The following is a 57,156-nucleotide window of genomic DNA, read 5'->3' as shown; positions in this document are numbered from 1 at the left end:
AAACGGCTGTAACCGAACCGCCTCTTGCAAGCGCTGCATCAAGTGCAGGGTTGTCGCCAATTCTCAAGTCGTTGCGAAGCCAAACGACTGCTTGTGAAACCATCTTCCGGCTCCTGTTTCATAAAGGTGGAGAGGAAGCATACTGCTATGCTTGTTATTCTGATCGAAAGTGAAACTGGCCGACATCAATGCGGCCGGAACGGAAACCTGCGGCGCAATAATGCAGGTAATAACGCCACATGCGCTTGAAGCGGCTATCAAAGCCAAGGGGTTCAATATTGTGCCACTGCGCGGAAAATGCGCGGTCCCACCACAGGAGCGTTTTCTCATAATCCAAGCCGAACAGATATTGGTCACTCAGCTTCAGACCGTGGTGATTGGCCACGCTGACCAATGCTTCGTTTGACGGTAGCATACCACCTGGGAAGATGTAGGTCTGGATAAAGTCTGCGGTGTTGCGGTAGGTTTCAAAACGATCGCGGGAAATGGTGATAACCTGAAGCATGGCTTCACCACTTGTTTTGAGCAGATGTTTGACCTTGTCGAAATAGATCGGCCAGTTTTCCTCACCAACTGCCTCGAACATTTCGATCGAAACGATCTTGTCAAAGGAACCCTCGCAGTCCCGGTAGTCCTGAATGCGGATCTCCACACGGTCCTGCAGTCCGGCGCGGCGCATGCGTTCCTGCGCATACAGTGCCTGCTCATTGGAAAGCGTAAGGCACAGGATGCGGCAACCGGTGGTGAGTGCAGCATGTTCTGCAAAGCCGCCCCATCCACATCCGATCTCCAGTACGGTGTCGTCTTTCTGAATATCCAGCTTTTCGACAATGCGTGCATATTTGGCGGTTTGTGCCTCATCCAGTGGTTGTTCGGGGCGCTGAAAAATGGCGGAAGAATAGGTCATGGTACCATCCAGCCACTGATCGTAAAATTTGTTGCCGAGGTCGTAATGGAAGGCAATGTTGCGACGGCTTCCACCCTTGGTGTTGGCATTTTTCCGGTGCCGGTAATTGGCTATGACCTTGCGCATGAAAGGAATGGCAATCAGTCCAGACAGGACTTTTTCGTTGGCCAAACCCAGATCGAGAACAGCACCAATATCCGGGCTGTCCCAGGTGCCATCCATATAACCGCGGGCCAGTCCAAGATTGCCTTCTGTCATGATCTGCCAAACGAAGCGGCCTGATAATATCGAGATTGTGGCCGCTGGCCCCGGTTGCTCTCCGGCTACATGATGCATGCTGCCATTGGGGAACCTGATCGTCAGACTGCCGATCACGATACGGTTGGCCCAGCCCTTCACCAATCTTGCCCAAAAGGGCAAGTTGTTCAGGCGGCTTTCAAAAGACTTTTCTTCAGCGTGGGTCATGAGCCTGATTTCCTGCGGATGAAGGTCTGACGACAGTGCTTGCCACCCGGTTGGTTGCGGCACTATGGCGATAGATCGGAGCGCCTTTGCGCCAGAGGAGCAGGGCTTCCCAGTAGATTCCGGCGGTGATTTTCAGTGTCATCAACGGATGGCGCACAAAGGCGGATAGAAGTGTACGGTTGTTCAACTCTTGCCGGTTGGCGGCAAAGGATGCGACCAGCAGCATGCCATCCGGGTCTTCTTCATCGATCCGCACCAGAACTTTTTCACCGGGTGGTTCGATGTGAAAATTGTAGTGGCAGTTCATCGGCACAAAGGGTGAGACGTAAAAATCCTTGGCACAGGATTGGCGAATGATCTCCTGCTGCGAGACCCCAACCGAGATTGTGTAGGTATGGCGTTCACCGAATGTGTTGCACACCTCGTATAGAATGGCGCGCAAGCCATTTTTTCCATGGCAGAAATAGAGAGTGAGCGGGTTGAACACATAACCAAGGATACGTGGATAGCACAGCACACGGATTTGCATACCAGGCTCCAAAAGACCGGCTTCATCCAGCCGGATTTCTACCCAACTCCGCAAGCCGTTTGGCTGACCATCGCCATGGTCCTTGTCATGGAAGCTGATCAACGCACGGCGATTGTAACCAAACAACCGCAGTTTTTTGTCTAGTGCTGGAAGTTCATCCAAATCTAGTAAAAGCGAGAAGACGCTGTATTCCAGGCGGTGCCGCTTGGGGCGGTACCGCATGTGCATGACCTTTCCTGCAAAAAGCGCCGATTGCGACATTACTCTGCTGCCTCCAATTTAGGAGGTAAGTGAATGCGACCGGATTCATCCGCCACGGTCCATGGGCGTTTTTGCCCGGTAATTGCCTCTGCAACCGCCAGACCGGATTGCAACCCGTCTTCATGAAAACCATAACCACAATAGGCCCCACAGAACCATATGCGGTTTTTACCCTGAATGCGCCAGAGATTGCGTTGAGCTTCCAGTGCAGGGCCGTCGAAAAGCGGATGCATATAAGGAATGAGCCGCAAGATACTTTCCGGCGCAATTTCGCGAACCGGATTAAGGGTGACGAACAAAGGGTCGGACATTGGAATATTCTGCAGACGGTTCATCCAGTAGGTCACGCAAAGTGACTGGGCGCCATCCTGTTTCGTTTCACCAATGTAATTCCAGCTTGCCCATGTCCGTTTGCGTTTTGGCATCAGTGACGGATCGGTGTGGAGAACAGCTTCGTTGTGAGTGTAGCGGAAGGATGCCAGCAGATTTTGTTCTTCGTCCGATGCATCGGACAGCAGAGACAGTGCTTGATCGGCATGGGTTGCCAACACGACATCCGAGAAGGTCTCTCGGTTACCGCGCTCGTCCGTGATGTGCACTCCGTCATTGCTTCGCTCAATAGAGACGATCCGGGTAGACATGCGTATGTCGGGTAACGTCTCGATCAGGAGCTTTACATATTGTCGGCTGCCACCCGTTACTGTGCGCCAAAGTGGTCGATCTTTCAGGGTCAGCAGGCCGTGGCTTACAAAAAATCGAATGAAAGCCTTGAATGGGTAAGCGCGCATTTCTTGTGCGCTGGCCGACCAAATTGCAGCACCCATTGGCAACAAATGGTTGTCGATAAAGCCCTGACCATAACCATGCATGTCGAGATAATCGCCGATCGTCAAATCGTCCATTTCATGTGACGACAAGGCCAACGGCGCTTCGCGATAAAAACGCATAAGGTCTCGTAACATGGCCCAGAAGCGAGGCTTTACAATATTTCCGCGTTGGCCCATCAGTCCATTGAGACCAGAACCTGAATATTCCAGTTTGCCACCGTTTAACGATACGGCGAAAGACATGTTGGATGGCTGAGTTTCAACACCGACAGTCCTAAACAGTTCGACAAGGTTCGGATAGTTGCGTTCATTATAAACGATAAAGCCGGTGTCGACATCAATATCGCCATTGCTGCCGGAAACAGTCAGGGTGTTGGAGTGGCCGCCAAGCCTATCGTCGCTTTCGTAAAGCGTTACCGAGGCGCTTTTTGAGATCAGCCATGCCGCAGAAAGCCCGGATATACCCGAGCCAATCACAGCAACGCGTTTCGTCTCGTTCGTGGATCGTTTTTCGGTCGCCACTGCTTACCTCATTTTTGTAATGCATGTTTTACGCAAGGAAATGCAGGTTGGATCGCTACAGATCAAAAAAAACTGAGCCAGGTGATCTATTGTTCAGGTCGTGACGTACAAGCGGTATGAACACACATATTTCCATAGGCGCCGCGACGTGGCAAAAGGAAGCTGGAATTACATTCCGGCGGTCTGCTCCATTACGTCGAAAGAGCCGAGGAAATACTGCAATGGATGATGGCGCCGCAGATAGCGGGCAGCATGAATTTGAAAAACTGATGTTCGCCATTAGTGCGCAAAAGGACATTCATGCCTATGAGATAATTTTCCGGCATTTCGCGCCACGCGTTCGCTCATACATGTCAAAACTCGCTGCAGATAGCCAATTGGCAGAAGAGTTGATGCAGGAGACAATGATCGCGGTCTGGAACAAGGCGGACAGGTATGACCGCTCCAAGGGGTCGCTTTCAACATGGATTTTCACGATTGCCCGTAATCTGCGTATCGATGCGGTCCGTAAAGAGAAACGGCCGGAGTTTGATCCTGATGACCCGGTGTTCGTGCCCGATGCAGAGCCATCCGCCGACAATGTGCTAGTCGCACAACAGACCGCTGAACATTTGAAGGCAGCACTTGCCGGATTGCCGCAAGAACAGGCGAAATTGCTTGAAATGTCGTTCTTTGAAGATGCAACGCATAGCGTGATTGCCAAGAAGCTCAATATTCCGCTTGGAACGGTGAAGTCGCGTATGCGGCTTGCCTTTGCCAAGTTGCGTCTTGTCCTTGGACAAGGAGACGACGCATGATTGCGATCAGACATCATCTTAGCGACGATCTTCTCTCGTCTTATGCCGCTGGAACGCTTGGCGAAGGATGGAGCATCGCAGTTGCCTCCCATTTGGCTTTGTGCCCCGCCTGCCGCTCGAGGCTGAGAGGCTTCGAGGAGCTTGGCGGACACATGATCGACAGACTGCCGGCTGACAATAATGTCGACTCTGCCTGGGACAGCATCAAGTCACGGATCACCTGTGAGGGGGATGAGCCAGCATTACCCGTAGAGCGCACGGATGTTACGCGTGATGCCACTGTTCTTCCTGAACCTCTACGCTCCTATGTTGGCGGTGATCTCTCGGATGTGAAGTGGAAGTCATTGGGGCGTGGCGCCTACCATTTGCCGATTAAAACTGGCGATAATGAAACCAGTGTGCGTCTGCTGCGCATACCTGCCGGAAAGCCGGTGCCGGAGCATGGTCATGGAGGGCGGGAACTTACACTCGTTCTGAGTGGCAGCTTTACCGATGAAACAGACAGCTATGGTCGTGGCGACATAGAAGATGCAGACTCGGAACTGGTGCATCAGCCTATTGCTTCGGCGCAAGCTGATTGTATCTGCCTTGCGGTGACGGATGCACCTTTGAAATTCAGAAGCTGGGTTGTCCGTCTGGTGCAGCCGCTTCTTGGCATTTAACCTGCGAAAAAAGGGAGAGATGATATGGTGAAATACCTGACGGCCTATGTCGCAACGGCTGTGGTATTCTTCGGCCTGGATTTCATCTGGCTTTCGACCATGACCCGCACCTTTTACCGCAGCCGCATCGGTTCACTGTTGCTGGAACAGCCGAACTTCACGGCTGCCGGTATATTCTATCTTTTCTACGTGGCCGGTATTGTCTATTTCGGCGTTTGGCCTGCGCTCAGTTCCGGCAATTGGACAACTGCGCTTATCAATGGCGCGCTGCTGGGAATGCTCGCCTATGGCACATACGACATGACCAATCTTTCAACCCTGAAGGGATGGTCGGTATCCATGACCGTGGTCGACATCATCTGGGGTACATTCCTGACAGGAATTGCATCCCTGTCAGGATATCTCGTCACGACAGCGCTTGTTGGAAAGCTCAGCGGGCCGTAACGTTGGCGCGATCGAGACACAGAGCACCAGTCTCGGTCACTGTAATGTCCAGTTCGTCATAACTGTCGATGGCAAGATGATCCGTGTCAATCGGATGTGAGTGCGTTGCACTGATCACCACAACGTTTGCGCCCATGCGTTCGCCTGCACTGATGCCAGCCGGTGCGTCCTCAAACACCACACATTGTGTCGGATCGACGCCAAGCAGCTTGGCGGCCTTCAGGTAACCTTCCGGGTCTGGCTTGCCGTTTTCGACATCTTCACCGCAGATCATGATCTCAGGTGGAACGATGCCGGCTGCGGCGAGGCGAAGGACGGCAAGCGGACGAGGTGCTGATGTGACAATAGCCCAACGGCCCGCAGGAATTTTCGACAGGAAGTCTGCGATGCCCGGGATTTTGATGATGCCGTCAACATCATCCATTTCGCGTTGCAGCAGAATGGCAGCCTGCTCTACAACGTCGAGACCGGGCACAGCTTCGCGGCGAACCACCTCAATGGCGCGAAGGCCATGAATACGCTGCAGAAATGCAGTCGGTTCAATGCCGTTATCAACGGCCCATTCACGCCACACGCGTTCAACGACGGCAATCGAGTTCAACAGGGTTCCATCCATGTCGAACAGAAAAGCGGCGTGAGCCTCGCTCAAGGAGGAGGGAAGGGACCGCATTTCATTCTTCATGGCATGTTTCCATTCATTAGTAGTGGGAGGTTCCGCTTATCACATTCAAGCAGAGTCGCGCAGCATGATTTCGGCGTTGAGCAAAATACGTTCGTCCGACGGAATCTCGTTTTTTGCGTCGGTTGCTTCGCCAAGTTTTGACAGCAACAGTTCGGTCGCCAGTCGGCCAATCTCATTATAGTTCTGGGCAACAGTGGTGATCGGCGGGCAGGCATAGCGTGACAGTGGGTGATCGTCATGGCCGGCGATACGAATATCGCAGTCCACACCACGCCCAACCTTCAGGCCGGATTGCCAGGCCGCCGCAATGGCACCAAATGCCACGCGGTCGTTGGCGCACAAAACCGTCTTTGTCGGGAAACGCCCATGCTCCTTGAGGGTGCGCATGGTTTCGTCATAACCGAATTTTTCGAAGTCCCAGTCCCGACCTTCTGATGTTATAACCAGTTTCGGCTCTATCCGTAACTGTTCCATGGCGTCGATATAGGCCAGCCGACGGCTGGTGGCATTGTTGTTGACGCCTGGCATGCCGAGATAGCAGGGCGGCTCACCCGAGCGGCACAGATAATCGACAATCAACTGGAAACTTTGGCGGTTATTGGTTCCGACGAACGACGAGGTCTCATCCAGTGGTGAATCCACGTAAATCAGTGGAATGCTGGCCCCAAGCTGTGCAAGCGTCTGGTGATGTGACTTCACGCCAAGCGGTGCGATGATGGCACCGGCGACGTTCATCGACTTCAGTGTTTCAATGGCGCGCTGTTCAATCTCCGGATTACCATCCGAAGACAGGATGAAGGCCAGAAAACCGGCTTCATTGGCCAGCAGCTCCACACGGCGCGTGAGGGCCATGTAGAAGGGGTCGGTTGAATTGGGAATGATGATTCCCAAAATGTTGCTGCGGCGTCTATTGAGATTGACCGCAAACATATTCGGCCGAAAACCGGATTCCTTGATGGCAGCCTCGATCAGATCGCGGGTCTTGCTGCGAACAGACGAGGGGTCGTTGAAGTATTTGGAAACCGTCGGCCGAGACAGGCCGACGAATTCGGAAAAATCCTCCATCGTTTTGATCGGCGCTTTATCCACGGTATGAATTCCCCATTCGTCAATCCGGCATAAATCGATTGAATTTTTACATCTACCTCCCCGCAAGGGGACGATCAATCTGCCGTAATGATTTTACACGATAAGCTTTGTGCCGCTCCTTAAGAGCGGCATGCCTTGAAATAAATGTCCAGAACGGCATCAACTGCAGCAATGGAAAGGTCATGTGCGTAAGGGCGCACCTTGCCGTCGCGAACCCGTTCATAACTTCCCTGAAGGTACTGGCTGATAAGCGTTTCAGGAATTTCCACCCCATCAAGCAAAGCAAACAACGCATTGATTGCAGAGGTAATTTCAGGATTTGGCCAGTAATAACGAATGCGGTCGCTATAGCTGAAGTGGCGCTGCAGACGCTGTTCGTCAGATGTGCCGTGGTAGTATTTTTCCCAGTTTTTCGGATCTGTTGTCAGCACACGCTCGATAACCTCGATGAGGCTTTCCTTGCGCTGGTCAGGAAACAGGAATGCGGCGATGCGATCCAGGCCGTAGAATGCTTCGCGCAGGGCGAAGGTAAGGCCGGGCCCCACCTTCAAAATGGCGAACCCGTCATTGACCAGCGAAGACAGTGCCTCCTGTGTCTGGTAGTCGGTGGAATGCGCTTCGAAGACAAAACCTGGCATGTCTGCAAGCGTCGCACTCAGGTCGCGGGCGGCCTCCGAAACATACGGAATGACATTGTGGTTGCCGAACTCGACACCCGGCTGCACGACCGCGCCAATGGCGCGTGAAAATGCCTCTTCCACGCCTGCATCGATAAATGCCTGACGATGAATGTTGACAGTTTCGAGTGCTGCCTGCGGTGAGGTGACCTCAAGCGTCTCCAATTCTTCCATGGCTCCGCCTGGAATTGGCACCTCTGTGCCGATGATGTAGACCGGTTTGATGCCGTTATCACCACTGATGGCAGCTTCAGCAACGGCCGCCAGGTTTGCGGCGCGTTCGGCAGTAATTGCATCTGGAAGGGCAACAGGTTCACCGGCGCAGCCCATGCTGGTATCCAGATGAAGTTTGGTGAAGCCCGCCTTGGCAAAGGCTGCAATCATCACCCGTGCCTTTTCCATGGCCTCGGATGCAGCCAGGTTTTTCCATGGGTTAGGACCAAGGTGATCGCCACCTAGGATCAGTTTTTCCAATGGAAATCCGGTGTTTGCAGCAATCTTTTCGACAAAGGTGCGAAAATCTGCCGGTGTCATGCCCGTGTAACCACCATCCTGGTTGACCTGATTACAGGTCGCTTCAATCAGGAGGTAATTGCCATCTTTCAGTGCGTGCAGCATCGAAGCTTCGATAACCAGCGGGTGGGCCGAGCAGATGGATGGAATGCCGCGAGGACCGGCACGATCTTTCCACTTGGCGATATCGAGAAGTGGGTTCTGGCTCATTATGCTTGTTTCCTTGCCGTATTCGCTATGAAGTCTTCTAGCTCAGCCTGCGTGGAGGCGCCTTCCATTGGTCCTGCTTTGGTAACCGCACGGGCACCGGAGGCATTGGCCAGCGTAAGCGCTGCCGATGGTTCTTTCCCAGCCAGCCAGAAGGTGACGAATGTCGCACCAAAGCTGTCACCAGCACCAGTGGGGTCGACCTCCTCCACTTCAAATCCGGGCTGCGAAATGGTCTGCTGTGCGTCGAAATAGGTCGCGCCTTTTTCACCGCGTTTCAAGACAATGGCCTTGATGCCGCCGGCCAGAAGTTCCGCTACTGCTTCCTGTTCGGTTTTGGCATTGGCAAACAGGAACAACTCTTCGCCGCTTGGCAGGAAGAGGTCAGTCTTTGACAGAACCGTTGTCAGTGCCTCACGCATGCCTGGGCTGCCCAGAATTTCAGGGCGGAGGTTTGGATCGAACGATACAGTTCCGCCCTTTGCCTTGATGCTCTCGATGGCTGCCAGAATGGTTTCAACCACGCTTGGAGCGTATAGGGCTGTGCCCATGACGTGCAGATGGGTGCATTCGTCCAGCAGAGCCCGCGTTTTGTCGTTGAGGCTGAGCTGGCCACATGCGCTGTGGCGAATGTTGAACACGAATGCCCGGCTTCCGTCTTCACGGTAGCGCACAAAGGCGCTGCCTGTCGTGCCCTGCGGATCGACTTCGATACCCGAGATATCAACGCCGTCTGCCTCGAGGCGGTTGAGGTTTACATAACCAAAATCGTCTTCCCCGACGCGCGAAATAATGGTGCATTGCTGGCCCAGCTTGCCCACCTGATCAATGAAGATGGCAGGAGCACCGGAAGGGAAGGGGCCGATCAGCGGAACAGGCGCACGGAAGCCGTCTCCGCGATCTGTCGCGATGATTTCGACAAGGATTTCACCGATCGTCAGTATCTTGCTCATGTTATCGTCTTTTATGCGGGATTAGCGTTTTGCCTGCTTGGCGCGAACGTCGAGCCAGACAGCAATGAGGATAACCAGACCCTTGGCGATGAGCTGGTAGAAGTAAGGCACGGACAGCATGTTCATGCCGTTGTTCATCACACCGATGATCAAAGCACCAATCAGCGTGCCGACCATGGTTCCGACGCCGCCAGCAAGGCTGGTGCCGCCGAGAACCGCTGCAGCAATCGCATCGAGTTCAGCGCCTGTACCGGAGTTGGTCTGGGCTGATGACAGGCGGGACGACAGAAGAATGCCGGAGATCGCGGCCATGATGCCGGAGATCATGAAGATGGTGATCTTCATGCGATCAACTTTAATGCCGGAATAAAGCGCTGCTTCCTTGTTGCCGCCGATCAGATAAGCGCGGCGACCGAAGGTCGTCTTGCTGAGCAGGATGTGGTTGAACAGGAAGAGTGCCACTACGATCCAGATAATGATCGGCAGACCGAGGAAACTGTCGGCGCCAATCGCCGTCCAGCTTTCATCCATGATCATTGCCGGCGCGCCATTGGTCGGCAGGCTGACGAGACCGCGATAGATGCCCATTGTCGCAACGGTTACAATGAAGGAAGGCAAAAGCAGCTTGGCCGTCAGCGTGCCGTTGATCATGCCCATCATGGCGCCTGCACACAGTGTCAGCAGAACGGCCGGGAAAAAACCGAAGCCGAAGGCAAAACACTGCGCGCCGACCATGCCGGCCACGGCAATGATAGAGCCAACAGACAGGTCGATTTCACCGAGCAGAATGACCCAGGTCATGCCAAAGGCCGCGATGGCGATAACTGCCACCTGCTGCAGGATGTTCATGAAGTTGGCAACCGACATGAACCGCTGATTATAAGAGGAAAAGACAACGCACAAAATGATGAGCGCGAGAAGAATGCCGCCATACTGCTTCATGATCTTCATAAAAGCGGCTGATACAGAATTGGTCTGGGTCATGATTGGTGCCCCGTCGCGAAGGTCATGATGGTTTCAGGATTAAGATCTGCGCCGCTGGCAGTTGCGATCATGCGGCCTTCGTTCATCACGACGACGCGATCGCTCATGCCCAGCACTTCCGGCAATTCCGATGAGATCAGCAGGATAGCTGTGCCCTCGGCCGCAAGCTGGCGAATGATCTTGTAGATTTCGAATTTGGCGCCGACATCGACGCCACGTGTTGGTTCGTCAAGGATCAGAACCTTAGGTTTGGTAAGCAACCACTTCGCGAGAACGATCTTTTGCTGGTTGCCACCGGAAAGAGAGCCCGCCGTTGTTTCCAGCGATGCGGTCTTGATGGAAAGGCGCGCCACTTCCGCATTGGCGGAACGGCGCTCGTCCTTCCGCCGCAGAAATCCGAACTTGCCCGCAAAGCTTTGCAGCGCGGCCATGCTGATGTTGGATTCCACACTCTGGCTGAGAACCAGGCCTTCTTCCTTGCGGTTTTCGGTCACGAAACCGATGCCATGTTCAATGGCCGAGACCGCCGAGTTGATCTTGACGGTTTCACCGTTCAGACGAACCGTGCCCGTCGACAGTTTCATGCCGAAAAGCGCGTTCATGACCTCTGAGCGTCCAGAACCAACCAGGCCAAAGAAACCGAGAATTTCACCGGGACGCACGTCGAAGCTGATGTTTTCGAATTCGTCCTCGCGTCCTAGGCCCTCGACCGACAACATCGGCGCAACCGATGCTTCCGGAGCAGGGGTTTCGCGCTGCGGATAAATCTCGTCCATCGTGCGGCCGACCATAAGTGCGATGAGCTCTTCAATGGTGGCCTCTTCACGCTGACGCGTTGTGATGTAACAGCCGTCACGGACAACGGTGATATCGTCGCTCAGCCGCATGATTTCTTCCATGCGGTGCGAAATATAGATGACGGCGACGCCCTGCGCCTTAAGTCGCTCGACGATGCCAAATAGAATTTCGGCTTCGCTGTCGCTCAAGGAGGAGGTGGGTTCGTCCAGTACCACCACACGGGCATCGATGCTGAGACCTTTGGCAATCTCGACGAGCTGCCTTTGTGCAATCGAAAGGTCGCCGACCTTGTCCGATACGTCGATCGGCAAGCCAAGTTCCTTCACGATGGCACGCGCTTTCGTCTCAAGTGCACGGTCGTTGATGAATCCGGCAAAAGACGGTTCGCGCGTTGCCAGAATATTTTCAGCCACTGTCAGGTTGTTGCACAGGCTCAGTTCCTGAAACACGATGGTCAGGCCCAAACGTGCCGCATCCTGCGGGTTGGCTGGCTGGTAAGGCTGGTCGTCCAGACGAATGTCGCCGGAGCTTGGCTGGTAAACACCAGCCAAAATCTTCATCAGCGTTGATTTTCCTGCACCGTTTTCGCCCAGCAGCGTATGCACACGGCCACGCCTGACGTTGAGCCGCATATCCTTCAGCGCCGTCACGGTGCCGAATGTTTTGGTGACATTGCTGATCTGGAGAACAGTGTCCGTGCCGGCGTCTGCCATGCGGCGTCTCCTCAAACCTGTTGCGTCATTTTTTGCAATTTTATTCAACGGTCCCGCGCAAGGGAGATTGGGGGAGGCGCGGGACCGTCGAATGGCGTGGCCAATTGCCCTGAAGACAAGGGCCAGCCAGCCTTGGGAGGCTTACTTCTTGGTGTAAACACCAGGTACGATTGGCTGATCGGCAGGAACTTTCTCGCCAGCAATAACCTTGGCGGCTGTGTCAACAGCAGCCTTGCCCATCTGGTCAGGGAACTGCTGGATAACGCCAACCATTACCGGGTTGGAGTCAACAGCCTTGCGTGCCTCTTCCATACCGTCAAAGCCGATGACCTTGACCTGGCTTTCGAGGTTGGCAGCCTTTACGGCAACGGCAGCAGCGAGAGCCGCGTCATCACCGAAACCGAAGATGCCGTTGATGTCAGGGTTTGCCTGCAGCATGTTCTGTGCAGCAGCCAGGGCTTCAGCGCGCGTGATGCCGGTCTGGATCGAAACGATCTTCATCTCAGGATGTTCGGCAATCGCCTTTTTGAAACCTTCAACGCGGTTCACAACCGACTGAACAGTCGGGTAGTCGATGATTGCGACATTGCCTTTGTTGCCAAGTTCTTTCGCCATCAGTTCGCCAGCTTTCACACCACCGGTGTAGTTGTCGGTACCGATGTGCGAGGTAACTTTTGCGTCCTTGGCAGGAACGTCGACGGTGATGACCTTGATGCCAGCCTTTTCAGCCTTGTTGATAGCGGCGAGTACGCCCTGGCTATCAACCGGCGAAATAACGATGACGTCTACGCCCTTGACGATGAAGTCTTCAACATCGGCAAGCTGCTTGCTTAGGTCCTGGTTGGCAATGGAGACTTCCAGCGGAATATTCTTTGCCTTGGCTTCATCCTTCATCGCGTTTGCGAGATCGATGTAGAAGGGGTGCTGCTGTGTGAGAAGCGAAGCACCGATACCTTCCGCATGTGCGGAAACGGCTGCGACAGACAGCATGCCAAGTGCGAAAACAGACTTCAAAATACGATTGCGGATCATTCTTTCCTCCCGAAACGTTTTCGGCGCGGGCCTGTTTTTGATTAGCGGCCGAAGTGGCAGACCCTCCCCGGTTTCGACCGCAGCGGCATCAAGACCATAAAAATTTACGCGCGTCAAATTTAAAATATGTGCGCGATAAATATTTATGTGGGTGCGTGTGAAGGCTTTCGGCGCAAATTGTGTTAATGCTATGTTTCCAAACCGAGTGGCCGTTACTTCCTACCATCGCTAGTCAGGCAAAGATGGTTGCGATGTTATATTCGATGCTCTTCGGTGTGCTGCTGAGGCGAAATTTTTGAAGTCTGCTTGCCACGCAGCCTTATCTGTTTTCGATTGCTGCAGACGGGTCGTTACGCGAATGTCTTTCATCGACTTCAAGGTTCAACTAGACCGCTACAGGCGTAATGTCCGGCTTTAGGTTTCTGCGTGTTGCTGCTTACCACCAGGAAATTGTAAAAGGGCTGATTACTGTGGCGGCGGTTGTCGTAGACGTGTATCGCCAGAAGGCACGGGTGAAGAAGGCATAACCTTCTCGCCATCAAACTGACATTCGGTTCCAGGGGCAAAAATGAGCTACGGTCTCTTCAATTCGACACTGGAACTGTCTGTGACAATTTTAGCCGTCTTTCTCGTCGGGCTCTCCAAAGGCGGGCTCGGCGGGATGAGTCTTCTGGGCGTCCCCCTGATGGCGCTTGTAATGTCTCCGGTGACAGCAGCAGCCATACTCCTGCCCATTCTGGTAGTCATGGATGTGGTCGGTGTGGTCGCGTGGCGCAAATGGGTTGACTGGAAGATCATGGCCCGGATTTTGCCAGCCTCGGTATGCGGTATTGCACTGGGCTGGATGACTGCGCATCTCACATCAGACGCGATGATTCGACTGATTGTCGGTGCAGTTTCAGTGTTGTTCGTTCTACGGGTAGTATTCGGAAAAACAATCAAGGCAGACTATACCGAAAACCGTCATTCGGCAGGTTTCTGGGGCATGATGGCGGGTTACACCAGCTTCGTTGCGCATGCCGGTGGACCGCCATTGCAGGTCTATCTTTTGCCGCGTCGGCTCGACCCGAAAATCTTCACGGGCGTGACCGTGATGTTTTTTGCGATCACCAATGCTTTGAAACTCATTCCTTATGCGGCGCTGGGTGGCTTTACCAACCAGAACCTCGGCCGCGCGGCACTCATGATGCCGCTGGCTATCGTATCAACCTGGTTAGGGGCATGGGTTGTCCGACGCATGAGTGCATCGGTCTTTTATCCCATGACCTATATTTCTGTTGCCCTGGTTGCCGTCAAACTCATCTGGGATGGCGTCACAGGCCTGTAGCTAAAAGCCAGTTACGGTGGGAGTTGGCGGTGTGGTCTCGTTCTGCTGTACGCGAGCGGCCACCGCAACCGTCAGCGCCTGGGCCAGACACTTCGGTGCAGCAAGCGAATGTGAGGATGTGTAGTCATTCGTGCGAACGACAAAAAGAACCTTCTCGGAATGAACCAATGTTGAAAGCGTATCGATCCGCTTAGCCTCGTCAGCGATATTCATGGCTGAACTGCGTAAATGCCGAATGAAATGGTGAAGAAACAGAAACAATCGATAAATATAGTTCCATAATCAAAGTTATGCGATTTATATATGTAGCGGGGGTGGGTTCAAGGATGAAGTGCGACAGATCAACAGGTCGCTTAACACGAAGCTGTGCAGCCTCTCGGAGATTGCTGATCGATATTAGGCCGTGCGCCGTGTATTGAAAATTGCCTCGTGAATATCGACATTCAGGATAAACTGGAGGTCGAAATGTTCTACGTTATCGTTGCGATTTGCGCACTGGTTACAACATTCTTTGTCTGTCGTTACTACGCAGCCAAGACCCTCGTTGCCGAAAAGGATATCGAGAAGATCATCGCAAGCAAATTTGCCTCGAGTGGCAAAGCTATTGAACTTGCAAAGGTCCGTGAGGAAAACGCTGTGATGCGAAACCTGTTACTGGACCTTTTGGAGAACGAGGCGGTTTTACCGATGCATCACTCTTCCGTATCGAAGGATGATCTTATCAGAATGAAAGCGACCAAAATTCAGAGGTATCGTGAGATATTGGCCGAAAGCCACCATGTCCTGCAACGTCGGGAAGCCAGCCATGTTTTGGCGGGCTCCAGTTCAATCGGCGACAGGCGCGGGGCTTGAGGTTCAAAGAGCCAAGTTGGGCCGAACGCCCTTGTCGGCACTCCCTCGCTCTTTGGTCCAGCTACTAAGTCATGAATATGAAGCGCTTGCGCCGTATCCACTCACTTTTGCGGCAAGTCGCTTCAGAATGTCCTGATAATGTCACCAACTTTCCCGGTGAAATCTTCCAGCACCTTGCGTTGTTCAACCCGTTGACCCTCGATTGCAGTCAGTTTGTCCTCCAGCACGTTGAGCTGCTTGTCGAAGCGGTTTTTCGTATCGCCATCGCCGACGGCCTGCAGATTCTCACGCACCCTCGCCTGTTCGTCTGACGTGCGGCTATAATCCTCATCAAGCACCTGCAGCTTCAATTGCGCGTCATTCTGGCCGCGGCGAGCATCGGCAAGTTCGATCAGTTTGGCCTTTGTCTCGTCATCTGCGGCAGCCTCCTGCCAAGCAACCAGCGTAAAGGCGTCAGCATCAATCAGTGAGATTGTCTCGTCATTGACCAACTCATAGCGGGTTTCCACCGTCTTTTTTTCGCCGACCTTCAGGCTGGTTTTGATGCGGTAGTCACTGGCCGTCGCTTCGTCCTGTCCCTCGGCGCTAAACGTCCAACCGCCGCGTTTTGGAACCTCGATCACGACAGTGCGCTCACCGTCTTGCGCGCCTGTTATGTCGTAGGTCGCCACCTCAACAGTTGAGGACTTGGTGTGGATCATGCCATCGACAACTTTCAGGCTGACAATGTTCTGGCTTGTTTTCACCGCAGTACCTATATTGACCTTCTGGTCCACGGCAAAGCTGACCGATTGTTTCTGGTCGCGTGGAAGGCCATTGATCTGGGCGTCCCCAACATAACCGACACTGTCGTCGTAAACCGTCATGATGCCGGGCGGCAGGCTGATGCCGGCATTGTTCTCAATCAGTGCCGCTGCCACGGGATGTTCACCGGCCATGCCGGCCCGGTAAAGCGAGACCATCTCAGCCTTCACGCCCTGATCAAGGATCGGCACGGAGATCGTGTCGCCGTTTCTGATGTCATAGCTGCCCTGCAGCGCGAAAGTCGATGTCACATCCTGCTCGGCAGCGCTGGCCTCTTGGCCGCTGGCCATGGCAAACGGTGCTGGCGCTTCAACCGCCATGGCCTCGGCCATAGGTGCGGATGCCAGGAAATCTGCACCGCCCATGCTGTTTCTCGCCACCATGGGTTTTGCCCCCGCCCCCGCTGGCAGGCCGGCAGCGGCAGTATCAACCGGCACCTCTATACGCTCACGCATGAAGTGACGATGCAGCGCCTGTTTGAGAGTGACCGGCTTGCCAGACGACAGCGTGACGCCAACACCGTTCCAGTCCTCTCCGGAGGCATTTTCAAACACCGCCCAGGCTTGCAGGCGCACCTCACCTTCCTTGCTGGTGACGAGGCGATAGGATGTCTTCCAGATTGGCGCCGGCACGACATAGGAGATATCAACCTCCCTTTGGGCTGCGCCATCCAGTTTCAGAGTCACGGTTCGTGCGCCATCCGTGTTGCCCTTGGCAATCACATCCATGGCGGTCTTGAGTTTATCTTTGACGGCAGCATCGAGAATTTCAACCTTGGTGCCGGGTATCGGCGTCATGGCGATTTCGCCGTCATCGGTCATCAGGGATAGTTGCCAGCTCTTTGCCGTCTTTTCATTCTCACTTGCCGTGACTCCAAGAACAACGCCCTGTTTGTCGCCCGCCTTGACCCGCGTTCCCTTGATGGCATCCAAAAGCTTCGGCATGGAGGAGAGATCGGATGCCTTGAACGGCAATGTGCGGAATGTCTCTTCCAGCGGGTTTGGGCCAGCCAGCGACAGGTTCTTGACCCTGCCCTCCTTGTCCCGAACCACGAGGCTTTTGAGAACATCATCGATCTGGTCGAGCGGTACTTCTATGGTGATTTCAGAATCCTGCCCCACCTCAGCGGACCGGACAATTTCCGCAAGCCCCCCGGACGACAACGTCACTGACTTGACGGGTCCATTGACGGCAGCAACGGCTGTGGTTGAAACAAGTGCGAAAAAAAGGGCTGGAAGAACGCGTTTGGTGGTGATCATAAAAACTCCCGACTGTAACTATGGCAAAAAGCCACGCAGCTCCCAGCTGCATTCACCGCATATGATTGTAGGTTTTGGCGCTATTTGAGGCAAACAAAACCGCAAACAGCTGTCATCGACCTGTTTTGATAACAAGGCATTGGTTGGTGCTCCTGCGCAAAGAATGCTGGAGCGCTACAACCGGTGGAACAAATAGGTCGAAATTGCCGTTGTGCTTGGCGATAATTCCTTTGGAGACATCAGATGAAACTGAAGCTTGTTTTGAGCGTGGTATTGGGTGTTGGCTTTTCGGCAGCAGCGGCGCAGGCGCACAACAACTGGCATCTCTACGGCGCGGTTCCCGTGGCGGGTGATCCGGTGCTTGAGGCCGCCTATCGCGCCGCTCTCGACCACTGCAGCTATGAGGGATATTACAGACATCAACGGGTTGGTTTTTACGGTGGAGACTACGGTTCTGCCGAAATACGCCGTTGCATGTCGCGCAAGGGCTTCATCTTGCAGGATGGCCAGCCACACGCCTACCCAGCAAGCAAGGCAGCATACTACGTGAGGTAAAAGGCCAGCGTAATTCGTGGTTTTGCACCTTCAGTCGTGTCATACCTCTCCAAAACGCTAGACCACGTTTGGGCAGCAATAGTGGGGTTACGACAGTGTCGTTCCGCTCATCTATAGACTCATCAAATAGCTGGAGCATGATGACGCGGTTCGATCTTAATATGTAGGGCAAGCCTCTTAAGGGAATGGAATTTCAGATATTTTTGAGTTTCTGGTAGGGCATTGATAAAGTTTTAGCTTTTAGGTATGTTATTCCTACCACGTGTATATTCTGAAATTTTTGGGCGGCACGATGATAAAGTTACAGACGGCTGTTAGCAGGGCAGCTTTATGCCTTTCGACAGCAATGCTGCTTTCTGCATGCACGAGCGCACAGACCGTTTCTGTGGACACCAGTCACCAGTCGACCAAGCTGCCAGTTGAGCCTCAAAAGACGGTTTACAGCTATACGAACAAAGATCGTGAATGTTTGAAGCGCGCGATGTACTTCGAGTCAAAACGATCAAGCGAGAACGGGTTCCTTGCTGTCGGTAGCGTCATCATGAACCGGCTCACTTCCGGCATCTATCCTGAAAGCATTTGTGGCGTTGTCAGCCAGAAGAATCAGTTTGCACCTGGTGTCATGACACGCAAAATGGATGAGTCGACCGCACCCAGCCTCAACATTGCTGCAGATGCTGTTCTGAAGGGCGCCCGCCATCCTGACGTGAAGAACGCCATGTTCTTCCATACCGAGGGGTACACTTTCCCCTACAACAACATGCATTACGTTGCCGCAGCCGGCGGTAATGTATTCTACGAAAAACGCGACGAAGACGGCAATCTGCAAACCGTAGCGCCCAAGCCTGCCAACAGCTACATACTCGCTTACTCGTCCAATGATCCAGAGCAGAATCCTGCCCTATCTTCATCGATCATTGCAGAAGCGTCAGTTGCAGCCGCGACAGGGACAGACGTGGCCAGCGCATCGGCGACACCGACCCAGACACAGGCTGTGACACCATTGGAAAACACTGCGTCCGCTGATGCTGTGCAGGTCGCTTCTGCATCACCGAATCCATCGGCGGCGCCGGTCATTACCGAAGAAATTATACGTTCAGGCATCGAAGAGACTTTTGCGACCGATCACGCAGTGCCGCAGAATTCCTCCTATAATTCTGGTGGTCTTCGTCAGGTCAGCCTTCAGAGCGGAGCACGCGTTCCATTGCCTGCAGCACGCCCGGATGCGCAGAACCGGCCAGTTGCGGGAAGCGCAGCGGCAAATGGTTCACCACGCCTTAGTCAGGCAAATTGGGCTTTACGCACAAGCAACAGCTGGCAATAGACTCACACCGTCTTCTATCGTGGCCTGAATGTGTCTTTGTCGTTGTGCTTCAAGACTGATGTGTTCTGGCAGGACGGTCAGCCCGGAACTACAGCTTGAAATTCTTACGGTCGTATGCGTGCCGAAATCCAATTTTTCTCAGGTTTTCGTAGGAAATGTTGGGTCTGCCTATTGATGGCGCCTCTGTTTCAACCACGAATGTAGACACGCCATTCGAGATGCCCTCGTTAATGCGAGCGGCGATGAGCGCCTTTTGAGCGCCGCGATTTCGAAACTCAGGCACTGTCGTACCTCCGCCCAACCATGCATATGAACCTGACACATAGATGGCGCCGGTGCCGACAGGCGTTTCACCGTCCAGGGCAAAAAAACATGACCATCCGTCCTTCCCGACGATAGCCGACCAAACAGCCGACAACGTCAGTGGAAAGCTGAACCCACTACACATCATTGATCCGAACTGCGAAGCTTCGGCGGCGTGCACCCTTCGGGTGCTGACACGAACTGGCATATCGATGCTGCGTAACGACGCGTCGAGGGTAAGCTTCGACCAGCCGGGACCGTGTTCATGAAGGCCCTTTGTGCTCAGCCAGTTTCTCACATCGTTCGCAACGGCTTCAACGTTCAATTGCAGATACCTGTTGCCGGTCCTGCCCTGCATCCAGTTATATGCCTTAACCAGATCATTGACCGTACCCAAGCCGAGAATACGATTGAGACCTATTGCAGGGGCATTTGGCAGAGAGATTGCGCATCCGCCGTTGATGGTGATGCAGTCAAAAACTTCCTTGGCACGGAAACTGTTCGGTGAGAGCTTGTGCAGGCTCAAGAAGGCCGCAGCCTCGATAGCCTCTTCAGCCGGTGGGACAAAGCTTTTCGAAGATTGAAAATTCAAGACAGGCTCCTAAGCCTTAACGATTGGAGGCATATGCGCGTTAGCAAGGTACTTCGATTAAAAGCCAAGTTCGCTGAGACTGGGATAGTCATCGGGTCTTTGCCCAGTGGCCAGTGAAAGCTGCGGTTCTGAATGCTGATCGGCAGGTCGTTGATTCTGGCATAGCGCTTTCGCATCAGGCCACCATCATCGAACTGCCAGTTCTCGTTTCCGGATGATTGGAACCAGTTGCCACTTCGCCGCTAAAAACATCTGGATTGCATCCCGGCCAGTCACAAACTGGCTCGGTTCCGCCACCGGCAGTCAACGGTATAAGCCAGTGAGACCCTGATAGGGTTTCTGCTGATAAACAAGGAGGAATAGGTGGTCATTCAACGTCGCTCATCTCAAAGGTCCTCCAGACGTGCCCGCAAGGCGGCGTTCTCCGCTTCCAGTTGTTGCAGTCGGTCGCGAAGTGGAGCGACGGCTTGTCCGACCTCGTGCTCGGTGTAGCGCGGGGTGATGTGCTGCGGGCAGTTCCAATCATAGGCCTCAAGTCGCAGCTTGAAGATACGCTCTGCCCTGCCCCTGTAATCCGGATCGGAAACAAGTTTTGCGAGCTGCTGGTCCGTATCCAGTTCCACTTGCTCGACATAGGCATAGATTTTGAGCCGGGCTCTCCGGACATAGTCCATTAGAAACAGGCAGGTGCGATCATTCGCTGCAAAATTGCCGGCACTGATATACTGGCGATTTCCGCGATAGTCTGCGAAGGCCATGGTCTGCTGGTCAACGACCTTCAAGAAACCTGCTTTGCCTCCTCGATGCTGAACATATGGCCAGCCCGTTTCGGAGACGGATGCCATATAGAAGCTGTCGCGTGTCGCGATGAAAGCGATTTCGGCGTCTGTCAGAATATCCGAAGGGCGGTCATGAGACCCCAGCCATATCTGATCCGCGCCCATGTCAGCTTGAACTGCCCTGACACTCGGTGTCACGGCCACCTCAAGGAAATGATATGGCATGCCTGATCTCCTTGTTCGGCCATGCACGCATCGATTTAACACGATGCGTGCCTGGATATGTCTTTTGGCAACGCCTCTTGTTAGGAACTTTGTGTCCTCCGAGGCCCCTAAAACAAAGATTACTCCTGCAAGGCCCAGTCTGCTACCTGCCACTGCATCTCCCCACGATCCGCCACGACGCGACCGAGACCGGGAAAAGGCATGTGGGTTGCGGCGATAAGCGCACCCTCCGATGCCGCAAGCGGAAAGAAACGATCGCGCATGGCTTTTGCTGCGACACGGTCCTGCTCGAACAGGAAGAACACATCGGTAGCAGCGGGATGTACAACCGGGAAAATCATGTCTGAAACCATGATCAGGCTCTTCCCGCCATCTTCGATCCGCACGCCGATGTGGCCTGGCGTGTGGCCGGTCAGGTCAACAATCGAAACGCCCGGTGTGATCTCGCGCTCTCCATCTATAGCCTGGAGTTTCGGATATAGCCGCACCACCTCTTCTGCCATGTTGAAACTTGGCTGCAGAAAATCAGGAGCACCGTTTTTCTTGGCTGGGTCGGTCCAGTGGGTAACGTCGCGACGATCTATATAGAGTTCGGCGTCAGGGTAGTTGTTCTTGCCTGCCAGAACCAACCCGCCCATATGGTCTTGGTGCATATGTGTCACGATGATTGCGTCGATCTGATCGGGTCGAAGACCATAGTTGGTGAGTGCTTGTGGCAGTTTTCCTGTCTGGCCGATAGAGCCTGCCGCACCGGCGTCAATCAGGATGCGGCGCTCACCATCTTCGACGAGATATTGATTGAACAGGAAACGTACGCCACTTGGCCTGGCGGTAAATTGTGCGCTTGCCGCCTTCTCTACCTCCGGGGCCGACCGTCCTGGGAAGTAGTCATAGGGCATGTCGGCATATCCATCCGTCAGCGCTGTAACAGTGAAGCGACCGATCCGTATCTGTGCGAATGGGGTTATTGCAACAGGAGTTTTGTCGACTGCCTGCGTCGCGGCTTGGACCGATGAAGCACTAACCAATCCCCCGCTGAGGAGACTTCCTCCAACGAGGCCAAGAGGCAAGGCACTGGCAAATGCACGGCGTGAAAGTTGCGGCATGGCGTCTTCCTTCATATCGATTGATGATGTGGTGGCGTCGGCAAATGTGCCGGCATATTGGCTGCGATTGGCAAACGGGTTTTCGCCCAAGCCGTCATTGTTCGGCGCCAGGTTCAACCATCTTTTTTTATGAATAGGTCGGTTCAGGCCCGCCCTCAATTGCGATCTAGGTCACAGCAAACTAGACCAAGGCAGTGCGAAAATAGACCATCGTCTATCAATCTCGCCTAACACGGTGGCGAGAAACAGCGTAACCTGACATGGGGCGTTTACGCTCAGCGAAATGGTAGGGGACCAAGTTGGACAAGCATAAGGATACCGATGCGATCATCGACCTTATCCCGGCAATGGCGTGGTCGACGACGTCTGACGGCATGCTCGATTTTGCCAATCAGCATTTTCTCGAATATGTCGGTTTGCCGCTTGCAGACATTGCTGGTGAAAATTTTTACCGGCTATTCCACCCCGATGACACAACTCGGCTTGCTTCCGAGTGGCGCGCTATCATGATCTCCAAAATAGGGAGGGAAGTCGAAGGCAGGTTGAGGCGTGCCGACGGCGAATATCGGTGGTGTTCGCTTCGGCAAAAACCCCGGTTTGGTTCTGACGGAGATGTCATCAAATGGTACGGTGTCGTTCTCGATATTGAAGATCGGAAACAGGCTGAAGACTCTCTCAGAGAGACCAAATCTGCGCTTGCTGCAAGTGAAGAGAACCTGAGGCTTATCATCAATTCGCTTCCAGTCCTGGTCTGGTCCGCACGCCCGGATGGAAGTGCGGATTTCGTGAACCAGAACTGGCTTGATTATGCCGGATTACCAGCCGCTGAAATTCTCGAATGGGGCTTTCTGGACCTCTATCACCCCGACGATATTCCAGAGATGGTGGAAATCTGGAAACGAGACCTCGAACATTCAGATCATACCCGATTGAAAGGGCGCATTCGTGGGGCAGATGGAACCTATCGCTGGTTTTATTTTGCGGGACGAAAGCTGATAGATGCGAATGGTGTCGTGCGCTGGTTTGGTGTCAATATCGACATTGAAAACCTGCAATGCGCTGAAGATGCCCTTCGAGAGAGCGAAGCGGCACTTAGGGAAAGTGAACATAAGCTCAGCCTCATCATCAACACCATTCCTGCCATGGCCTGGTCCTGTACGCCGGATGGCCGACTTGAATACTGGAACCAGAATCTGATCGATTTTGTGGGCCTGCCATTTGAAGAGATTGTCGGATTCGGGTTCTACCGCATGTTTCATCCCGATGATGTCGAACGGATGCGTGAGAGTTGGGAAGAGGTTGTCACGACGAAAAAACCCAAGCCTGTTGACGCCCGGATCAGAAGATTCGATGGCCAGTACAGGTGGTTTAATCTGCGACAAAGCCCACTTCTGGATACTCACGGCAACGTCGTTCGGTGGTATGGCATCGTTGTCGACATTGAAGACCGCAAACGTGCAGAGGACTCGCTTCGTCAGAGTCAAAGTCAACTCGCACACGTTACCAGAGTGACGACGATCGGAGAGCTTGCCGTTTCGATTGCTCATGAGATCAATCAGCCGCTCATGGCAATTGTAACCAATGCAGGCACCTGTCTCAGATGGCTTCAGGAGGGACATACCGATCTTGAACAAGCGCGATTGGCCGCCGGACGGATCGTTCATGACGGTCATCGTGCCGGTGAAATCGTAACAAGCATTCGCTCCATGGCGCAGAAGACGCCAGCACAAATACAACGCACGGATTTCAGCCTCGCGCTAAGGGATGTTTTGGATCTCTTACACGGCGAATTGCGGTCGCGTAGCTTGGGCGTCATTGCAGAACTGAAGGCTGAACCTATTGAGGTTCTTGGCGATCGTACTCAACTTCAGCAGGTCCTGGTAAATTTGATCATGAACGCCGCTGAGGCGACATCACAACGTCCGGAAGCTGTTATCAAAGTCAGTTGTATCGTTGGCCAGACGGGTGACGTTGAGGTGAGTGTTTCCGATTTCGGCAATGGAATACCTACTGACGAACTCGATAGGATATTCGAGCCATTTTATACTACAAAATCTGATGGGATTGGGATGGGCCTCTCCATCTGCCGCTCAATAGTTGAAGCCCATGGAGGACGTATCTGGGCAACCGCTAACGATCCGTGTGGAAGCACATTCACATTCACGCTCTCTCATTTTAAGGAAACACCCGTTGATCGATGAACGGAAGAACCGGCAGCCTACCGTCATCATCATTGATGACGATCAAAACGTACGCGAAGCGCTGAAAGGGCTGTTCGAATCGGTGGGGCTTGCTGCCGAAACGCATGGTTCTGTCACGGAGTTCATGGCGGCAGATGATCCTGAAAAAGCCGGTTGTATCGTGCTCGACATCCGGCTTCCCGGGCCAAGCGGCCTGGAATTTCAGGAAGCGTTGGCGAAGAGCAACCTTCCGCGGTCGATCGTCCTGATTAGCGCCCATGTTGATGTGCCCATGGCAGTGCGGGCCATGAAAGCTGGCGCTATAGACGTTCTCAGCAAGCCGGTTCGAGAACAGGATCTTTTGGAGGCGGTAAACCGTGCGATCGCCAACGATGCTGCGCGCCGCAACGAAAGAAAAGCAAAAGCTGTGACCCATTCAAGATATATGACGCTGACGGAACGTGAGCGGCAGATCATGACATTTGTCATTGCCGGTAAGCTGAACAAGCAGATCGCGGCAGAGCTGGAGCTCGCCGAGCCTACGGTGAAACTTCACCGAGGGCACATGATGCGGAAGATGAAAGCGACATCGGTGGCGCAACTGGTCAAAATTGCCGATGGGCTTGTATAGACCGATTAGTGGGCTGTTATGGGCTCCGGTGAAATCTAGCTTGTAGCGGAAAGTATAGGGGTCGACCACGGCGCCTCAGCGCCGATAATCGGTCCTTCATGGTCGCAAACTCTTGCGCCAGGATACTGCTAAGGAGCAGGCTGCGAACCTCAGGCTCCTCGACCGACCACGCGTGATGGTTGATTTTCACCCCAGTGGGAAAGCAGCTCACTCAGCGTGTCGATAAGAAAACCGACGTCGTAAGGTTTTGGAATAAATTTCACACCGTTTGGCAGCTCGTCAGCGCCGATAGATCGACCACCCGAAGTCACGATAACGGATATGCTGGCTTTGGTGGACCTTATATGTCGGGCGAGATCGACGCCATTGATGCCGCAGGGCATTTCTACATCAGTAATAACAGCATCGACTTGGCGCGCTTCAAGAGCGACGATCGCTTCCAGAGCGTTTTTGGCTTGGATTACTTGATAGCCCTCATCTTCGAGGACTTCAGTGAGCATTATTCTAATCAGAGGCTCGTCATCGACGATAAGCACGGTACGCAGAAACATGGGTCGGCTCCATTGTGATCACGCATACAACGTGCGTGTTCAGATTAAGATCGCCCCCGTGAGGTAGTCTTTGGGAACAAACTTAATAAAATACGAACAATCTCATCGATTGTCCGTTATCCACAGCTGGCAGCCTATTATTGCTTTCAATTCTTTGGGTGGATTGAACCCTGCTCCACATTTCTCACGGATTGTTGGCCAAGAACGTTATGAGCATACGAGATCAGCTGAGGATAAATTTCATCTGTGGCTTACTCATCAGCCCGAACTCATGCCTGAAATTCTTCCTCGGGGCGGCCCTCGCCCGCGATATAATAAAATCTGGTGCTTTGAATCATGATCGCTGGTCCATCAAGGCGGTGAAGCTCGCCATTCAGGTACCATTGTTGATCACCGTTAGGCCACTCTATTGCAGGCCCGTCCTTGCGATGGCGTTTACCATCAAGCCACCACTCACAATAGCCATTTGGTGAAGATAGGGCTGGACCATCAACACGGTGATGTCGGCCGTTTACCAGCCATTCCTGTTTGCCATTATTGTAACTGATGGCAGGCCCATTATCGTTATGGATCTGGCCATATACATTATACCATTCCGTTCGGTTCTGAAAAATCTTCCTGTTCAACCTGTTTCCTCTCCACGGATCCGCTTTACCGCGATGTTTTAGAGATGAGTATGAATGGCCCGGAAACATTTGCAAGGCACGCATCATCTCTATCGGTCTCGTTACGTCAAAGGACAATCGACTGGTAGTATGCCAATAATTGAAGGGGAATGTCCCCAATCGCGGCAACTGGCAGAGTTTATCCTCATACTTTACGCCGGGCGCTCGTAACGTGGCCTCCACCCCCGAACCATTCCCTGGCTCATGACCTTAGAGGCTCGATATAATTGATCGCGCAAGAAGTCGGCATCTGCCATAAGGTTTCTGATTGCAGACAGCGCATCCCCGTCATGGGCCGCCAGCACGGCCGCAGCTAGATCGACTTCGCCGGAGACGGGCCCGTTGATGTCATCAGGATAAATATTAAAAGCGAGTTGTTGAGACATGGAGAACTCCCGAGAATAACATTCCGTGAATGTTCTCATTTTGTTCTATTTTTACACAAAGTCAACCCGGAGAAACTGGACCTCTATGCAGGGCTGCAGCCGAAGCGGCAACCATCGACCTCAAATGTCACATGAGTAGTGCCCCGGGGCGCTGTATTGACGTTCGACGAGCCAAACCCGTCAATGCTAGGCCTTTTAATTCGACAGTTTATGGAATTGCCTTGAGCACCGACAGCCTGTTACCCGGTAAAAAGGCAAGGACTTTATCTTGTTCCAGCGCATTCAGGACAGCCGTAATTTCGTCGTCGGTGAACCCATCAGCCTTTAATGGCTCATCAATATCAGGCCGATTGAGCGTTTTGTCAGGCTTTGCCTTCAGTGCTTTAAGTCGCTGGGAAATGGCGATTTCAGTATCTTCAAACCGGCTCATGAGTGGCTGTTGCCTTGTTGTGATTGTCCTGTTGTCGAGACAAGCTGATAATCTCGTTGTTGATATTGGATTCACGGGATGCACTGTGGCTTTGATCTCTCATAGCGCACAATAGTGCAATACGCCGATATAGATATAGCCACCCGCACAAGCTTATCTGCGGGTGGCTATACCATTGTGGCGGTGTTGAAAGATGATTAGCAACGGTCGATGTAACGATTTCCGTTGCGGTCGCGGTAGTAGCACTGGCCTGGCTGGTCCGCGACGCTACCGATCAATGCGCCCGAAACACCGCCGACTGCGGCACCGACAGCCGCACCGCGCAGATTGCCGGTTGCTGCGCCACCTATGATGGCGCCACCTGCTGCGCCGACGGTTGCACCGCGCTCCGTTGAGGAACATGCCGCCAGCGACAGAGCAACAAGAACTGGAATAATGATTTTTTGCATTGTGGTCTCCTTCTCTCAAAAACCAAACCATGCCAGAGGCGTTTTGTTCCGATTATTTTATGTTTGGACCCGAAAGCAGCAGCCGATCATCTTCAAAAAAACTTCAAAAACAAGGAAGTAGCGATATTTGAGGCGTCTGGACGTTTTCTCAACTTTGCCAGTGTTAACCTGCTTGTAAGCAGCCGTTCTCTCCTTTGTCGTAAGGCATGCAACGGGTTGTCCTGTAATATTGATATTTGCATGTGACCACTGATCGGAAGAGGGAACGATTTTGCTCTTCTCCCGTTCACATCGCGGTCGTACGCGCGTGGGGTATTCACGCACCGAAAGTCCTAATCGAGATTGAAGTCGAAGTGTCATTCCGGTCGTGACGAGCAGTTTATGTGTTAGCATTTTGAAAAGGTGGCAAAGTGTCGATTTTGGTGGCTGGCGAAACATGTTGGCGCTTGGATAAGGCAGATCGCGCTTCGGTGATCGTCGATGCGGACAAATTCTTCAGGCATGCGCGCAATGCGATGCTGAAAGCCAAACGCAATATCATGTTGATCGGATGGGATTTCGATACCCGGATCGAGCTTGCACATGATGGCAAGGATGATGAAGCGCCTGTGAAAGTAGGGCCGTTGCTGGATTGGCTGGCGGCGCGCAATTCCGATCTCGAAATACGGATTTTGAAGTGGGACCTCGGCGTGATCAATTCGCTGGCGCGAGGAGAGACGCCCTTCTACGTTTTGAAATGGATGTTTTCCAATCAAATCCACCTGAAGCTCGACGGTGCGCATCCCGCAATGTCGGCTCATCACATGAAACTTCTTGTCATTGACGATGAGCTCGCATTTTGTGGCGGGATCGACATGACTGTTGGGCGTTGGGACACAACTGACCACCGCGATAATGAACCTCGACGTCGATCACCCATGGGCTTTGCGCAAGGTCCTTGGCATGACGCCACGACGTGCGTGTCAGGCCCGGCGGCGGCAGCACTGGGTGAATTGGCTCGAACTCGTTGGTATTATGCGACAGGTGAAAAGCTTTCGAAAAGCGAAGGTGCAGATCAAATCTGGCCGGACGGTCTCGATGTCGACTTGTCTGGTGTCGAGATCGCCATTTCCAGAACCGCGCCGCAGTACGAAAGCAGACCGCAGATCAGCGAAGTTGAGACGGTCAAACTTGCAATGATCGCGTCGGCGCGAAAATCTCTATACATCGAAAGCCAGTATTTTGCATCGAGGCGCATCGCAGAGGCGATTGCTGCGCGTCTCGGAGAGCAAGACGGGCCGGAGGTGCTGGTCATCAATCCTGAAGGCGCAGGAGGTTGGCTCGAGGCAAAAACGATGGATTCTGCTCGCGTTCGGTTGATGAAGCTTGTTACGGATGCCGATATTTACGACCGCTTCCGGGTGTTGTACCCGGTGAATGAAAATCGCTCGCCGATCTATGTCCATGCAAAGATCATGATTGCCGATGAGAATATTCTGAAACTTGGTTCAGCCAATCTCAACAATCGTTCAATGGGTTTTGATACGGAATGTGACATCGCGATTGAAGCAAATGATTACTCAACGCGTGCAACAATCTCGAGAATAAGAGACACGCTTATTGCCGAACACCTCGGATGCGCGGTTGAAAGGGTGTCTGAGGAGATCAAAGCATCGGGCTCATTGATCAAAGCTGTCGAGACCCTCAATCAGCCTGCAGGCCGCGGCCTGATTCCTGTGCCTATCCGTGAACTCACCGCTGCTGATGAGGTGTTCGCTGAATCAGAATTTGCGGATCCGGAAAGACCTGCGGGAGTGCGGTACAAGACGGCAAGTTTTCTGCAACAACGTTTCCGTCGTCCTACACCGCTGCCGCTCAGTTAAGGTCGAGCGCAAAAAAGTGGCACGTCCTGTTGAAAGACGTGCCGAGATCGCATCGAGAGCCACACCCCGGGGGGAAAAACGAGGTTTGGCTGTGTCGAAACTTTCGTTTCGACTTTTTGTTCCATGCGTCCCCAGGCGGTTTTTATCAAATCCTGGCGTGATTAGTCCGCCGAGGACTTCGATGCGCTCTCAATGTAAGCGATGAGATTGTCGAGGTCTGCCGGTTTGCTCACTCCGGCTGAAGACATTTTGTTACCAGGTATTTTCTTTTTGGGAGCGCTGAGAAACGCCTTCAATTCTTCCGAGGTCCAGATTTGGCCTTCTTCACCCGCCTTTTTCATGGCGTTGGAATAATTGTACTCCGGCAAGCTGCCAGCAGTACGGCCAATGATAGCATTGAGTTGGGGACCAACTTTGTTTTTGGCGCCCTCCCCGATGGCATGACAGGCCGAACAGCGTTTGAATACTGTTTCACCCTTGGCAGCATCGCCCTCGGATCGCGCCGGCATAGCGCTCGCAGCCATCAAGACCGCTGCCAACAATATTGAAATACGCATTTTTTCATCCTTGTCTTGCAAATCAAAAGTCCCGCACGCGGGGCGCGCGGGACAAACGGACATAAACTCAGGCTGTGCCCCAAGCGGGCGTACCCTTTTTGTAAGGGACGCAGGTTTCGTATTCGCCCGGGATTTCGTCATAGACAAGAACTTCGGTTGCACCGATTTTCGATGTGAAAAAGCCGAACAATGTCAGCTGCTTGACGAGGGTGAATGCCTGTGGATTGGTTGGGGTCTGTTCTGCCCTGGCCTTTTTGTCCAAAGCCAGAATGACATCCTCCCGCTCTTTAGCTGTCAGGCTGAGAAATGGTTTATTATGTTTTTCCTGGCTGCTGCCTTCAATCTGTGAAATTGCAGAATGGAAGAGCTTCTTTTGGTCTTCCGTATAACAATCGGCAGCATAAACAGCCATGAAGGCGCCGACTTCGGCGTCTTTCGCGCCGGGGGTGGATGTCCGAGGGATGATGGTTTCAGCTACCTCATCCAGGAAACGGATGTCCTCCGGAGTAAACAGTTGGTCGGGCTTTGCCGCAGCGGCTTTATCCAGACTGAAGGCGACATCGGCGCCGACCAGGGAGATGCCTGTCGCAACCGTGATAAGTCTTAGCAGTTCACGTCTGTTCATTACAGATTTCCCTTCTTGAGCTCTGACACCGCAAAATCGGCAGCACGTGCCGTCAGCGCCATGTAGGTGAGAGACGGATTTACACAGGCGGCAGACGTCATGCAGGCACCATCTGTCACGAACACATTAGGAGCATCCCACACCTGGTTGTTGCCATTCAGAACCGAAGACTTTGGATCGCGGCCCATGCGTGCCGTTCCCATTTCATGAATACCCATACCAGGTGCATAGCTGCCTCGGGTCGGTTTGACGTTTTTGATGCCGACGGCCTCAAACATTTCAACAGCGTCATTCACCATGTCTTCACGCATGTCGAGTTCGTTTTGTTTCAACTCGACATTCATCGAAAGGACCGGCAGCCCCCATTTGTCCTTTTTGGTTTGGTCAAGCTTCACGCGATTTTCGTGGTAGGGCAGCATCTCGCCAAAGGCTGTCATGCCGATTGTCCAGCCGCCTGGTTCAGTCAACGCGTCTTTATAATCTGCTCCAATATTCATCTCGGCGATTTCGCGCTCCCAGCGGGAGCGGCTTGCCGAACCCTGATAACCAAAACCACGCAGATATTTACGCTTTTCATCGCCGATGTTGCGGAAGCGAGGAATGTAGAAACCTGCCGGGCGGCGTCCCTTGAAATAGAACTCGTCAAATCCTTCGACCTCACCCGTCGCACCCATGCGGAAATGGTGGTCCATGACGTTGTGGCCGAGTTCGCCGGAACTGCTTCCCAATCCCCCTTCCCACACGTCGGTGGCTGAGTTCATCAGCACCCAGGTCGAATTCAACGTCGAGGCATTCAGGAAAATAATGTCAGCGGTATATTCGTAGGTCATGTTGGTTTCGGCATCGATGATCTCGACACCGCGGGCCTTCTTCTTGTCCTTGTCGTAAAGGATTTCCTTGACGATTGAGAACGGCCGCAGGGTAAGATTGCCGGTCGCGACGGCTGCAGGCAGGGTCGATGACTGCGTGCTGAAATAACCGCCGAACGGACAGCCCAACCGACACTTGTTTCTGAACTGACAGCGGGTGCGATCCTGATCAGGGAGTTCCTGCGTGATGTTGGCGCAGCGGGAATTGATCAGGTGACGCGTGCCCTTGAACCTGTCCTTCAGTCGACGTGCCACATCTTCTTCGACACAGTTCAAAGGGATTGGTGGGAGGAATTCACCATCAGGAAGGATATCGAGCCCTTCTTTGCTGCCGGAAATGCCTGCAAACCGTTCAACGTAGTCATACCATGGTGCAACATCCTGGTAGCGAATAGGCCAGTCGACTGCGATGCCTTCCTTGGCGTTGGCCTCGAAATCGGTCTGTGACCAGCGGTAGGTCTGGCGTCCCCAAAGGAGCGAGCGACCACCGACATGATATCCGCGGAACCAGTCGAAACGTTTTTCTTCGACATAAGGCGTTTCCTGTTCATCGGCCCACATGCCGAGTGTGGCTTCTTCCAACAGATAATCGCGGCTTAGAACCGGATACTTTGCTTTCATTTCCTGCGTGGCACGATTGCGGTGAGGGTAGTCCCAGGCTTCCTTGTCCGCATTCTGGTAATCGGTGATGTGTTCGATGTTTCTGCCACGTTCAAGAAGAAGAACTTTTAGACCCTTTTGTGTGAGTTCTTTTGCGGCCCAGCCTCCGCTGATCCCCGAACCGACAACAATCGCGTCGTAATGATTGTTCGCCATGATAATTCCTCTAACTGTTGTTTGGAAAAAAGGCGCAACTCATCGGTCCTGCCGAGATATCGACGGGAAAAATTATGTTGATCACATGCGCCTGCTATTCCCCGGTAGTGTGACCACCGGGGAATGGTTGTTGCATTACTGAATTGTTGGCAGGTGTTCGTTGAGGAAGGCGTTGCCCTTGGTCAGGACGGCTTCGGCATCAAGCGGCATGTCGTGTTCAAGGATGAACCATTTCGCGCCGGCCTTTTTGGCCGCTGGCAAGATTGTTTTCCAATCCAGAACGCCGGTGCCGAGGGTGGCAAAACCACGTTCATTTTCCGCTGTGCCCGCAGGTGCATTATCCTTCGCGTGGATCGCAAATACCCGCCCGTTCAATGTGCCGAGAAACTCTGCCGGGTCTGTGCCGCTGCGTGCTACCCAGGCGACATCAAGCTCGCTCTGAAGCTTGGGACCGGAAGCGTCGAGCAGAAGCTCAAGTGCTGTCTTGCCGTCAAACTTGACCAGTTCAAAGTCATGATTGTGGTAGGACATGGCCAAACCGGCAGCAGCCAGCTTGTCTGCGTAACCACCAAGCTCCTTGCCAAATGCCGTCCATGCAGCAGCATCCGCTGGGCGATCTTCCGGCTTGAGGTAAGGTACGGTCACAACCGGGTTGCCAACGGCCTTCTGCTCGGCAATGACCTCGTCCAGATTGCCGCGCAGCTTGTCGATAGGCACATGTGACGAGATCACCTTGATCTTGTGTTTCTCAAGCAGCGCGGACAATTCTTCTGCGCTGACCTTCTGCATGTCGACGGTTTCCACTGCCGAGACGCCGGCGCGGTTGAGAATGGCAAACTGCTCTTCAAGCGTGCCTGCATCGCGCAATGTGTACATCTGCGCTGCGATTGGCAGGGTTTTGTTGTCGTCAGCCAGAACCGGATTTGCGATAACTGCCGCCATTGCTGCTGCAAATGCCATACCTGTGAATGTTGATTTCAAGGATTTCAAACGCGTAACTCCCTTTTCGTTTGAGCGGTAAACGACACGCATGCGCCCCCCTCCTCCCCGGCCCTGCAGCCGGAGGTGAAAAAGCAGCCTCCAATGTGTGGTGTCGTCTGTTTCAGATAGGGTGCGGCTTAAATGTCGATCCCGACCCAAGACGTGGTCTGGCCGGATCGTACTGCCGCATCAATGAACAAACGTCTGCCCCAGCTGCCATTACGTCGAGGACGAAATGGAAGAAGTTGGGACAACAATGTCAAAAGCGGACGTTAGTCTGCGCAAACTTTTGTTGCAGCAAACCTCAAGTGTATAGACATGAAAATTTTGCTCCTCCAAGCAACGGATTTTCCAATGAAACCGTTTACATCGATAAATGTAACCGGTTTCATATATGTGTCAATCTACAAATTTTGGTTTATCAGTTCTTGGCTCATAGACCGGGAGCCGACGTTGTACAGAAATCGGCTCTACGCGCTGAGTTTCAAGGGATAATCATTAAGATGGCTTGGGCACATTTTTTTGGTCGCTCGTTGCTCAGCGTTGCATTCCAGTCGGCCTCGGTTTCTCCCAATTTTCAATGACCGAACTATTTTGAGCTGTGCCAGATGATCACATAATTGCCTATGTCGCTAATGCGAATCTAAAGTCGTTAAAAGACCGCGCCAACGTCAGTTGTCACGGTCTTCCTTCTGGCGCTGGGTGTTTGGGCTGTCATATTTTTTCGGGATTTGACGCCTGATGCATCAGGTCATTGCCTTTCTCACCCCGGCAGAAATCCACTGAGTCACAACCATGGTGGCAAGAATGACGACAAAGATCGTTGTGACTTGCGGCAATGCCAGCACATTCACTGATGATTGCAGTTTGAGACCAAGATATAGGTCGGAATGACAACTTCTGGGGGTCAAAGCAAACCGCGTCTGAGGGTGAATAGGCCAACGGCAGCGCCGAGCGAACAAAAGACAAGGAAAATCCAGCCAGAGACAGCGCCTGCCTGAATGCCGGAAAGCAAAACGCCGATTGTGCAACCCAGTCCGGTCATCGCCCCCCAACCCATCAGCACCCCACCAATGAGCCGACGCGCTAGGCCTTTTGCATCCGGCCAGGACGGTTGAAACTGTCTAGCATTTACTGCGCTTGCAAAAGCACCGATGACTACACCGATGACAAACACACCATTGGGAGACAGGAGTGTAGTTTTAACGGCCGAAACACAACCACGCAACGTATCGAGGCCGCTAAGTGTTTCTGGCACGAAACCGGCAGGTGTGGCGGCTGTGCGCACCAGACTACCGAGTTCTGCAGTGACGCCGATGGGTGCAATTCTGAGATAGGCAAACGCGCCGATTGCCGCAACGAGAATGCCGGTCAGCACCGGTGGCCAGCGGTGTGAGAAGACCGCCTGCCCTGCTAATGACAGGTAGTTTTTGTTGTCATCGGAAGGAGGCTGTGGTTGCCGTTTGCCAAGCCACAATGTGATGATGATGAGTGCAGCCACGCCGATAAGTCCGGCGATAAGTGCGCCGCCGTGCCCGAATATATGGGGCAACCACAGAGGAGGATCATCATGCACCGCCAATGTGAACAGACTGTTCCAGGTCAGGAAGCCGATCAGAAAACCCAAAGCAGCGCCAAGGATGGCAATAATGGAGCCGAAAGCACCCTCGCCAATCCGGTAGAGATGTCCTGACAGGCAAGAGCCGGACAAGGCTGCGCCAAAACCAAAGGCGGTCGAGGCAAGCGCCATAACCCAACCGACTGGACTGATATGGGCATTGGGTGGCAGACGATTTGGCTGTGGCACAGGCACCCAGGCCATGATGATCACTGTGTAAAAAACGATGCCAAAACCGAGGGCGATTAAAATGGATAGAACACCATCTATTTTACGGTGCTCCACGAAATCCCTGAAATTGCAGAGAAAGCAGAAACGTCCACGCTGAAGGACGATGCCAAAGAGCAGGCCAAGTATAAGAGAAAGCGAGAGTATTCGGCCAGTGGCATCTGTTGCGAGAGAAACCGACCACCAACTAACCAGAGCGATCAGCAACAGAGAAATGGCCGCCCGGCCGATTGATGGGCTCATAAACAGTCTCATTGTGCTTTCAGAGCCACGTTACAGCATCAGGTCCGCGTGGACCGCTCTGATCAATCGAATGTACACGTTGACGAGCGGCGCAGAGATCACGCCGCTCCTCGTATTGAAACGCCCATGAAAAGCTCAGGGCGAAATGTATTTATTTGCCAGTCCAGACGGTGCCGGTTGGATTGCTGATTGGAACGCCAACGGCATTGCCATATTCCGTCCAGGAGCCGTCGTAGTTTTTGACGTCGTAACCGAGTATCTTTTTTAGCGCGAACCATGTGTGGCTGGAACGCTCGCCAATGCGGCAATAGGTAATAATGGGCGCACTGCCATCAACACCTTTGTCTGCGTAAATCTTTTTGATTTCATCAACGTTTTTGAAGGTGCCGTCCTGATTGACGATGCTGCCCCAAGGCACGTTGACCGCGCCGGGAATATGACCGGCACGTACGGACAACTCTTTAACGCCTTCGGGGGCGAAAATCTTGCCGGAATACTCATCCGCTGAGCGGATATCGATGAGCTTGATGTCGTGCTTTCCTTCGGCCACGGCGACGACATCTGTAAAGCGGGCACGAATTGCAGTGTCACGCTCCGGCAATGCCAATGTGGTTGGCGTCTGTTCCTTCGCCGCTGTATCTAGAGGCAGGCCCTTGGCTTCCCAGAGTTTGCGACCACCATCGAGCAATTTTACCTGCTGACCAAGACCGTAGGTTTCGAATATCCATGCACCCCAGGCTGCAAACCAATTGTTGTTGTCGCCGTAGAGGATAATCGTTGTGTCCTTGTCGACACCGGATGCTTGCAGAAGCTTTTCAAAGTCCTCTTTCTTGGCGATGTCACGACGTTCCTTGTCGACCAAATCTGTATGCCAATTGATATTCAAAGCACCGGGGATGTGACCACGTTCATAAACGCCGGTATCAACACTTACCTCGAAGACACGCACCTTTGGATTGTCGAGGTTTTTCTGTAGCCAGTCGGCGTCAACCAGTGCGTCTGACGCGGAAGCCTGTCCAGCGAGCAAGAGCGCGGCAAGAGTTGTCGTTGCGATGATGCCCGGCTTCGTAATTGTTGTCATGGTGTCTCCTCAATGTGCGTGGTGTGATTGGTCAGTCCTCCAAAGCATCGATGAAACAAGGTGCAGGTTGAAGTTATAAAATTCTATAGTTTGTATCGATTTTGAATATTCATGATGCACCAGTGACGTTTTGCGGAAAAACACGCAATGATAGCAAAAATGGCAAAACCTCTGCCATCAACGATATATTACGTACGAATTGCAATTTAATGTTGATTTGCTGATGGACTGTTAGCTGCACACTCTGATGGCAAAGACCACACCTTGCAGTTTCTAAGCGCCGTGATGGACTGCCCTCTTGTCTGGTCATCACGACCAATTTTCCAATCGATATACGTTTGCAACTTGACAGTTCGTCACGTTCGAATAATTAAATGTAACGTTATAACATTTTAGAGAGATGGCCGATGCCCACAGCAAATATCATTGATCGCAGACTGCCGGTGACAGTGCTCTCCGGCTTTCTTGGCGCGGGAAAGACTACACTGCTTAATCACATTCTCAACAACCGTGAAGGAAAGCGTGTCGCGGTTATTGTGAATGATATGAGTGAGGTAAACATCGACGCTGAACTGGTTCGTGAAGGCGGTGGCAATCTGTCGCGTTCTGAAGAAAAGCTGGTCGAGATGACGAATGGCTGCATCTGTTGCACATTGCGTGACGATTTGCTGGTTGAAGTCCGTCGACTGTCAGAGGAAAAACGTTTCGACTATCTGTTGATCGAGGGAACCGGGATTGCAGAGCCTTTGCCGGTTGCTGCAACCTTTTCATTCCGTGACGAAAATGACACCAGTCTCTCGGATATTGCGCGGCTGGACACCATGGTCACGGTTGTTGACGCGATCAACCTGCTGAAAGACTACGGATCGAATGATTTTCTGCGCGTACGCGGTGAATCCAACGGCGATGCTGATGAACGGACGATTGTGGATCTGCTGGTTGAGCAAATCGAATTTGCCGATGTCATCGTCCTCAACAAAGTTTCCGATATCAGCGAGGACCAACGCGATGTCGTGCGCAAGATCATCATGGCCCTCAATGCAGATGCACGGATTATTGAAACCGATTTCAGCAAAGTCGCATTGAGCGACGTTCTCGACACCGGCTTGTTCAACGAGGAAAAGGCCGAGACACATCCTTTGTGGTTCAAGGAACTGTATGGCTTTGCCGATCATGTGCCGGAGACTGAAGAATATGGCATTCAGAGTTTCGTCTACCGTTCACAACAGCCCTTTCACCCGGAGAAATTTCAAGAATTTGTCGACAAGACATGGCCCGGTTTGATCCGTGCCAAAGGACATTTCTGGCTGGCGACCCGGCCGGAATGGGCTGGCGACTTTTCGTTGGCCGGTGCCATTGCGCGTGTGTCGCCCATGGGGCGCTGGTGGGTTTCGGTGCCAAAAAGCCGCTGGCCTGATCACCCGGATTTTCTCGATGCAATGGAGAAGCGCTGGCATCCGGTTTGGGGTGATCGCCGACAGGAATTGGTATTTATCGGTTCGGGTATGGACGAACAGGCCATTCGTGCCTCGCTTGATGCCTGCCTTGTCGGAACAGATCTGCAGCATTTTGAAGCCGAGATGTATCGCGCCCTGCCCGACCCGTTCCCGATCTGGGGGCGTCCGCAGGCTGCGTGAGCCTGCGGTTACCTGAAGTTTCAGGCGTCAAACGGCACCCGTCACCGCAACATAAACCGAATAAAGCGATTTGGTTGCGGTGATGAACAGGCGGTTTTTGCGGGGACCGCCGAAAGTGACATTGGCAACTGTCTGCGGCACCAAAACCTTGCCGAGAAGTTTTCCTTCCGGCGAGAAGCAGTGAACGCCATCGGCAGCGCTCGTCCAGACATTGCCGATCGTATCGAGGCGGAACCCGTCTGGCAGACCATTGTCCAGTGCGCAGAATTCCCGGCCATTCGCCAAGGTCTTGCCGTCAACAACGTCAAAGACGCGGATATGACGTGGGCGAGTGATATCGTGGCTGGATGATGAATCCGCGACATAAAGCTTTGTTTCATCGGGCGAGAAGGCCAAGCCGTTTGGCTGGCCAAAGTCATCCACCACGATGCTGATTTCACCGGTCGCCGGGTCAAGGCGATATACATTACGTGTCTGCTGTTCGGGTTCTGCCTTGTAACCCTCGTAATCGGAGAGGATGCCGTAGGTCGGATCGGTAAACCAGATCGTGTCATCTGAACGGACGACGACGTCGTTGGGTGAGTTGAGCCGCTTGCCGTTATAGCTATCAGCCAGAACGGTAATCGATCCGTCTATTTCGGTGCGTGTGACACGTCGGCCGCCATGTTCGCAGGATACGAGCCTGCCCTGGCGATCACGGGTGTTGCCGTTGGTGAAATTGGACGGCTGTCGGAAAACCGAGACATGTCCATCTGGAACCCAGCGCAGAATGCGCTGGTTGGGAATGTCGCTCCACAACAGGCAATCCATGTCGGCAAACCAGACAGGGCCTTCTGCCCAGCGGCAGCCGGAGTAGAGTTCTTCCAGTCCGGCATTTCCAACAATGTACTGGCGGAAACGCTCGTCACGGATGTCATAGGGGAACGAAGGGTCGAATTGCATGGCTTTATCCATATTGTCTTTCGCAGTCAGTCGCGCAGGGTCGCCTGATCAGCGGTTAGGTTTGGGCCCGCCGGCCAGCAGGATGACGGAGATGATGATGAGACCTGTCAGAATGAGGCGTATGCCAGCCCCGAAACCATAGGTGTTGAGCATCGAGACCACGAGGAACATAAACAGCGAGGCTCCCCAGATGCCCGGCACGTTGGAATCTCCACCTGCCACGGCAGTGCCACCAATCACCACGACGGCAATCGACATCAGCAGATATTCCGAGCCCATGTTGAGGGCCGCGCCACCGGAAAAGCTGGCAAGCAGGTAACCGGCAACTGCAGCTAGAACGGCGCAAAGCACATAGGTGACAAAACGTGCGCCATCGACGGGAATGCCGGTCATGCGCGCTGCAAAGGTGCTTTGACCAATGGCAGAAATCCAGCGGCCATAGAAGCTGCGGTCGAGCAACAGCCATGCAATGATGGAGAGCAGAAGGGCAACCAGCGCGACATTCGGAATGGTAAGCGTGCTTCCTGTTGCAAAGCTGGCGAGGCTTTCCGGCGGCTTGATGCGCAGGCCCCGGTTTGACCAGATGGCAATCGACTGCACGATAAAGCTCATGGACAGTGTCGCAATGATTGGCGGAATGCGCAGCGCTTTGATGAGCAGGTAGTTGCCGATGCCAACGCCGATGCCGATCAGCACGGCGATCAGCAGACCTGGGAGGATCAGACTGTCGGAAACATCCATGAATTTCAGGGCAAGCGTGCCTGACAGTGTCATTGTCGCGGGTACGCAGAGGTCGATATTTCCGGGACCGAGCGTGATGACAAACATCTGGCCAATGCCGACAATCACCGAAAATGCTGCAAATGTCAGAGCCGCGTGTGACAGGCCAAATGAACTAGCACCACCCGTGAACATGACCGTTGCAAGCCAGACCACGATTGTTGCTGCAAAAGACCAGATCCACGGTTTGCGGGAGATGGTTTGAAAAGCACTCATTGATTTTTCTCCCGCTTTTCAAGCCGGTTGAGCAGAATACGCAGCGCCAGAACAACGATCAGGATCGCGCCCTGTGCACCGATCTGCCAGTCCGGCGAAATGCGCATGAAGGACAGGAAAGAGCCGGCAAGTGTCAGGGTCAGCGCGCCAATAACCGCACCAACCGGCGACACGCGGCCGCCCACAAATTCACCGCCTCCGAGGATCACACCGGCAATCGACAACAGCGTATAACGAAGTGCGATATTCGCATCGGCCGACGTCGTCAGACCGACAAGTGCGATACCGGCCAACACTGCAAAAAAACCGGCAAGTGCGAAGGTTGCGGCGCGAATGCCAACCACGGACCAACCTGCCCGTTCCACTGAGCGGAAATTGCCGCCCACACCGCGCATCAGCACGCCGAAGGACGAACGGCTGACGATCAGATGGGCAATGATGGCGATCAGAATACTGGCAACGATGGCCACTGGAATGAGCGGTGGCTTTGACGTCATAAGCCAGCGGATCCAGCTCGGTGCCGTGCCGCCGGGAGACGGCAGGATAAGAACAGCAAGGCCACCCCAGACGAAACTCATGCCGAGTGTCACCACGATGGATGGCAGCGAGCGTATGTGAATAATGGCCCCGATTGCCGCGTAAACCGCGATTGCGCCTGCAAAAATCAGAATTCCGACCACAGGTGATGTTTGCAAAAAGGTCGCGGTGACGCAGGCGCAGAAGCTGACAAATGTGCCCATCGACAAATCAAGGTCATTGACCGACATGATCAGCATCTGGGCGATGGTCGCCAGAATGATTGGAACGGCCAGATTGAACAGAAGGTTCAGGCCTGTGTAGCTCATGGCCCGCGGCTGCATGTAAAAGACTGCGGCGAGCAGCACGGCAAGGGATGCCGCCGGAATGACAAGACGCATGGTATTGGCAGAAATTTTCATCAGTGGCCTTCCCCCGCAAAGGACGCTGCAAGCACGTTCTGTTCAGTGATGTCGTCACCGACGAGTTCGGCGTGGATGACGCCGTCGCGGAAGACGTAGACGCGGTCACAAAGTCGGATTTCATCCATTTCGGTCGAGTACCAGACGAAGGTACGGCCATGGCGCGCTTCGGTGCGCAGGATTTCATAGACTTCCTGTTTGGTACCGATATCGACACCACGCATCGGGTCATCCATCAAAACGGTTTCGGCGGTCGTTGCCAGTGCACGGGCAAACAGCACTTTCTGCTGGTTGCCGCCGGACAGCGATAGGATGTTGTTGCCCATGTTGGGCGTGCGAATTTCGATGCGCTTTTTCCAGTTGTCGCCAAGTTCGTCCTCACGCTTGTGGTTGACGAGACTGAGATTGGAGAGGTCTCGTAGCGATGCAATGCTAAGGTTTTTCAGAATGCTCCACAGCGGGAACGTGCCATTCAGGCTGCGATCGCCGGCAACAAAGGCAATGTCCTGGTGCTTGGTCGGAAACCAGTTGCTGTTGCGCGACAAATAAAGATCGAGCAGTGCTTCGGTCTGGCCGTGGCCGCCCAGTCCTGCGAGACCAATGATCTCGCCTCTATAGGCCTCGAACGTATGGCCCTCGCCCTTGCGGGCAGGCATGGATAGAACAGGCTGTCCGGTTCTTTGAATTTGTGATCGCTCCCAGCCGCTTTCCTTCACCACGCTGCCCATGGTTTCGACAAGGCTGCGGGTGTTGAATTCTGGTGCTGGACGATCGGCAACGACCTTGCCGTCCTTCATCACAACGACGCGGGTGGCGGTTGAGAGGATTTCTCCAAGGATATGGGAGATCAGCAGAACAGAGCCGCCGGAGCGCACAAATCGGCGCACATAGTCCATAAGCTGTTCTGCAAGGCCGGCATCGAGCGACGATGTCGGTTCATCGAGAATGACCAGCTTTGGCTTGTTTTCGACACCTGCGAAATTGATGGCGATTTCGACCATCTGTCGTTCAGCAATGGAAAGTTCGCTAATGGTTGCCGTGCAGTCAATGCCACTGCCAGGGAAAATATCGTCGAGTTGCTGCTGAATGAGGCTGGTCGCGCGACCGCGCCATCTGCTGCCCTTCATATCGGCATGCATGATGCGGACATTCTCGCCAATCGTCAGATTGGGACAAAGAGACAATTCCTGAAACACACAGCGTACGCCATTGGCGCGTGCCACGGCGATACCGTGTTCTCCCTGGCCACCACGATAAGACAAGGTGCCTTCATGGGGCGTGAGATTGCCGTTGATGACGTTGACGATGGTGGACTTGCCGGCACCGTTGTGGCCGACGAGACCAAGACATTCGCCAGAATGAATAATGAGGTCGGCACCATCCAGTGCCTTTACGGCACCAAAGGTCACCTTGACGCCACGTGCGGCGACAACCTCTTCTCTCGACAGGATTTCGTTCATCAGCACGACACAGATTTATTGGGATAGGCGGTACACGGCGCCCTAAAGCGGCGCCGTGCGGTGATATCGCGGTATCGGAAAAGTTATTGGGCGATAACTTTCTGGGCGTCTTCCTGCGAATATTCGATGTTGGAAACGCCGCCCTTTTCGGTCTTTGCCAGACCGTCTTCAAGGTTTGCCTGATCGATACGCAGAACAGGGACAACCAGATCCTTCTTCACGTCCTTGCCGTCGAGGATTTGCTGTGCAACCCAGAAAGCAAGTGTGGAAACGCCTGGTGCGATCGAAACTGACATGGTTTCATAACCGCTGGCATCCTTCTGCTGTTTCCACCACACCAGCTCGTCTTCACGGTTACCCATGACGATGGTTGGGGTTGGGCGTTTTGCAGCTGCAAATGCCTGTGCAGCACCGTAACCATCACCACCCTGTGTCACCACAGCGGTGATTTCCGGCAGGCTTGGCAGAATGCCGGCAACGGCACGCTGTGCAACGTCCTGCGCCCAGTCACCGTTTACAGAACCGGCAATTTTGAAGTTTGGATGCTTGGCAATGCCGGCCTGGATACCCGCGTGGATTTCATCGTCCACGAATACGCCGGCTAGGCCGCGGATTTCGAGCAGGTTACCGCCATTAGGGTACTTTTTTGCCAGGAAGTCGACCTGACTTTCGCCCATCGACTTGAAGTCAACGGCGATGCGCCATGCGCAAGGCTCCGTCACCACACCGTCAAAGGAAACGACGGTAATGCCGGCATCACAGGCTTCTTTTACGGCGCCGTTGAGCGCAGTTGGCGAAGCCGCGTTGATGACGATTGCGTCATAACCCTGAAGAATGAGGTTCTGGATTTGCGCGGCCTGTTCGGTCGCCTGATTTTCAGCCGTTGTGAAAGCGTCTGCAGCAGCAACCGTTCCCTTGGATACAGCCTCTTTGGTGATCTTGTCCCAGCTGGTCAACATGGCCTGACGCCAGGAGTTGCCGGCGTAGTTGTTGGACAGTGCGATTTTCTTTGCGGATGTGTCCGCCTGTGCCACCATCGGCAAGGCAGCGCATGCAAGCGTGACTGAAGCCACAAGCATTTTTTTGATAGCCATTGATTTCCTCCCTGATGGCTCACAAAACTATAACCGGGGCATAGAGATCCCTCCGCAAAAGACGCGGATTTTCAACGGATTTTTATGGCCCTGAGGCTCCTCCCCCAGTAAACGCCAGCATGACCAACAAAGGCGCAGTTGTATAGGCTGATCTTGGCAAACCATTTGCGGGAACCCGCACATAATGTGCGCAAAAATGCAGGACGAGGCTCGTTACAAGGCGCACAATGACAGATAGAAGCATGGTTCTTCGTATGTGTTGAAAACTGTGCCGCAGGTGCTTGGGAGGGCGCCGAGAATGCTTAATTCCCTACGTAGTTCGTTATTCGAGCATTATCTCGGTATTTCCCGTTTGCTGGCGGGGCAGTTGGAGTTCAACTCCATCATTCAGGCTGTTGCGACTGAAATATCCCATATCATTCCGCATGATCATCTCGACGTTTGTATCAAGCTGGTCGATGACAAATATCACATTGCCTATGAAAGCGGTCTGGAAAGCGACTGGAGCAAACATCCGCCCGCGCTGTTGACCGGTAGTCCGATCCGTTCGTTGCTGGCTGGCGAGGTCGAGTTTCTGTTGAGTGGCAATGCCTGCGTTGATCCGCGCTTTCATTTCGAGGGAGCGTTTTCCAGCCCGATCATTACGCTGTCATTGCACAGCCGCTTGCATGTTCCCTTGAAGGTGCATGGCGACATCATCGGTGCGCTGAGTTGTTCGTCTCACACGACAGACGCTTACACGATGGATGATGTGTTTAATGCGCGTGCGGTGGCAGACCTGTTGGCGCCCTATTTCTTTGCAATTCGCGCTGCCGAGCAGGCAAAACGGTCTGCCATTGAAGAGGCAGAAGCGACTGCGCGTGAGGAAGGACTGCGCTCCGGCGCCTTGAAACTTACCCAGGCATTGGAAGCGGAAAGGCAGCGCATCGGCATGGATTTGCATGACCAGACGCTGGCGGATTTGACACGGCTTACCAGGCGTGTTGAGCGCATGACCCATCTGCCTGAGGTCAGTGGTGAAATGCTGGAGCCGCTGGCGCGTAGCTTGCAATTTTGCATGCATGATCTGCGTCAGATCATCGAAGAGGCAAAACCTTCGATCCTGCAACTCTTTGGAATGGTGCAGGCGATTGAAACATATTTGGATCGCTCCGTCCGCGACAGCGGTGCGTCAATCCACTGGGAAATTGTCGATGACAGCAAGGGCATGGTGGATGAGCTGGAGCAAGGTGTCGCGACCTCATTGTTCCGGATCGTGCAGGAAGCCATCAATAATGCCATACGACATGGGCAACCGGATCGTATTGTGGTGACGCTTCGTCGTCGCGAAGACTGGCTGACGGTTGAGATAAACGATGACGGAGCCGGTCTAGATGCATCTGGCAACTCAACTGGCCATGGCATTGGCAATATGAAAACCAGAGCGAGGCTGATATCGGCCCGTTTCGGGATTGGAAAAAATCGTCATGGGCCGGGGACTTGCGTCAGTGTCAGCGTAAAGCCCGGTTTGGCGGGAAAAACGGCGGAGGAGAGTTAAATGGACGTGCTGATCGTTGAGGATGATGTTCTGCACCGTGCTTACTTGAATGAAGTCGTGCGCAATGCCCTGCCGGAATGCGCAAGGGTGCTGGAGGCGGAGAACGGTAAGGTGGGCGAAAAACTGGCGCGGGAAAACCGCACAGCCCATATTGTCATGGATTTGCAGATGAATGAACGCAATGGCATCGAGGCTGCCCGTACAATCTGGAAGGAACGCCCCGATACCCGCATCCTGTTCTGGTCGAACTATGCCGATGAGGCCTATGTTCGCGGCGTGTCCCGTATCGTTCCGGAAGGTGCGGCTTACGGATATGTTCTTAAATCCGCATCGGACGAACGTTTGCGGCTGGCATTGCGCGGTATCTTCATCGAAGCACAATGTGTCATCGACCGTGAGGTGCGTGGCCTGCAGGAAAAGAGCCTTGGCAAGGTCAATGGCGTCAGTGACTCCGAATATGAAATACTGATCGATATCGCGCTGGGGCTGACCGACAAGACGATAGCGCGGCGGCGTAATCTCTCGCTGCGCAGTGTTCAGAACCGTCTTCAGGCGCTGTATGAGAAGTTGAACGTCTATCAAGCAACCGGTGAGGATGAGCCGGATGGTCGCTATAATCTCCGCACACGCGCCGTGACGATCGCAATCCTGCGCAAGTTGTTGAACTATAACGCGCTTGAAAAAGCCGAAAAAGATCTGGCGGAATGGGTCAGCCACCATTGACGGCGTAAAGAGCCGCGATCTTCTGTGAAATCATGATGATGAGGGGCATAAAGCCCCCACTCCAACTCCAGCCATATTGCCCAACATGGCTGGATATGCCCCTCATCACCTTCCCGCCCCCCTTAAGTGGCAGGAATTCCATACATACATTCAATCTTGGCGATTGAAAGTACTTTTTACAACTTAACGTGCCATCCAGCCGCCATCGACGGCGAGGATCTGGCCCGTGACGTAGCTGCTTGCTGGTGCTGCAAAAAACAAAAGTGCAGTATCGAGATCAGAAGGAGTGCCCCAGCGTCCAGCCGGAATACGCTCCATGATGCTGCGGTTTCTGTCAGGGTCGTTACGCAGTGCTTCCGTGTTGTCCGTTTCCATATAACCCGGTGCAATGGCGTTGACAGTGATGCCTTTGACAGCCAGCTCGTTGGCCATCAGGCGTGTAAGACCAGCGACCGCATGTTTGCTCGATGTGTAGGAGGCGACACGAATGCCGCCCTGAAACGACAGCAGCGAAGCAATGTTGACGATACGGCCGGCAATTTTCTGATCCGTCATATGACGCACGACCGCCTGCGAGAGCATGAAGATGCTTTTGAGATTGATGTTCATGACATCATCCCAATCCTGTTCGGAAAATTCCGTAAAGTCGGCGCGGCGGATTTGGCCTGCATTGTTGACCAGGATGTCGATATTGCGTCCGTCCGTTGTCAGGGACGTTACCACATCAGCCAGTCCGGACGGGTTGGTGAGGTCGTAAACGACCTCCTCAAACGTGCGTCCGAGTGCCTCAACTTTTTTACGGGTTTCAGGCATTTCCTGTGAGCCAAGCGCGATGATGTCTGCGCCAGCTGCAGCCAGGGCAAGAGCCAAGCCCTGGCCCAATCCCTTGCGTGCGCCCGTCACAAGCGCACGCTTTCCAGTGAAATCAAAAAGGGTCATTCGACGCTCCTTACTTCAGGTCGCCCATGGGCACGAAGTCCATGTCCTTGAAGGACTGGTTATCGCCGGCCATACTCCAGATGAAGGCGTAAGAGCCGGTGCCTGCGCCACAATGGATGGACCAGGAAGGAGAAACCACAGCCTGTTCGCTGCGAACGATCAGGTGGTTGGTCGCCTGTGGGCGCCCCATCAGATGTACAACAAACGATTCTTTCGGAATTTCGAAATAGAGATAGGCTTCCATGCGGCGGTCGTGCAGGTGGGCTGGCATAGTGTTCCAGACGCTACCACCTTCAAGACGTGTCAGACCCATCAGTAATTGGCAGGTTGGGAGGACATCCGGGTGCAAGTACTGGTAAAGTTTGCGCTTATTGGATGTCGCGCTATCGCCGAGATTGTTCTCGATGGCTTCCGTTACGCTGACGGTCCGCGATGGATACGTTGCATGGGCTGGTGCGCTGTTGATGTAGAACTTTGCGGGTGCTGCTGCGTCAGCGCTTTCGAAGCTGATTTCCTTGGTGCCCATGCCCAGATAAAGCGCATCCTGGAAACCGATCTCATAGGTCTTTCCGTCGGCAATCACGCGGCCTGCGCCACCGATGTTGATGAGGCCAAGCTCACGGCGTTCGAGCAGGAACGAGGTGCCGACTGTCTTGGCAATCTCTTCGCCAAAGCTCAAGGACGAGGCAAGCGGAATGACACCTGCCAACAGAAGACGGTCGTAATGAGTGTAGACGGCATTGACTTCACCGGCGACAAACAGGTTTTCCATCAGGAAATTGTCGCGAAGTTCGCCGCTCGTCATGCGTTCCGACTGGGTATAGTGAACGGCGTGAAGTGTTTCGATTTTCGTTGTCATGGGTTTTAAACCTCCCTTGGTTTACTCAAAAAGATCAGGATGTTTTGCTTCCAGCCTTGGCAGGTCACGAAGCAGTTCGGAAAGGTGGACTGTCATCGCTTTTTCTGCAGCCTCTTCGTCTCGCGCATCAATTGCGGTGAGAATGGCGCGATGTTCGCCGATGAGCCGCGTGAAGGAGGACGCATCGTGGATCGACAGGCTGCAGGCCCGGTCGATATGCGCCTTCAAATCCTCGACAACCGGCCAGGCCATTGGAATACCAGCTCCCTCGGCTAGAATTTTGTGAAACAGATCGTCGTATCGTCGAAATTCGACATGGTCGCCAATCTCGGCCGCCCTTTCCTGCTCCCGCAGACAGTCTTCCATTCGTGAACGAGCATGGAAGTGAAAGGTACGGCTGGCGGTCTTTGCGACGGCTGTCTCGATCGTTTCGCGAATGAAGGCGGCTTGCATCAGCTTGGCGACCGAGATTTTCGCGATAACAGCGCCACGCTGCGGCAAAACCTCGACCAAGCGGCTTTTGGTAAGTGCAATCAGCGCTTCGCGCCCCGGTTGGCGTGAGGAGCCGTACCGCTCGCCGATTTCCTGTTCCGAAATACGGGAGCCCGGCGGCAGGGCAAGCGAAAGAATATCGCCGCGCAATTGCCGCTCCACCTTGTGGGCCATGCTTTCTGACGCTGTTTTTCCGCTCATGGCGTTCGCTTTCGATGAGGTCATCAATAATTGACGACACTTCCATACAATGAACGTCAATACCATGCAACTGCACGTAAACGCATTTTGCGTAGCCCGCCGCTTTCGGCGTGCCGGCCCCGTCTCGGGCACCTTTGCCTGGGGATCAGTCGTGACTAAGTTTATCGGCCATTTGCAAATCCTGCAGCGATGGCTGTGTTCTGTTTATTTTGGGGTAATTGACCTGCCCATCTTCTTCGCCGCGCGGGAATTGTCCGTCCCTGTTGCGCCGTTCTGCGGCCTTGTAGCCGGCTGGACTGACACCGATATATTGCCGGAACATGCGTGAGAAATAATAGCTGTCGCTATAGCCCACCAGTTCTGCGGTTTTTTTGACCGAACTGCCACCTGCCAGAAGCCCCATGGCGCGTTCCATGCGCTTGAATTCCTGATATTTTGCCGGCGTTAGCCCTACTTGTTTTCTGAACATTCGGCGGAAATAGTCGGGATTGTATGGCGTTGCCGTCAGCGATTTTTCCACGATCTCATCGTCGAGTGGCTCAGCGGCGATCTGGCTGGCAGCCACCATGATCGCCAGTGACAATGCATCCGGATTGTCGACGGGAGCCTGTTTCTGCTGTCGCCAACCGATAAATGCTGTTTCGAGAAAGTCGATCAGAAAAACCATGAATTGGTGATGCTGAACAAGTGTGGTCGATGACAGGGGCACGGTTTCGCGAAAGTGCCGTACCAGCGGTTCCAGCATGTGCCAGCGTGGCATCATTACCCAGCGGCGCTTTTCCATCTGTGAAATCAGGTCGATGCGGCCAAACACATCCAGCGTGAAATGTTGCGCGACGCCGGTGTATAACTCCCGCGACAAAGCTTGACCGACGAAACGGGTATTGGCCTCAATCAGCATGGCGCAGCCCGGCTCCATCACCACTCTTTCGCCCTCGATTTCATACTCCGCACGACCGGTCAGACAGATGACAAGGTCATGAACACTATTGGTTTTATCGATCCGCCAGCTTGATGAGTGCTCCATCTTGATGGCGGAGCGCGTCAGGGAAAGGCTGAGCGCCTGAACAGGAATGCTGCCGAGAATGCCTTGTTCGCTTTTGTCCATCTTTTTGTCCCGAAGAATCTATTCTTTTTCACAAAACATCGGCTGATATTACCCGGCAAGTGTCAGATTGACCAGATTGACGGCCTTTTCAATGGGAGGAGCGAGGCTGTTCTGGGAAATTACCCTGTATGGGGTGATTCTCCTTGTTCAGCCATCGAAGTGAGGATGCACAATTCGGAATATACAAACCCTGTCCGTATCGTCCATGTAGGCGGCGGATCTCTCAACTGCGCGACGAAACTGATGGGCGACCTCGCCCATGACGGTACTATCCCGGCAACAATCAAACTCTATGACATCGATCATGCGGCAGCTGCGCGAAACGCGGCAATCGGCATGCGATATTCTGCGGCGTCGGACGGCGCGAAGGTCGAATATCACGCAGAGCGTGCCGAGGACATTCGTGCGGCAGATGCTCTTTCCGATCCGCTTGTCCAGCCTATCGGGCCAGACAAGACCACGACAATGTTCCGGGAAAGGGTGGCCGCTACACGTCACTACCTGCCGGAAGAACTGACCTCCGGAGTTGCTGCATGAGTGGAGACAACCGTTTTCTCGGGCTGTTCTATCTGACGCCCTACATCATCGGGTTGCTGGTCTTCACGACCCTGCCCTTCGTCGCATCGCTTTATTTGAGCTTTACGAACTACAACCTGCTGGACTCGCCCACGTTCACCGGACTTGCCAATTACATCAAGCTGTTCACCAGTGACCGCACGTTCCGCAAGTCGCTGTGGGTGACACTCATTTATGTGTTCACGACGGTGCCGCTGAAGCTGGCTTTTGCGCTCTTCATTGCGGTGATCCTGAACTACAAGCTGAAGTTCATCAATTTCTTCCGTACGGCCTATTATGTGCCGTCTATCCTCGGTGGCTCAATCGCTATCGCAGTTCTGTGGCGCTACATCTTTGCCGATACCGGTCTGGTCAATATGGGGCTTGCGGTATTTGGCATGGAGCCGATCAATTGGTTTGGTGACCCCACAAATGCGTTGTTCACCATCACCATGCTGCGCATCTGGCAGTTTGGTTCAGCCATGGTGATCTTTCTTGCGGCCCTGCAGAGCGTTGATAACTCGCTTTACGAGGCAGCGTCAATTGATGGTGCTGGCAAGTGGAAAACCTTTGTCCACATTACCCTTCCGCTGATCACGCCAGTAATTTTCTTCAATCTAATCATGCAGATGGTTCAGGCGTTCCAGGAGTTCAACGGTCCCTACATCATCACACAGGGCGGCCCGTTGAAGTCGACTTATCTTCTGCCGCTGTACATCTATGACGAGGCCTTCAAGCGGTTCGATATGGGGTATGCCTCGGCAATCGCATGGGTGCTGTTCGTCATCATCATGGTTCTTACGGTTGTTGCCTTCTGGTCCTCGCGCCACTGGGTCTACTACGCCGGCGACAAGAGGAGCTGATTATGGTCGATCAGACTGTTTCAAATATTCAGGGTGTCACGGAAGCAGAGCGCATTCGCGACAAGGAAGTCCGTCGCCAGCGCATCGGTGCAGTCCTTCGTTATGCCATGTTGGGAGGGGTTGGTTTGCTGATGCTTTACCCGCTGATCTGGCTGGTTGGTGCATCCTTCAAGACCAATGCCGAGATTTTCAATAATCCAGGCTTTTGGCCAGAAAACCCAACGCTTGACGGCTATATCAATGGCTGGAAGACATCGACGCCGTACACATTTGGCACGTTCTTCCTGAATACGCTGTGGATCGTATTGCCAAAGATGATTGGTACAGCGATCTCCTGCACCGCGGTGGCTTACGGTTTTGCGCGGTTTGATTTTCCGTTCAAGAAAATCCTCTTCGCAACGCTGATTGCGACACTGCTTCTACCGAATGTCGTCACGCGCATTCCGCAATACCTGCTGTTTCGTGATCTCGGCTGGCTCGACACTTACCTGCCGCTTTGGGTGCCATCCGCTTTTGCTGGCGACGCATTCTTTGTGTTCATGCTGGTGCAATTCCTGCGCGCCATCCCGCGCGACATGGAAGAAGCTGCCCGTGTGGACGGTGCGTCCACCATGCAGACATTGCTGTTTATCGTCGTGCCGCTGCTGATGCCGGCCTTGATATCGGTGTGCCTGTTCCAGTTCATGTGGACAATGAACGACTTCCTCGGTCCGCTGATCTATCTGTCGTCGGTCGAGAAATACCCCGTCTCGCTAGCCCTCAAACTGTCGATCGATACGACAGAGGCATTTGACTGGAACCGTATCTTGGCCATGTCGGTCCTGGCCATCACCCCTGCACTCGTCGTGTTCTTCGTCGCGCAGAAATACTTCATCGACGGCATCTCTGCTGGCGGCATCAAAGGATAACAAAATGGCTCGTCTTCAACTCAGAAATCTCGAAAAAGACTACGCTTCTTTCCGCGCCGTGCATGGCATCAACCTCGACATCGAGGACGGTGAATTTATGGTGCTGGTGGGACCTTCCGGCTGTGCCAAGTCGACGACCTTACGGATGATTGCCGGTCTGGAACGCATTACCGGCGGGGAAATTCGGATCGGTGGTGAACTTGTCAACGACAAGCCACCGGGCGAGCGTGGCATTTCGATGGTGTTTCAGAACTACGCGCTTTATCCGCATATGAAGGTGCGCAAGAACCTGTCGTTCAGCATGCGTTTGAAGCGTCGCCCGAAGGACGAAATCGAAGACGCAACGCAGGATGTTTCCAAAACGCTGGAAATCGAAGCTTTGCTGGATCGCCTGCCCAAACAGCTTTCCGGCGGTCAGGCGCAGCGCGTGGCGGTGGGCCGCGCATTGATCAAAAAACCGCAGGTCTTCTTGTTCGATGAGCCTTTGTCCAATCTGGACGCGAAGCTGCGTGCCTCGATGCGGGTTCGTATTACCGATCTGCACAAGCGTCTGAAGGCTGAGGGGCAGCAGGCAACCGTTGTTTACGTGACCCATGATCAGACCGAAGCCATGACGATGGGTGACCGGATCTGCGTCATGAAGGAAGGCCACATCATGCAGGTGGCTGATCCGGTGACGCTGTACAACAAACCGGCCAACTCATTCGTGGCAGGTTTCATCGGTAGCCCGGAGATGAACCTGATCGATGCGACGCTTGATAGTGACAGGTCGATCAATATTGCCGGTCAAAAACTGCAGCTTGGTCCGCAGTTGATGGATCGCCTGGCAGCAAATGCGCCAAAGGACATCATTCTGGGCATACGTCCGCAGCATTTCAGCCTTGCTGCACCAGATACCGCCAACGCGTTGTCCGGCAAGATCAGCCATGTCGAATTCATGGGTCATGAAGTCTATCTGCATGTGCAGGCCGGTAAAAATCGTCTGATCGCGGTTGTGCCGTCTCATGCCTATGACCGCAAAAGCCTTCGCGATGATCAGGTTTGGCTGAGCGCCGATGCTGCATCTGCCCACATTTTCAACCGCCAGTCCGGTGACAACATCAGCCTGGACTGACCCATCCATCACTCAACAGTCATTCCTTGGGAGGAGTTATTATGAAAAGAGTACTTATTACAGCGGTGCTGTTTGCTGCCACGAGCCTGAGTAGCGCCTATGCTGCCAATCTGCGCATGTCGTGGTGGGGCAGTGATGACCGCCATCTTGCGACGCAGGAGGCGCTGAAGGTTTGCGGCGCGAAGTTCGGTCACACGATTTCGCCGGAGTTTACCGGTTGGGGCGGGCACCAGGAAAAGATTGCAACTCAGCTAGCTGGGCGCACTGAAGCTGACATCATGCAGATCAACTGGCCATGGTTACCGATTTTCTCCAAGGGCGGTGAAGGTTTTACGGACCTCAACCAGTACAAGGATGTAATCGACCTTAGCCAGTGGACCGATGCCGATCTGGAAAGCGGTACCGTCAAGGGCAAGCTCAACGGCGTGCCGGTTTCTACCACCGCCCGCATCTTCATGTTCAACAAGACCACCTATGAAAAAGCTGGTGTTACCCTGCCGACAACTTGGGATGAGCTGTTTGCTGCCGCCCCTGTCATGAAGGAAAAGTTGGGAGCGGACTATTATCCGTTTGAGGCTGCTCCTTCTGAAGGGAACGGTCTGAATGCCCGTATCGTCGTTATCCTGCGCGCAACACAGATGACCGGCAAGAGCTTCATCGACCCTGAAACCAACAAGGTCGCATGGTCACCTGAAGAACTGACCGAAGCGCTGAACTTCTACCAGTCGATGGTCGACAAGGGTGTTATCGAGTCCTGGAAGAGTTCATCGGCTGGGGGCAACCGCCCGCTGTTTGAAAACCCGAAATGGGCGAATGGTCGTTATGCCAGTTCCTACCAGTGGGACAGCACCTACGGCAAAATTGCTGGTCCGCTCGAAGCGGGTCAGGAACTGGTCCCAACCAACTCGCTGACCTCAGAGGGCGGCAAGACCGAGGGTATCTACCGTAAGCCGTCCATGCTGCTTGCCATTTCCAAGAACAGCAAGGAACCAAAGGCCGCTGCAGAGATCATCAATTGCCTGCTCAACGATCCTGAAGCGGTCACTATCCTTGGCGCGACACGTGGTATTCCTTCCAGCAAGGTTGCAATCAAGACGCTGACCGATGCGGGTAAGATCAAGCCCGTGCAGGCCGATGCCTACAAGATCGTGATGGAATCGGAAGGCCCGAACGTTTCACCTCTCAATGAACATCCGCGCGTGACGGATGCCTTCGATACCAACCTCGAAGCCTTCGCCTATGGCCAGCAGTCTGCGGAAGACACGGCGGCAGAAATTATTGCAAGCGTCGATGACGCCCTTGGCGGCATCTAATGCAGAAATTGCGGTGGGCTGAGATAGCCCACCGCATTGAATGAAAAGGAATTTAAACAGCATGGCGCGCATCGATCTGTTAACCGCAACGGCACGCACCGCCAGTTTCGCCTTTGGTGCTGGCCAGTATCTGCATGCGCTGACCCAACCGGTGGTCTGGTCTTTGCTGGGTGGTGATGGTCAACCGCTCGCCAAGGGCGAAAGCAATACCGTTGTATTCACTCTGTGCGATCTTGAGCCGAAATCGACATACTGGCTGGAGATGGGCGGAGAGAAAATCACCTTTGACACGGCTGCGGAAAGCCGTGTGATCGATATCTCAAAATTCGGCGCCTTACCCCACTCGCCCGACAATACAGCAGCCATCCAGGCAGCAATCGATGCTCTGCCGGATTATGGTACTTTACGAATTCCAGCTGGAGAATGGCAAAGCGGACCATTGTTCCTGAAAAGTCGCATGACGTTTATGATCGACGATGGTGCTGTTCTCAAAGGGGTTTCTGACCGCTCAACCTATCCAATCCTGCCACCAAGACATGATGATGGACGTGTGCTTGGCACATGGGAAGGTGTTTCTGAAGGCTGTTACGCAAGCCTTGTTACGGCCATCGATTGTGAAGACCTGACAATTACCGGTGCCGGTGTGATCGATGGCGGCGGGGATAGCGGCGACTGGTGGACATGGCCCAAGGAAACCCGTGATGGCGCACGCCGTCCACGCACCATTTTTGTCTCCGGCAGCACCCGCGTAACGATTTCGGGCATCGTGGTGCGCAATTCCCCTGCATGGACGGTTCATCCGGTGTTGAGCCGGGATGTCAGAGCCATCGGGCTGACGATACAGAATGATCCCAACTCACCCAATACCGATGGTCTTAACCCGGAATGCTGCACCAATGTTTTGCTGCAGGGGATTCGTTTCTCGGTCGGTGATGATTGCATCGCCATCAAGGCTGGCAAACGTGACCCAAAAGGTGGACTGGACCAGCCGTGCGAGGATATCTGCATTGAGAACTGCCTTATGGAACGTGGGCACGGCGGTGTCGTCATTGGGAGCGAAATGAGCGGTACGGTCCGCAACGTTCAGGTTCGGCGCTGTGAGATGGTCGATACTGACCGCGGTCTGCGCATTAAGACGCGCCGCGGGCGTGGCGGCCTTGTTGAGAATATCAGCGTTGAGGACTGTGCCATGCGCGGTGTTCAGGCGCCGCTGGTCATCAATGCATTTTATTTCTGTGATGAGGATGGACGATCGGATTACGTACAGAGCCGGGAGGCTTTGCCGATCAATGATGCGACCCCGCGTATTTCTGGAGTTACCGTGCGCAACGTCGTGGCCGATCGTGTTGCGATTGCCGCCGCCGCTTTCTACGGCCTGCCAGAGGCGCCGGTGGAGAATATCACCATCGAAAATTATCGCGTGACGTTTGACCCTCACGCGGTCGCCGACGCCCCCGACATGGCTTGCCATATGGATCCTGTCCGCCATGCGGGCATCATCAGTGAAAACGCTGCATTCCTGAAAAAGGAAGGCATCGTCTTGTCGACTATCAGCCAGAGTATTGCCGTATGACCCTCAATCTTGATGAATATTTCAACGCCTATGCCAGTGACTACAGCTATTATAAAGGCGGAAGCTGGTGCTACGAGGATGGTTGCCTCTATCGCGGGCTGATCGCCCTTTATGGGGCAAGCGGAAACCGGCAATGGTTCAGCCATATGAAACGTCTGGTCGACGGTCAGATCAGCGACAATGGAGAACTGCGTGGCTATTCCATTCCCGAATATAATATCGATCACATTCTGCCAGGCCGCGCCCTGATTGCACTCTACAAGGCAGATCCGCAGCCCCGCTACCGTACGGCGCTGGACCATCTACTTCGCCAGTTGCAAAGTCATCCGCGCACATCCGCCGGTCCGCATTGGCACAAGCTGCGTTATCCGCATCAGATCTGGTTGGACGGCCTTTATATGGCCCTGCCCTTCAAGGTCGAATATGCCGCGCTTATAGGTGACAATGCCTTGGTGGATGAGGCGCTGGATGAAATGTTGACAGGGCTCGAATTGACCTTCGATGCGCAGAGTGGTCTTTTCCGTCACGGCTATGATGAGGAACGTCTGCAAGCATGGGCAAACCCGCAGACCGGACTTTCGCCGGCCCATTGGGCGCGGTCGATTGGCTGGCTCTGTATGGCGCTTGCCGACACGATCGAGGTTGCGCCGCCCAGTGAAAAGCGCGATGCCCTGTCTCAGTGGTTTGCAAGCCTTTTGGTGCGGCTTGAGGCATTGCGGACAGCCGATGGTCGTTGGCTGCAGGTTATCGATCAACCGCAACTTGACGGCAATTATGCCGAGAGTTCCGCAACGGCAATGTTCGCCTATGCCTTCATCAAGGCGGCACGCCTGGGCGTCAAGAATCGTGACGCGGCGGTTGGGATAAAGGCACTCACAAGTCTGGAAGAGAATGCCCTGAAGCCAAATGCCAGCGGGCGTATTGTTCTTCAGGATATATGTTGTGTGGCGGGTCTTGGTGGTTTCGAAGGCAACTACCGTGACGGGACGCCTGCCTACTATGTTTCTGAAACCCTGAGGGATGACGATATCAAGGGTGTTGCTCCGCTAATGATGGCACATGCGGAGCGTTTGCTTGCCGTGGCTGATGTGTCGGAACAGACAGCACGCATAGCCAGCTAACCCTACCGTGTCAGACAATAGCAATGTATACAAAACGCCGGTGACGAGCCGGCGTTTTTGTCTATTTATCATACTTTTAATTCGCGACCGCGTAGGTTTTCGTGCTGTTGTCGTTGAAGGTTTTTGTTACAAAAGTCATATTAAATATCTGTTTTTATGTTGTTTTGTTTTGCATTTTTTTGAGTTGTCGCAGGAATTGTTTGGAGGCACATAAAAACTTCTTCCCAAGAGTAATACTATATGCTCATATGGTTGTGTCATTGCTACTATCATCTCTGGGAGGATTTAAGGTGAGAAAAGCACTTGCGGCATTTACTGTCGCTTTTTCCGCGTGCCTTGCATCAGGCGTTTCGGCTCAATCGCTTACAGTTGGCTTCTCGCAGATCGGATCTGAATCCGGTTGGCGTGCTGCAGAAACTACCG

57 protein-coding genes and 2 pseudogenes (2 of these 59 cut by a window edge) are annotated in these 57,156 nt (G+C 53.6%); 22 read left to right on the top strand and 37 right to left on the bottom strand.

All coding sequences use genetic code 11. The features are described 5' to 3' along the window. The 4 genes in view from IB237_RS13405 to IB237_RS13390 are tightly spaced (at most 51 nt apart) and all read right to left on the bottom strand, a layout consistent with a single transcriptional unit that may run on beyond the window. A protein-coding gene (locus tag IB237_RS13405; RefSeq protein ID WP_192489162.1) for a deoxyribodipyrimidine photo-lyase crosses the window boundary here: on the bottom strand, positions 1-103 show its 5' end (the start). The gene continues 1,328 nt to the left of window position 1, outside the view; 103 of the gene's 1,431 nt are visible here — the first part of the coding sequence; the start codon lies at positions 101-103; the stop codon falls past the left edge of the window. A 51-nt stretch (positions 104-154) separates the two neighbouring features. Further along, positions 155-1,372 carry a cyclopropane-fatty-acyl-phospholipid synthase family protein gene (locus IB237_RS13400; protein WP_192489161.1) on the bottom strand — a complete coding sequence of 406 codons (1,218 nt, stop codon included), beginning with the start codon at positions 1,370-1,372 and terminating at the stop codon, positions 155-157. Further along, entirely contained in the window at positions 1,359-2,162 is an 804-nt protein-coding gene (locus tag IB237_RS13395) for a DUF1365 domain-containing protein (protein ID WP_192489160.1), read from the bottom strand. The genes IB237_RS13400 and IB237_RS13395 overlap by 14 nt, the downstream gene beginning before the upstream one ends. After that, positions 2,162-3,511, bottom strand: coding sequence for an NAD(P)/FAD-dependent oxidoreductase (locus IB237_RS13390; protein WP_371815315.1), 1,350 nt, complete (start codon positions 3,509-3,511; stop codon positions 2,162-2,164). Before IB237_RS13390 ends, IB237_RS13395 begins: the two co-directional genes overlap by 1 nt. A gap of 221 nt (positions 3,512-3,732) precedes the next feature. Here IB237_RS13390 and IB237_RS13385 point away from each other — a divergent pair, with 221 nt between their 5' ends. From IB237_RS13385 to IB237_RS13375, 3 genes are read left to right on the top strand one after another with little or no spacing between them, the layout of a single operon-like run. Beyond that, positions 3,733-4,308: a sigma-70 family RNA polymerase sigma factor gene (locus tag IB237_RS13385; protein ID WP_192489159.1), complete on the top strand. Its 576-nt coding sequence runs from the start codon at positions 3,733-3,735 to the stop codon at positions 4,306-4,308. Continuing rightward, positions 4,308-4,970, top strand: a complete 663-nt coding sequence (locus tag IB237_RS13380; RefSeq protein WP_192489434.1) for a ChrR family anti-sigma-E factor — start codon at positions 4,308-4,310, stop codon at positions 4,968-4,970. Before IB237_RS13385 ends, IB237_RS13380 begins: the two co-directional genes overlap by 1 nt. A gap of 27 nt (positions 4,971-4,997) precedes the next feature. Beyond that, entirely contained in the window at positions 4,998-5,414 is a 417-nt protein-coding gene (locus tag IB237_RS13375; protein ID WP_192489433.1) for a DUF2177 family protein, read from the top strand. Here the strand turns inward: IB237_RS13375 and IB237_RS13370 are convergent. From IB237_RS13370 to IB237_RS13340, 7 genes are all read right to left on the bottom strand, one after another. Further along, on the bottom strand, positions 5,401-6,096 hold the full coding sequence (locus IB237_RS13370; protein WP_192489158.1) for an HAD family hydrolase: 696 nt from the start codon (positions 6,094-6,096) through the stop codon (positions 5,401-5,403). The genes IB237_RS13375 and IB237_RS13370 overlap by 14 nt on opposite strands. Before the next feature lie 45 nt (positions 6,097-6,141). Next, positions 6,142-7,161 carry a LacI family DNA-binding transcriptional regulator gene (locus IB237_RS13365; protein WP_192489432.1) on the bottom strand — a complete coding sequence of 340 codons (1,020 nt, stop codon included), beginning with the start codon at positions 7,159-7,161 and terminating at the stop codon, positions 6,142-6,144. Between the two features lie 143 nt (positions 7,162-7,304). Then, on the bottom strand, positions 7,305-8,585 hold the full coding sequence (locus IB237_RS13360) for a D-tagatose-bisphosphate aldolase, class II, non-catalytic subunit (RefSeq protein ID WP_192489157.1): 1,281 nt from the start codon (positions 8,583-8,585) through the stop codon (positions 7,305-7,307). Then, complete coding sequence (locus tag IB237_RS13355) at positions 8,585-9,535, bottom strand: sugar kinase (RefSeq protein ID WP_192489156.1); 951 nt, start codon at positions 9,533-9,535, stop codon at positions 8,585-8,587. The genes IB237_RS13360 and IB237_RS13355 overlap by 1 nt, the downstream gene beginning before the upstream one ends. A 21-nt stretch (positions 9,536-9,556) precedes the next feature. Next, positions 9,557-10,519 carry an ABC transporter permease gene (locus IB237_RS13350; RefSeq protein ID WP_192489155.1) on the bottom strand — a complete coding sequence of 321 codons (963 nt, stop codon included), beginning with the start codon at positions 10,517-10,519 and terminating at the stop codon, positions 9,557-9,559. Further along, positions 10,516-12,030, bottom strand: a complete 1,515-nt coding sequence (locus tag IB237_RS13345) for a sugar ABC transporter ATP-binding protein (RefSeq protein ID WP_192489154.1) — start codon at positions 12,028-12,030, stop codon at positions 10,516-10,518. Before IB237_RS13345 ends, IB237_RS13350 begins: the two co-directional genes overlap by 4 nt. 141 nt (positions 12,031-12,171) lie before the next feature. Continuing rightward, entirely contained in the window at positions 12,172-13,062 is an 891-nt protein-coding gene (locus IB237_RS13340; RefSeq protein ID WP_192489153.1) for a substrate-binding domain-containing protein, read from the bottom strand. 398 nt (positions 13,063-13,460) lie between these two features. Here IB237_RS13340 and IB237_RS13335 point away from each other — a divergent pair. Then, positions 13,461-13,589, top strand: a pseudogene (locus IB237_RS13335) (ABC transporter permease); the annotation flags it as partial. Positions 13,590-13,630: 41 nt separating this feature from the next. After that, positions 13,631-14,389 carry a sulfite exporter TauE/SafE family protein gene (locus tag IB237_RS13330; protein ID WP_192489152.1) on the top strand — a complete coding sequence of 253 codons (759 nt, stop codon included), beginning with the start codon at positions 13,631-13,633 and terminating at the stop codon, positions 14,387-14,389. On the opposite strand, the gene IB237_RS13325 is transcribed toward IB237_RS13330, so the two are convergent. Continuing rightward, a complete protein-coding gene (locus IB237_RS13325; protein WP_246787889.1) occupies positions 14,390-14,602 on the bottom strand; it encodes a hypothetical protein in 213 nt (70 codons plus the stop codon). Between the two features lie 216 nt (positions 14,603-14,818). On the opposite strand from IB237_RS13325, the gene IB237_RS13320 reads away from it, so the two are divergent. Next, positions 14,819-15,241, top strand: coding sequence for a hypothetical protein (locus IB237_RS13320; RefSeq protein ID WP_371815314.1), 423 nt, complete (start codon positions 14,819-14,821; stop codon positions 15,239-15,241). Positions 15,242-15,363: 122 nt separating this feature from the next. On the opposite strand, the gene IB237_RS13315 is transcribed toward IB237_RS13320, so the two are convergent. Beyond that, a complete protein-coding gene (locus tag IB237_RS13315; RefSeq protein ID WP_192489151.1) occupies positions 15,364-17,304 on the bottom strand; it encodes a DUF4139 domain-containing protein in 1,941 nt (646 codons plus the stop codon). A 243-nt stretch (positions 17,305-17,547) separates the two neighbouring features. On the opposite strand from IB237_RS13315, the gene IB237_RS13310 reads away from it, so the two are divergent. Next, a complete protein-coding gene (locus tag IB237_RS13310; RefSeq protein ID WP_192489150.1) occupies positions 17,548-17,859 on the top strand; it encodes a hypothetical protein in 312 nt (103 codons plus the stop codon). A 541-nt stretch (positions 17,860-18,400) separates the two neighbouring features. Further along, positions 18,401-19,183 (top strand): cell wall hydrolase, encoded by a 783-nt coding sequence (locus tag IB237_RS26550; protein ID WP_371815313.1) that lies wholly within the window; start codon positions 18,401-18,403, stop codon positions 19,181-19,183. Positions 19,184-19,271: 88 nt separating this feature from the next. On the opposite strand, the gene IB237_RS13300 is transcribed toward IB237_RS26550, so the two are convergent. The 4 genes and pseudogenes from IB237_RS13300 to IB237_RS13285 form a co-directional block, all read right to left on the bottom strand. Next, positions 19,272-20,078: a GNAT family N-acetyltransferase gene (locus IB237_RS13300; protein WP_192489149.1), complete on the bottom strand. Its 807-nt coding sequence runs from the start codon at positions 20,076-20,078 to the stop codon at positions 19,272-19,274. Next, positions 20,075-20,449 (bottom strand): annotated as a pseudogene (locus IB237_RS13295) (DUF1348 family protein). Before IB237_RS13295 ends, IB237_RS13300 begins: the two are co-directional and overlap by 4 nt. Positions 20,450-20,464: 15 nt before the next feature. After that, complete coding sequence (locus IB237_RS13290) at positions 20,465-21,082, bottom strand: pyridoxamine 5'-phosphate oxidase family protein (RefSeq protein WP_192489148.1); 618 nt, start codon at positions 21,080-21,082, stop codon at positions 20,465-20,467. A 119-nt stretch (positions 21,083-21,201) separates the two neighbouring features. Then, positions 21,202-22,188, bottom strand: coding sequence for an MBL fold metallo-hydrolase (locus IB237_RS13285; RefSeq protein ID WP_192489429.1), 987 nt, complete (start codon positions 22,186-22,188; stop codon positions 21,202-21,204). Positions 22,189-22,535: 347 nt separating this feature from the next. Between IB237_RS13285 and IB237_RS13280 the strand changes: the two genes are divergently transcribed. Together IB237_RS13280 and IB237_RS13275 are read left to right on the top strand one after the other, a co-directional pair. Then, positions 22,536-24,389 carry a PAS domain S-box protein gene (locus tag IB237_RS13280; protein WP_371815327.1) on the top strand — a complete coding sequence of 618 codons (1,854 nt, stop codon included), beginning with the start codon at positions 22,536-22,538 and terminating at the stop codon, positions 24,387-24,389. Next, on the top strand, positions 24,379-24,999 hold the full coding sequence (locus IB237_RS13275; protein ID WP_192489146.1) for a response regulator transcription factor: 621 nt from the start codon (positions 24,379-24,381) through the stop codon (positions 24,997-24,999). The genes IB237_RS13280 and IB237_RS13275 overlap by 11 nt, the downstream gene beginning before the upstream one ends. Before the next feature lie 149 nt (positions 25,000-25,148). On the opposite strand, the gene IB237_RS13270 is transcribed toward IB237_RS13275, so the two are convergent. The 5 genes from IB237_RS13270 to IB237_RS13250 all read right to left on the bottom strand — a co-directional run bounded on the left by IB237_RS13270 (position 25,149) and on the right by IB237_RS13250 (position 27,480). Continuing rightward, positions 25,149-25,550, bottom strand: a complete 402-nt coding sequence (locus tag IB237_RS13270) for a response regulator (protein ID WP_192489145.1) — start codon at positions 25,548-25,550, stop codon at positions 25,149-25,151. A 269-nt stretch (positions 25,551-25,819) separates the two neighbouring features. Beyond that, entirely contained in the window at positions 25,820-26,176 is a 357-nt protein-coding gene (locus tag IB237_RS13265) for a hypothetical protein (RefSeq protein WP_192489144.1), read from the bottom strand. Positions 26,177-26,367: 191 nt separating this feature from the next. After that, positions 26,368-26,601: a hypothetical protein gene (locus IB237_RS13260; RefSeq protein WP_192489143.1), complete on the bottom strand. Its 234-nt coding sequence runs from the start codon at positions 26,599-26,601 to the stop codon at positions 26,368-26,370. A gap of 208 nt (positions 26,602-26,809) precedes the next feature. Next, positions 26,810-27,031: a hypothetical protein gene (locus IB237_RS13255; RefSeq protein ID WP_192489142.1), complete on the bottom strand. Its 222-nt coding sequence runs from the start codon at positions 27,029-27,031 to the stop codon at positions 26,810-26,812. A gap of 197 nt (positions 27,032-27,228) precedes the next feature. Then, positions 27,229-27,480 (bottom strand): glycine zipper domain-containing protein, encoded by a 252-nt coding sequence (locus IB237_RS13250; protein WP_192489141.1) that lies wholly within the window; start codon positions 27,478-27,480, stop codon positions 27,229-27,231. Positions 27,481-27,926: 446 nt separating this feature from the next. On the opposite strand from IB237_RS13250, the gene IB237_RS13245 reads away from it, so the two are divergent. Beyond that, positions 27,927-29,342 carry a phospholipase D-like domain-containing protein gene (locus IB237_RS13245; protein ID WP_246787887.1) on the top strand — a complete coding sequence of 472 codons (1,416 nt, stop codon included), beginning with the start codon at positions 27,927-27,929 and terminating at the stop codon, positions 29,340-29,342. A gap of 161 nt (positions 29,343-29,503) precedes the next feature. Here IB237_RS13245 and IB237_RS13240 read toward each other — a convergent pair whose 3' ends face one another. The 6 genes from IB237_RS13240 to IB237_RS13215 form a co-directional block, all read right to left on the bottom strand. Beyond that, the gene (locus IB237_RS13240) at positions 29,504-29,899 is read right to left on the bottom strand and encodes a cytochrome c family protein (protein WP_192489428.1); all 396 of its coding nucleotides are present in this window, start codon (positions 29,897-29,899) and stop codon (positions 29,504-29,506) included. 67 nt (positions 29,900-29,966) lie between these two features. Further along, entirely contained in the window at positions 29,967-30,524 is a 558-nt protein-coding gene (locus tag IB237_RS13235; protein WP_192489139.1) for a gluconate 2-dehydrogenase subunit 3 family protein, read from the bottom strand. Then, complete coding sequence (locus IB237_RS13230; RefSeq protein ID WP_192489138.1) at positions 30,524-32,209, bottom strand: GMC oxidoreductase; 1,686 nt, start codon at positions 32,207-32,209, stop codon at positions 30,524-30,526. Before IB237_RS13230 ends, IB237_RS13235 begins: the two co-directional genes overlap by 1 nt. A gap of 135 nt (positions 32,210-32,344) precedes the next feature. Next, the gene (locus IB237_RS13225; protein WP_192489427.1) at positions 32,345-33,199 is read right to left on the bottom strand and encodes a sugar phosphate isomerase/epimerase; all 855 of its coding nucleotides are present in this window, start codon (positions 33,197-33,199) and stop codon (positions 32,345-32,347) included. An 898-nt stretch (positions 33,200-34,097) separates the two neighbouring features. Beyond that, positions 34,098-35,279, bottom strand: a complete 1,182-nt coding sequence (locus IB237_RS13220) for a YeeE/YedE family protein (RefSeq protein WP_192489137.1) — start codon at positions 35,277-35,279, stop codon at positions 34,098-34,100. A gap of 151 nt (positions 35,280-35,430) precedes the next feature. Further along, positions 35,431-36,360: a sulfurtransferase gene (locus tag IB237_RS13215; protein ID WP_192489136.1), complete on the bottom strand. Its 930-nt coding sequence runs from the start codon at positions 36,358-36,360 to the stop codon at positions 35,431-35,433. A 407-nt stretch (positions 36,361-36,767) separates the two neighbouring features. Here IB237_RS13215 and zigA point away from each other — a divergent pair, with 407 nt between their 5' ends. Then, positions 36,768-37,997, top strand: coding sequence for a zinc metallochaperone GTPase ZigA (gene zigA, locus IB237_RS13210; RefSeq protein WP_192489135.1), 1,230 nt, complete (start codon positions 36,768-36,770; stop codon positions 37,995-37,997). A 27-nt stretch (positions 37,998-38,024) separates the two neighbouring features. On the opposite strand, the gene IB237_RS13205 is transcribed toward zigA, so the two are convergent. The 5 genes from IB237_RS13205 to IB237_RS13185 all read right to left on the bottom strand — a co-directional run bounded on the left by IB237_RS13205 (position 38,025) and on the right by IB237_RS13185 (position 43,427). Beyond that, entirely contained in the window at positions 38,025-38,939 is a 915-nt protein-coding gene (locus tag IB237_RS13205; protein ID WP_192489134.1) for an SMP-30/gluconolactonase/LRE family protein, read from the bottom strand. Between the two features lie 48 nt (positions 38,940-38,987). Next, positions 38,988-39,935 (bottom strand): ABC transporter permease, encoded by a 948-nt coding sequence (locus tag IB237_RS13200; protein ID WP_192489133.1) that lies wholly within the window; start codon positions 39,933-39,935, stop codon positions 38,988-38,990. Then, on the bottom strand, positions 39,932-40,873 hold the full coding sequence (locus IB237_RS13195) for an ABC transporter permease (RefSeq protein WP_192489132.1): 942 nt from the start codon (positions 40,871-40,873) through the stop codon (positions 39,932-39,934). Before IB237_RS13195 ends, IB237_RS13200 begins: the two co-directional genes overlap by 4 nt. After that, positions 40,873-42,333: an ATP-binding cassette domain-containing protein gene (locus IB237_RS13190; RefSeq protein WP_192489131.1), complete on the bottom strand. Its 1,461-nt coding sequence runs from the start codon at positions 42,331-42,333 to the stop codon at positions 40,873-40,875. The genes IB237_RS13195 and IB237_RS13190 overlap by 1 nt, the downstream gene beginning before the upstream one ends. An 83-nt stretch (positions 42,334-42,416) precedes the next feature. Then, on the bottom strand, positions 42,417-43,427 hold the full coding sequence (locus tag IB237_RS13185; protein ID WP_192489130.1) for an ABC transporter substrate-binding protein: 1,011 nt from the start codon (positions 43,425-43,427) through the stop codon (positions 42,417-42,419). Between the two features lie 298 nt (positions 43,428-43,725). On the opposite strand from IB237_RS13185, the gene IB237_RS13180 reads away from it, so the two are divergent. Both IB237_RS13180 and IB237_RS13175 read left to right on the top strand, forming a co-directional pair. Then, positions 43,726-44,964: a sensor histidine kinase gene (locus IB237_RS13180; RefSeq protein ID WP_192489129.1), complete on the top strand. Its 1,239-nt coding sequence runs from the start codon at positions 43,726-43,728 to the stop codon at positions 44,962-44,964. Continuing rightward, positions 44,965-45,687, top strand: a complete 723-nt coding sequence (locus IB237_RS13175; protein ID WP_192489128.1) for a response regulator transcription factor — start codon at positions 44,965-44,967, stop codon at positions 45,685-45,687. Between the two features lie 183 nt (positions 45,688-45,870). Here IB237_RS13175 and kduD read toward each other — a convergent pair whose 3' ends face one another. The 4 genes from kduD to IB237_RS13155 all read right to left on the bottom strand — a co-directional run bounded on the left by kduD (position 45,871) and on the right by IB237_RS13155 (position 49,286). Next, positions 45,871-46,626 (bottom strand): 2-dehydro-3-deoxy-D-gluconate 5-dehydrogenase KduD, encoded by a 756-nt coding sequence (gene kduD, locus IB237_RS13170; RefSeq protein ID WP_192489127.1) that lies wholly within the window; start codon positions 46,624-46,626, stop codon positions 45,871-45,873. A 10-nt stretch (positions 46,627-46,636) separates the two neighbouring features. Next, a complete protein-coding gene (kduI, locus tag IB237_RS13165; RefSeq protein ID WP_192489126.1) occupies positions 46,637-47,485 on the bottom strand; it encodes a 5-dehydro-4-deoxy-D-glucuronate isomerase in 849 nt (282 codons plus the stop codon). A gap of 21 nt (positions 47,486-47,506) precedes the next feature. Next, positions 47,507-48,178 (bottom strand): GntR family transcriptional regulator, encoded by a 672-nt coding sequence (locus tag IB237_RS13160; protein WP_246787883.1) that lies wholly within the window; start codon positions 48,176-48,178, stop codon positions 47,507-47,509. Between the two features lie 145 nt (positions 48,179-48,323). Further along, the gene (locus IB237_RS13155) at positions 48,324-49,286 is read right to left on the bottom strand and encodes an AraC family transcriptional regulator (protein WP_192489124.1); all 963 of its coding nucleotides are present in this window, start codon (positions 49,284-49,286) and stop codon (positions 48,324-48,326) included. Positions 49,287-49,451: 165 nt separating this feature from the next. Here IB237_RS13155 and IB237_RS13150 point away from each other — a divergent pair, with 165 nt between their 5' ends. The 8 genes from IB237_RS13150 to ytfQ all read left to right on the top strand — a co-directional run. Further along, positions 49,452-49,823: a hypothetical protein gene (locus tag IB237_RS13150; RefSeq protein ID WP_192489123.1), complete on the top strand. Its 372-nt coding sequence runs from the start codon at positions 49,452-49,454 to the stop codon at positions 49,821-49,823. Continuing rightward, positions 49,820-50,704, top strand: coding sequence for a carbohydrate ABC transporter permease (locus IB237_RS13145; RefSeq protein ID WP_192489122.1), 885 nt, complete (start codon positions 49,820-49,822; stop codon positions 50,702-50,704). Before IB237_RS13150 ends, IB237_RS13145 begins: the two co-directional genes overlap by 4 nt. Positions 50,705-50,811: 107 nt before the next feature. Then, positions 50,812-51,612 (top strand): carbohydrate ABC transporter permease, encoded by an 801-nt coding sequence (locus tag IB237_RS13140; RefSeq protein ID WP_352230591.1) that lies wholly within the window; start codon positions 50,812-50,814, stop codon positions 51,610-51,612. 4 nt (positions 51,613-51,616) lie between these two features. After that, complete coding sequence (locus IB237_RS13135; protein WP_192489120.1) at positions 51,617-52,726, top strand: ABC transporter ATP-binding protein; 1,110 nt, start codon at positions 51,617-51,619, stop codon at positions 52,724-52,726. Between the two features lie 41 nt (positions 52,727-52,767). Then, entirely contained in the window at positions 52,768-54,039 is a 1,272-nt protein-coding gene (locus tag IB237_RS13130; protein ID WP_192489119.1) for an ABC transporter substrate-binding protein, read from the top strand. Positions 54,040-54,100: 61 nt separating this feature from the next. Then, positions 54,101-55,612 (top strand): glycoside hydrolase family 28 protein, encoded by a 1,512-nt coding sequence (locus tag IB237_RS13125; RefSeq protein WP_192489118.1) that lies wholly within the window; start codon positions 54,101-54,103, stop codon positions 55,610-55,612. Continuing rightward, a complete protein-coding gene (locus IB237_RS13120; protein ID WP_192489117.1) occupies positions 55,609-56,733 on the top strand; it encodes a glycoside hydrolase family 105 protein in 1,125 nt (374 codons plus the stop codon). The genes IB237_RS13125 and IB237_RS13120 overlap by 4 nt, the downstream gene beginning before the upstream one ends. A 248-nt stretch (positions 56,734-56,981) precedes the next feature. Further along, positions 56,982-57,156, top strand: partial view of a galactofuranose ABC transporter, galactofuranose-binding protein YtfQ gene (gene ytfQ, locus IB237_RS13115; RefSeq protein ID WP_192489116.1) — the 5' portion only. Its footprint extends 827 nt past the window's final position; only the first 175 of its 1,002 coding nucleotides appear in the window; its start codon is at positions 56,982-56,984; its stop codon lies off the right edge, out of view.

Source organism: Agrobacterium sp. AGB01, assembly GCF_014851585.1.
Lineage (GTDB): Bacteria > Pseudomonadota > Alphaproteobacteria > Rhizobiales > Rhizobiaceae > Agrobacterium.
This window is presented reverse-complemented; position numbering and strand designations above follow the sequence as displayed.

Bases quoted from the DNA above. Each gene is read 5' to 3' on its own strand.
- IB237_RS26550 (WP_371815313.1), top strand. From the start codon at position 18,401: ATGAACCGGCTCACTTCCGGCATCTATCCTGAAAGCATTTGTGGCGTT.
- IB237_RS13395 (WP_192489160.1), bottom strand. From the start codon at position 2,162: ATGTCGCAATCGGCGCTTTTTGCAGGAAAGGTCATGCACATGCGGTAC.
- kduI (WP_192489126.1), bottom strand. From the start codon at position 47,485: ATGACAACGAAAATCGAAACACTTCACGCCGTTCACTATACCCAGTCG.
- IB237_RS13290 (WP_192489148.1), bottom strand. From the start codon at position 21,082: ATGCCATATCATTTCCTTGAGGTGGCCGTGACACCGAGTGTCAGGGCA.
- IB237_RS13270 (WP_192489145.1), bottom strand. From the start codon at position 25,550: ATGTTTCTGCGTACCGTGCTTATCGTCGATGACGAGCCTCTGATTAGA.
- IB237_RS13125 (WP_192489118.1), top strand. From the start codon at position 54,101: ATGGCGCGCATCGATCTGTTAACCGCAACGGCACGCACCGCCAGTTTC.
- IB237_RS13355 (WP_192489156.1), bottom strand. From the start codon at position 9,535: ATGAGCAAGATACTGACGATCGGTGAAATCCTTGTCGAAATCATCGCG.
- IB237_RS13285 (WP_192489429.1), bottom strand. From the start codon at position 22,188: ATGCCGCAACTTTCACGCCGTGCATTTGCCAGTGCCTTGCCTCTTGGC.
- IB237_RS13310 (WP_192489150.1), top strand. From the start codon at position 17,548: ATGAAACTGAAGCTTGTTTTGAGCGTGGTATTGGGTGTTGGCTTTTCG.
- IB237_RS13175 (WP_192489128.1), top strand. From the start codon at position 44,965: ATGGACGTGCTGATCGTTGAGGATGATGTTCTGCACCGTGCTTACTTG.
- IB237_RS13215 (WP_192489136.1), bottom strand. From the start codon at position 36,360: ATGACAACAATTACGAAGCCGGGCATCATCGCAACGACAACTCTTGCC.
- IB237_RS13240 (WP_192489428.1), bottom strand. From the start codon at position 29,899: ATGCGTATTTCAATATTGTTGGCAGCGGTCTTGATGGCTGCGAGCGCT.
- zigA (WP_192489135.1), top strand. From the start codon at position 36,768: ATGCCCACAGCAAATATCATTGATCGCAGACTGCCGGTGACAGTGCTC.
- IB237_RS13325 (WP_246787889.1), bottom strand. From the start codon at position 14,602: ATGAATATCGCTGACGAGGCTAAGCGGATCGATACGCTTTCAACATTG.
- IB237_RS13205 (WP_192489134.1), bottom strand. From the start codon at position 38,939: ATGCAATTCGACCCTTCGTTCCCCTATGACATCCGTGACGAGCGTTTC.
- IB237_RS13120 (WP_192489117.1), top strand. From the start codon at position 55,609: ATGACCCTCAATCTTGATGAATATTTCAACGCCTATGCCAGTGACTAC.
- IB237_RS13280 (WP_371815327.1), top strand. From the start codon at position 22,536: ATGGCGTGGTCGACGACGTCTGACGGCATGCTCGATTTTGCCAATCAG.
- IB237_RS13370 (WP_192489158.1), bottom strand. From the start codon at position 6,096: ATGAAGAATGAAATGCGGTCCCTTCCCTCCTCCTTGAGCGAGGCTCAC.
- IB237_RS13350 (WP_192489155.1), bottom strand. From the start codon at position 10,519: ATGACCCAGACCAATTCTGTATCAGCCGCTTTTATGAAGATCATGAAG.
- IB237_RS13145 (WP_192489122.1), top strand. From the start codon at position 49,820: ATGAGTGGAGACAACCGTTTTCTCGGGCTGTTCTATCTGACGCCCTAC.
- IB237_RS13135 (WP_192489120.1), top strand. From the start codon at position 51,617: ATGGCTCGTCTTCAACTCAGAAATCTCGAAAAAGACTACGCTTCTTTC.
- IB237_RS13400 (WP_192489161.1), bottom strand. From the start codon at position 1,372: ATGACCCACGCTGAAGAAAAGTCTTTTGAAAGCCGCCTGAACAACTTG.
- IB237_RS13130 (WP_192489119.1), top strand. From the start codon at position 52,768: ATGAAAAGAGTACTTATTACAGCGGTGCTGTTTGCTGCCACGAGCCTG.
- IB237_RS13140 (WP_352230591.1), top strand. From the start codon at position 50,812: ATGTTGGGAGGGGTTGGTTTGCTGATGCTTTACCCGCTGATCTGGCTG.
- IB237_RS13360 (WP_192489157.1), bottom strand. From the start codon at position 8,585: ATGAGCCAGAACCCACTTCTCGATATCGCCAAGTGGAAAGATCGTGCC.
- IB237_RS13160 (WP_246787883.1), bottom strand. From the start codon at position 48,178: ATGAGCGGAAAAACAGCGTCAGAAAGCATGGCCCACAAGGTGGAGCGG.
- IB237_RS13250 (WP_192489141.1), bottom strand. From the start codon at position 27,480: ATGCAAAAAATCATTATTCCAGTTCTTGTTGCTCTGTCGCTGGCGGCA.
- kduD (WP_192489127.1), bottom strand. From the start codon at position 46,626: ATGACCCTTTTTGATTTCACTGGAAAGCGTGCGCTTGTGACGGGCGCA.
- IB237_RS13345 (WP_192489154.1), bottom strand. From the start codon at position 12,030: ATGGCAGACGCCGGCACGGACACTGTTCTCCAGATCAGCAATGTCACC.
- IB237_RS13230 (WP_192489138.1), bottom strand. From the start codon at position 32,209: ATGGCGAACAATCATTACGACGCGATTGTTGTCGGTTCGGGGATCAGC.
- IB237_RS13385 (WP_192489159.1), top strand. From the start codon at position 3,733: ATGGATGATGGCGCCGCAGATAGCGGGCAGCATGAATTTGAAAAACTG.
- IB237_RS13255 (WP_192489142.1), bottom strand. From the start codon at position 27,031: ATGAGCCGGTTTGAAGATACTGAAATCGCCATTTCCCAGCGACTTAAA.
- IB237_RS13260 (WP_192489143.1), bottom strand. From the start codon at position 26,601: ATGTCTCAACAACTCGCTTTTAATATTTATCCTGATGACATCAACGGG.
- IB237_RS13235 (WP_192489139.1), bottom strand. From the start codon at position 30,524: ATGAACAGACGTGAACTGCTAAGACTTATCACGGTTGCGACAGGCATC.
- IB237_RS13155 (WP_192489124.1), bottom strand. From the start codon at position 49,286: ATGGACAAAAGCGAACAAGGCATTCTCGGCAGCATTCCTGTTCAGGCG.
- IB237_RS13150 (WP_192489123.1), top strand. From the start codon at position 49,452: ATGCACAATTCGGAATATACAAACCCTGTCCGTATCGTCCATGTAGGC.
- IB237_RS13340 (WP_192489153.1), bottom strand. From the start codon at position 13,062: ATGATCCGCAATCGTATTTTGAAGTCTGTTTTCGCACTTGGCATGCTG.
- IB237_RS13185 (WP_192489130.1), bottom strand. From the start codon at position 43,427: ATGGCTATCAAAAAAATGCTTGTGGCTTCAGTCACGCTTGCATGCGCT.
- IB237_RS13315 (WP_192489151.1), bottom strand. From the start codon at position 17,304: ATGATCACCACCAAACGCGTTCTTCCAGCCCTTTTTTTCGCACTTGTT.
- IB237_RS13190 (WP_192489131.1), bottom strand. From the start codon at position 42,333: ATGAACGAAATCCTGTCGAGAGAAGAGGTTGTCGCCGCACGTGGCGTC.
- IB237_RS13180 (WP_192489129.1), top strand. From the start codon at position 43,726: ATGCTTAATTCCCTACGTAGTTCGTTATTCGAGCATTATCTCGGTATT.
- IB237_RS13330 (WP_192489152.1), top strand. From the start codon at position 13,631: ATGAGCTACGGTCTCTTCAATTCGACACTGGAACTGTCTGTGACAATT.
- IB237_RS13365 (WP_192489432.1), bottom strand. From the start codon at position 7,161: ATGGAGGATTTTTCCGAATTCGTCGGCCTGTCTCGGCCGACGGTTTCC.
- IB237_RS13195 (WP_192489132.1), bottom strand. From the start codon at position 40,873: ATGAAAATTTCTGCCAATACCATGCGTCTTGTCATTCCGGCGGCATCC.
- IB237_RS13220 (WP_192489137.1), bottom strand. From the start codon at position 35,279: ATGAGCCCATCAATCGGCCGGGCGGCCATTTCTCTGTTGCTGATCGCT.
- IB237_RS13200 (WP_192489133.1), bottom strand. From the start codon at position 39,935: ATGAGTGCTTTTCAAACCATCTCCCGCAAACCGTGGATCTGGTCTTTT.